At 35.5% G+C, this 57671-nt stretch carries 38 protein-coding genes and 1 tRNA gene (1 of these 39 running past the window's edge); 16 read left to right on the top strand and 23 right to left on the bottom strand.

Translation table 11 applies throughout. The features are described from left to right. Positions 1-532: the 3' portion of a DUF4249 domain-containing protein gene (locus V7S76_RS03520; RefSeq protein ID WP_459508652.1), read on the top strand. 389 nt of this gene lie to the left of the window's left edge; 532 of the gene's 921 nt are visible here — the last part of the coding sequence; the start codon falls outside the window, past its left edge; its stop codon occupies positions 530-532. 57 nt (positions 533-589) lie between these two features. Here the strand turns inward: V7S76_RS03520 and porT are convergent, their stop codons facing one another. The 6 genes from porT to V7S76_RS03490 all read right to left on the bottom strand — a co-directional run bounded on the left by porT (position 590) and on the right by V7S76_RS03490 (position 6070). Next, positions 590-1321 (bottom strand): type IX secretion/gliding motility protein PorT/SprT, encoded by a 732-nt coding sequence (porT, locus tag V7S76_RS03515; protein WP_459508651.1) that lies wholly within the window; start codon positions 1319-1321, stop codon positions 590-592. Positions 1322-1331: 10 nt separating this feature from the next. Then, positions 1332-2051 (bottom strand): bifunctional demethylmenaquinone methyltransferase/2-methoxy-6-polyprenyl-1,4-benzoquinol methylase UbiE, encoded by a 720-nt coding sequence (gene ubiE / locus V7S76_RS03510; RefSeq protein WP_459508649.1) that lies wholly within the window; start codon positions 2049-2051, stop codon positions 1332-1334. 73 nt (positions 2052-2124) lie between these two features. Next, positions 2125-3051 carry an AEC family transporter gene (locus V7S76_RS03505; RefSeq protein WP_459508648.1) on the bottom strand — a complete coding sequence of 309 codons (927 nt, stop codon included), beginning with the start codon at positions 3049-3051 and terminating at the stop codon, positions 2125-2127. Next, a complete protein-coding gene (bioA, locus tag V7S76_RS03500) occupies positions 3048-4346 on the bottom strand; it encodes an adenosylmethionine--8-amino-7-oxononanoate transaminase (protein WP_459508647.1) in 1299 nt (432 codons plus the stop codon). The genes V7S76_RS03505 and bioA overlap by 4 nt, the downstream gene beginning before the upstream one ends. Beyond that, a complete protein-coding gene (gene bioD, locus V7S76_RS03495; RefSeq protein ID WP_459508646.1) occupies positions 4324-4935 on the bottom strand; it encodes a dethiobiotin synthase in 612 nt (203 codons plus the stop codon). Before bioD ends, bioA begins: the two co-directional genes overlap by 23 nt. Positions 4936-4939: 4 nt before the next feature. Further along, positions 4940-6070, bottom strand: coding sequence for an aminotransferase class I/II-fold pyridoxal phosphate-dependent enzyme (locus V7S76_RS03490; RefSeq protein WP_459508645.1), 1131 nt, complete (start codon positions 6068-6070; stop codon positions 4940-4942). 260 nt (positions 6071-6330) lie between these two features. Here V7S76_RS03490 and rho point away from each other — a divergent pair, with 260 nt between their 5' ends. Then, the gene (gene rho / locus V7S76_RS03485) at positions 6331-7827 is read left to right on the top strand and encodes a transcription termination factor Rho (RefSeq protein WP_459508644.1); all 1497 of its coding nucleotides are present in this window, start codon (positions 6331-6333) and stop codon (positions 7825-7827) included. 68 nt (positions 7828-7895) lie between these two features. On the opposite strand, the gene frr is transcribed toward rho, so the two are convergent. The 3 genes from frr to V7S76_RS03470 form a co-directional block, all read right to left on the bottom strand. Beyond that, entirely contained in the window at positions 7896-8456 is a 561-nt protein-coding gene (frr, locus tag V7S76_RS03480; protein WP_459508643.1) for a ribosome recycling factor, read from the bottom strand. Between the two features lie 15 nt (positions 8457-8471). Then, positions 8472-9182, bottom strand: coding sequence for a UMP kinase (pyrH, locus tag V7S76_RS03475; RefSeq protein WP_459508642.1), 711 nt, complete (start codon positions 9180-9182; stop codon positions 8472-8474). 124 nt (positions 9183-9306) lie between these two features. Then, positions 9307-9987, bottom strand: coding sequence for a fatty acid desaturase (locus V7S76_RS03470; RefSeq protein ID WP_459508640.1), 681 nt, complete (start codon positions 9985-9987; stop codon positions 9307-9309). 66 nt (positions 9988-10053) lie between these two features. Here V7S76_RS03470 and V7S76_RS03465 point away from each other — a divergent pair, with 66 nt between their 5' ends. Continuing rightward, complete coding sequence (locus tag V7S76_RS03465; protein ID WP_459508639.1) at positions 10054-11811, top strand: discoidin domain-containing protein; 1758 nt, start codon at positions 10054-10056, stop codon at positions 11809-11811. Between the two features lie 101 nt (positions 11812-11912). Here V7S76_RS03465 and V7S76_RS03460 read toward each other — a convergent pair whose 3' ends face one another. Next, entirely contained in the window at positions 11913-12887 is a 975-nt protein-coding gene (locus tag V7S76_RS03460; RefSeq protein WP_459508638.1) for a polyprenyl synthetase family protein, read from the bottom strand. 105 nt (positions 12888-12992) lie between these two features. Between V7S76_RS03460 and V7S76_RS03455 the strand changes: the two genes are divergently transcribed. Continuing rightward, positions 12993-13928: a patatin-like phospholipase family protein gene (locus V7S76_RS03455; protein WP_459508637.1), complete on the top strand. Its 936-nt coding sequence runs from the start codon at positions 12993-12995 to the stop codon at positions 13926-13928. Here the strand turns inward: V7S76_RS03455 and rocD are convergent. After that, positions 13925-15151 carry an ornithine--oxo-acid transaminase gene (gene rocD / locus V7S76_RS03450; RefSeq protein WP_459508636.1) on the bottom strand — a complete coding sequence of 409 codons (1227 nt, stop codon included), beginning with the start codon at positions 15149-15151 and terminating at the stop codon, positions 13925-13927. The genes V7S76_RS03455 and rocD overlap by 4 nt on opposite strands. A gap of 2 nt (positions 15152-15153) precedes the next feature. Next, complete coding sequence (locus V7S76_RS03445; RefSeq protein WP_459508635.1) at positions 15154-16095, bottom strand: hypothetical protein; 942 nt, start codon at positions 16093-16095, stop codon at positions 15154-15156. 120 nt (positions 16096-16215) lie between these two features. On the opposite strand from V7S76_RS03445, the gene nadB reads away from it, so the two are divergent. From nadB to V7S76_RS03425, 4 genes are all read left to right on the top strand, one after another. Next, positions 16216-17799, top strand: coding sequence for an L-aspartate oxidase (gene nadB / locus V7S76_RS03440; RefSeq protein WP_459508634.1), 1584 nt, complete (start codon positions 16216-16218; stop codon positions 17797-17799). A gap of 231 nt (positions 17800-18030) precedes the next feature. Then, the gene (locus V7S76_RS03435; protein ID WP_459508633.1) at positions 18031-18279 is read left to right on the top strand and encodes a hypothetical protein; all 249 of its coding nucleotides are present in this window, start codon (positions 18031-18033) and stop codon (positions 18277-18279) included. A 69-nt stretch (positions 18280-18348) separates the two neighbouring features. Beyond that, positions 18349-19194, top strand: a complete 846-nt coding sequence (locus tag V7S76_RS03430) for a GLPGLI family protein (protein ID WP_459508632.1) — start codon at positions 18349-18351, stop codon at positions 19192-19194. 53 nt (positions 19195-19247) lie between these two features. After that, positions 19248-21869: a TonB-dependent receptor gene (locus V7S76_RS03425; RefSeq protein ID WP_459508630.1), complete on the top strand. Its 2622-nt coding sequence runs from the start codon at positions 19248-19250 to the stop codon at positions 21867-21869. A gap of 164 nt (positions 21870-22033) precedes the next feature. Here the strand turns inward: V7S76_RS03425 and V7S76_RS03420 are convergent, their stop codons facing one another. Genes V7S76_RS03420 through V7S76_RS03410 form a run of 3 tightly spaced genes read right to left on the bottom strand, consistent with a single transcriptional unit; the run spans position 22034 to position 24344 of the window. Then, the gene (locus tag V7S76_RS03420) at positions 22034-22915 is read right to left on the bottom strand and encodes an NAD kinase (RefSeq protein WP_459508629.1); all 882 of its coding nucleotides are present in this window, start codon (positions 22913-22915) and stop codon (positions 22034-22036) included. Positions 22916-22917: 2 nt separating this feature from the next. Beyond that, positions 22918-23580 carry a CBS domain-containing protein gene (locus V7S76_RS03415; protein WP_459508628.1) on the bottom strand — a complete coding sequence of 221 codons (663 nt, stop codon included), beginning with the start codon at positions 23578-23580 and terminating at the stop codon, positions 22918-22920. A 2-nt stretch (positions 23581-23582) separates the two neighbouring features. After that, positions 23583-24344, bottom strand: coding sequence for an alpha/beta fold hydrolase (locus V7S76_RS03410; protein WP_459508627.1), 762 nt, complete (start codon positions 24342-24344; stop codon positions 23583-23585). Positions 24345-24495: 151 nt separating this feature from the next. On the opposite strand from V7S76_RS03410, the gene V7S76_RS03405 reads away from it, so the two are divergent. From V7S76_RS03405 to V7S76_RS03385, 5 genes are all read left to right on the top strand, one after another. Next, positions 24496-25686 carry a protoporphyrinogen/coproporphyrinogen oxidase gene (locus V7S76_RS03405; RefSeq protein WP_459508626.1) on the top strand — a complete coding sequence of 397 codons (1191 nt, stop codon included), beginning with the start codon at positions 24496-24498 and terminating at the stop codon, positions 25684-25686. Between the two features lie 654 nt (positions 25687-26340). Beyond that, on the top strand, positions 26341-27657 hold the full coding sequence (locus V7S76_RS03400; protein WP_459508624.1) for a vanadium-dependent haloperoxidase: 1317 nt from the start codon (positions 26341-26343) through the stop codon (positions 27655-27657). Continuing rightward, the gene (locus V7S76_RS03395; protein ID WP_459508623.1) at positions 27657-28046 is read left to right on the top strand and encodes a group III truncated hemoglobin; all 390 of its coding nucleotides are present in this window, start codon (positions 27657-27659) and stop codon (positions 28044-28046) included. The genes V7S76_RS03400 and V7S76_RS03395 overlap by 1 nt, the downstream gene beginning before the upstream one ends. 3 nt (positions 28047-28049) lie before the next feature. Further along, the gene (locus tag V7S76_RS03390; RefSeq protein WP_459508622.1) at positions 28050-28826 is read left to right on the top strand and encodes an enoyl-CoA hydratase/isomerase family protein; all 777 of its coding nucleotides are present in this window, start codon (positions 28050-28052) and stop codon (positions 28824-28826) included. 187 nt (positions 28827-29013) lie between these two features. Beyond that, a tRNA-Arg gene (locus tag V7S76_RS03385) sits at positions 29014-29087 on the top strand. 564 nt (positions 29088-29651) lie between these two features. On the opposite strand, the gene V7S76_RS03380 is transcribed toward V7S76_RS03385, so the two are convergent. The 7 genes from V7S76_RS03380 to V7S76_RS03350 all read right to left on the bottom strand — a co-directional run bounded on the left by V7S76_RS03380 (position 29652) and on the right by V7S76_RS03350 (position 38806). Further along, positions 29652-30539 (bottom strand): hypothetical protein, encoded by an 888-nt coding sequence (locus V7S76_RS03380; RefSeq protein ID WP_459508621.1) that lies wholly within the window; start codon positions 30537-30539, stop codon positions 29652-29654. 363 nt (positions 30540-30902) lie between these two features. Beyond that, on the bottom strand, positions 30903-31781 hold the full coding sequence (locus V7S76_RS03375) for an alpha-1,2-fucosyltransferase (protein ID WP_459508620.1): 879 nt from the start codon (positions 31779-31781) through the stop codon (positions 30903-30905). Between the two features lie 348 nt (positions 31782-32129). After that, positions 32130-32594 (bottom strand): SET domain-containing protein-lysine N-methyltransferase, encoded by a 465-nt coding sequence (locus V7S76_RS03370; protein ID WP_459508619.1) that lies wholly within the window; start codon positions 32592-32594, stop codon positions 32130-32132. A gap of 140 nt (positions 32595-32734) precedes the next feature. Then, positions 32735-34819, bottom strand: coding sequence for a glycoside hydrolase family 97 protein (locus tag V7S76_RS03365; protein WP_459508618.1), 2085 nt, complete (start codon positions 34817-34819; stop codon positions 32735-32737). 22 nt (positions 34820-34841) lie between these two features. Beyond that, positions 34842-35780: a glycosyltransferase family 2 protein gene (locus V7S76_RS03360; protein WP_459508617.1), complete on the bottom strand. Its 939-nt coding sequence runs from the start codon at positions 35778-35780 to the stop codon at positions 34842-34844. 25 nt (positions 35781-35805) lie between these two features. Then, complete coding sequence (locus tag V7S76_RS03355; protein ID WP_459508616.1) at positions 35806-36969, bottom strand: glycosyltransferase; 1164 nt, start codon at positions 36967-36969, stop codon at positions 35806-35808. Between the two features lie 43 nt (positions 36970-37012). Then, a complete protein-coding gene (locus tag V7S76_RS03350) occupies positions 37013-38806 on the bottom strand; it encodes an ArnT family glycosyltransferase (RefSeq protein ID WP_459508615.1) in 1794 nt (597 codons plus the stop codon). A 154-nt stretch (positions 38807-38960) separates the two neighbouring features. On the opposite strand from V7S76_RS03350, the gene V7S76_RS03345 reads away from it, so the two are divergent. Together V7S76_RS03345 and V7S76_RS03340 are read left to right on the top strand one after the other, a co-directional pair. Further along, entirely contained in the window at positions 38961-39626 is a 666-nt protein-coding gene (locus tag V7S76_RS03345) for a glycoside hydrolase family 130 protein (RefSeq protein WP_459508614.1), read from the top strand. A 47-nt stretch (positions 39627-39673) separates the two neighbouring features. Next, positions 39674-40117, top strand: a complete 444-nt coding sequence (locus V7S76_RS03340) for a hypothetical protein (protein ID WP_459508613.1) — start codon at positions 39674-39676, stop codon at positions 40115-40117. Positions 40118-40668: 551 nt separating this feature from the next. On the opposite strand, the gene V7S76_RS03335 is transcribed toward V7S76_RS03340, so the two are convergent. Next, complete coding sequence (locus V7S76_RS03335; protein WP_459508612.1) at positions 40669-42120, bottom strand: Gfo/Idh/MocA family protein; 1452 nt, start codon at positions 42118-42120, stop codon at positions 40669-40671. A gap of 489 nt (positions 42121-42609) precedes the next feature. On the opposite strand from V7S76_RS03335, the gene V7S76_RS03330 reads away from it, so the two are divergent. Continuing rightward, positions 42610-57671, top strand: a 15062-nt coding sequence (locus tag V7S76_RS03330) for an Ig-like domain-containing protein (RefSeq protein WP_459508611.1), incomplete at its 3' end; no start/stop codon positions are given.

The raw sequence follows: 57671 nt of genomic DNA, 5'->3' as shown, positions 1-57671 counted from the left end.
TCGGGTTCCACCCATTGATTCAATCCTTTATGAATACAGCGATGCACTTGGAAGACAGTCGGGAGAGGATAAACCTAAGAAAGGCTATGATGCTCAATTTTTTGCTCGTGATCCTATGGGCACTGGTGATTGTTACCGGGTAAAATTTTATAGAAATGGAGTGTTGTATAACGGAACCAACAATTTGACCATTATGTATGATGCTAATTTTCAAAAAGGAGCTCAAGCTGATGGTTTGTTATTTATTTTACCTGTAAGAAGGTCAATATCCCCACAGTTATATCTAGAAAATGATAAAATTCGAATAGAATTATATTCTATTTCCGAAGACCAATTTAATTTTTATTCGCAAGCTCGTCAAGAACTAAACAATGCCGGATTATTTTCCCGTCCTGCTGCCAATATCCCAACCAATGTAATCAATACCAATCCAAGTTCGAAGATTCAAGGGGCTGGCTGGTTTGGAGTTTCCGCTATGTCAAGCTTGGAAACAATGGTAGATCCTAAAAAAGCTAGGACGAATTTAAAGTAGAAAACTTGGATTATTTAGTTGATCTATTTCGGAAACAAAGAGTAGATCAGAGATTATTTATTCGAAATTTAAAATTAATGTCACGGTGTGTGTGTTTAAAATATTAATCTGTTTTAAACGCATTGCAACAGCATCTACTGCGTCTGGCGATTGATACACATTCATTATGCCGTGTGAAAAGCGAATTTCTGGTGAGAATTTAAAGAACTGGAAAAATTGTTCAAAACCCATCCCATATTCCAATGCGATATCAGATCGATTGGCATAAATGGAATGGTTGTAATCATTATTCAAACTTGAAAAATCTTTGTTTCTTGTGTTGGCTTCAAATCCAATTTTGGCACCTGCTAAGACAAAAAATCGGTGATTTTTTCGTCTGATGGATCGAAATTTGATACCCACAGGTATTTCAAGCCACGTAGATTCTCTTAGGTAATTTAATGTAGAATGTTGGGTGGTTTTGATGGTTAATGGTTCAGTTAAATAATATTCCAAATGTCTTTCAAAAAGTGCCACATTAATACCTGACTTTATTTCGAAATGTCTACTCAAAGCATAATTCACAGTTCCTCCAATTTGAAAACCAAAGTATTTAGGTGAAATAATCAAATCAGAATTAGTAATGGAGCTTGAATAATTGAAGTTGGAACCCGCTAAACCGAATAAAAAACCAAAGTGTAGTGGTCTTGAGTCATAGTATTCATGAAAAGTACGTCTGTATTTGCTTTTTTGGGCAAACATAGATGTCGCTGATGCTATTAGTAATATGAGAACTAGGTATTTTTTCAATGTTTTATTCTTATTTTCTACCCAAATAAATAGAACAAATTCCTCCTGTCATAGGAATCCATTCGGTTTGTAAGTAACCTACTTTTTGATAAATAGATAAAAAATCTTTTCCATCTGGAAAGGCTTGAACCGATTCGGGAAGATAGGTATATGCTGCAGGGTCTTTGGAAATCATCTTTCCTAACAATGGCAACATATATTTGGAATAAATGGCATATAATTGTTTCATCGGAAATTTCTTAGGATTCGAAAATTCTAAAATCAAACAATAACCACCTGGTTTTAAAACCCTCAACATATCTGTCAAACCTTTCTCTAGATTTTCATAATTTCTTACTCCAAAGCTAACGGTAATGGCATCGAAACTATTGTCCTCAAAAGGTAAATTTTCTGAATCGCCCAATTGAAGCGTTATTTTGTTTTCTAAACCTAATTTTTTGATTTTCTCTTTTCCAAAGGACAACATTCCTTCTGAAATATCCACCCCGACAATTTTATCTGGATTTATTTTTAAGGTTTCTATCGCAAAATCGCCCGTTCCTGTGGCAATATCTAACACACTTTGAATATTCTTATTTTTTAATAATTGGATGGCTTTTTTTCGCCAAATGATATCAATTCCACCGCTTAATAAATGATTTAAAAAATCATATTTCGGGGAAATTGAATTGAACATTTCAGCAACTTGCTCTTTTTTACCTTTTTCTTGGTCTTTGTAGGGAACTACCATAAATTATTATTCTATCTTATTCTAACGATGGAACAAGAAATTTGTTTGGCAAAATTACCAAAATTATTTGGTTTTAATTGGCCATGTGAAAGGCATTCACCAAAATCCACATCAAACTAAAACTGATTAACATGGAAAAATTCACCAATGCCGCTGCAATACTTGTGTTGAATTCCAATTCATCTGAATAAGTGATCAACGTCATTCCTGCTGGTAAAATGATGCAGATGAGTAGCATATTTCGATAATGTTGATCAAATGGAACGAGATAATATAAAATAAAACCAGCCGTTAAACCCAAGGCATAACGAAATCCCAACACTTTAAATACTTTGAAATAGGCACTTTTGGGTAGTCTTATGCTGAAATATATCCCCATCAATAGTAATACCAATGGTTTATTTCCCTTTGCTACTACTCCAATAACTTCTGAAATAAATAGGGGAACAGGAATGTGCAATAAATTAATGGATAAGCCAATGAGCATCGCTAAAAATGGTGGTAAGGAAAAGACTTTCTTGAATATATGTTGAGCTATATTACCTTTTTTGGGTTGATTGGAAAGGTAATTTCCCACGCCATAGGTCACAATAAAGTTGATAACTGAATTCCCTAAGTCGAACATAGCTGCATACAATAATCCTTTCATCCCCCAAATTCCTTCAATCAACGGAAATGCAAATAGTCCCAAATTGTAGCCAGCACAACCCATCGTCAATATGCCTCGGTCAGCTGGATTTTCTTCGTTTTTGAATAATTGGAATCCCAAAAATGAACAAAGACATCCAAAAACAACACATATCAAGGGCATCCACAATAATTCAGCACTAATTTCTACCTGAATCATCGTGGTGAAAACCAAGGCTGGAAACGTTGAGTACATCAATAATCTCGTCACTGATTTACCATCTGAAATCTTGATGAATCCCCAGGATTTCAATAAATATCCGAGTCCAATAACAGCCAAGGCTGATCCGAAAACAAAATTGGGTGAATTCATTTTTGTGCTAATTGATTCGCAAAATTTTCAATTTCTTGGTAAATAAAATCAAGTTGTTGATTAGTTATGCAATATGGAGGTAAAATGTATAAGGTATTCCCCAATGGTCGTAAAAGTATTCCTTTTTCAATGAAATAACGATAAGCTACATCTCTAATGGAATGGGTATAGCCTTGGCTTTCACCAGTTTCTAGTTCAAATGCAATAATGGTACCTTGTTGACGAACGTTTTGAAGCACCGGATGTTTATCCAGCTTTTGTTTCCAAATTTGATGTTTTTCAACTATTCGTTCAATATTTTCCCATGTTTCTGCTTGTTCCATTAAATCCATGCTCGAATTAGCAGCTGCGCAAGCCAATGGATTGGCCGTAAAGGAATGAGAATGAAAAAGTGTTTTGATCCGATCTTGAGATAAAAATGCTTCAAATAACTGATTTGAACAGCAAGTGGCTCCCAAGGCCATCATTCCACCCGTTAAGCCTTTGGAAAAACAAGCTATATCTGGTTTATGATTCAGATAGTCCATGGCAAACCATTTGCCCGTTCGACCAAATCCAGTCATGATTTCATCCGCAATACATAAAACGCCATTCTTTTGTGCGAGCTCTATTAATTGATCAAGTGTTTCTGCTTGGTACATGAACATTCCACCTGCTCCTTGAATGAGAGGTTCGAAGATAAAGGCAGCATATTCTTCCGAATGTTGCATTTTTTCTTGGAGTGCTTGGATACATTCCTCTGATTTCTGGGGATTTGGTAAAAATTCCACCTCAAAAAGCATTTCCTGAAAAGGAGCATTGAATAGGCTAGGAGCTCCTAAACTCATGGCACCAAAGGTATCTCCATGATAAGCATCCTCAAAGGCAAGGATTTTCCTTTTAGAATGTTGCCCAAGATTGAAATAATATTGCAATGCCATTTTGATAGCCACTTCTACAGCTGTACTACCATTATCCGAAAAAAATACCTTCTCAAATTGTTGGGGTAAATGACTTAATAATCTTTCTGCTAATTGAATGGCAGGCTCATGGGTAAATCCAGCAAAAATGACTTGCTCAAGTTGTAAAGCTTGTTCATATATTTTTTTTGCCATGTAAGGATTGGCATGTCCATGAATATTTACCCACCAAGAGGATATGGCGTCAATGTAAATTTTTCCTTCTTCATCGAATAATTCAGCACCTTTCCCCGATACAATAGGGATAGAAATAGGTTCAATTTGGTGTTGAGTAAAGGGATGCCATATAATTCGTGCATCTCTTTCAGAAAGACTAGAATTGGACTTCTTTGGCATATTTTTGAATGATTTTTTCGTCGATTGTATCTTCTTGTCCTACTTTTAATAATACGGGTAATTGAGTGTGTTGGAGAATAAATGCTTCACCTGAAGTGTTGGTTTTTCCATTGAAAATGATTCCCTTTATTTCAATTTGATGAGCTTTTAATAATTCGTATGACAATAAAGTATGATTAATGCTGCCAAGATAGTTTTTTGAAACCAAAATGACAGGTAACTGCAGTTTTTTGATTAAATCAAGATTTGTCTGTTTAGCGTTTAGCGGAACCATTATTCCACCCGCTAATTCAATGATCAAGGCATCAGCTGTGATTGGGCAATTGAAATTTGCTATATCTATTTCTATGTCATCTATTTCAGCAGCTGTGTGCGGTGAAAGTGCTTGACTTAATTCATAAACACTTGGAATGATTTTTAATGAGGGTTCATTTACCCATTTTTTGATATAAAAGGAATCTCCATCCTCGATATTTCCAGCCTGGATTGGTTTCCAATAATGAGCGTGCAAAGCTTTGGTTAGAATGGCTGAAACAACTGTTTTGCCAATTTCTGTACCAATTCCAGCGATGATATATTGATGAACCATTGAACTATTTTTCTAAAATATTTATCAAAGATAACATATCTTCTTTTTGGGTTTCGGAACTTAAAGTAATTCTTATTCTTTCTTTTCCTTTTGCTACAGTAGGGTAGACGATCGGTTTGATGGCAAATCCTTTTTCTTGAGCTAGCCGGGCTTTTTCTCTTACTGCGTCATTTCCTTTTACAAAAAATGTTTGAATGGCACTTTGACTTTTTCCCCAATCACTGCTTGTTATTTGTGCACGAAAAAAATGAATGTTTTCGGTTAATTTAATTCTTAAGTCATGTTGAGTCCTTAAAAAATGAAGGGTAGTCAGCAAAGAACACACATGTGCAGGGCTAGGTGCAGTGGAATATATGAATGTACGAGCAAAATTGACCAAATATTCTCGGAGAATTTTTGACCCTAAAACGACAGCACCTGAATTGCCCCAAGCTTTGCCAAACGTAATAATTCTTGCGAAAATTTCAGGATGCCAAGCCTTTTCCACACATTTTCCTTCTCCATGAAGGCCATAAATTCCACCTGAATGTGCCTCATCTACGATGATTTCGGCATTGTATAGATTTTTTAATTCAATGAGTTGATCGATAGGCGCCTCATCACCATCCATGGAGTAAATGGATTCAACAATGATCCATTTGGGGGTTTCTTTGGGATATTGATTCAATAAATGAATCAAGTCATTTAAATCATTATGTTTGAAAATTCTTTTTTCAACTTTGTTTAATTTCAAACCATCGATTAAACTAGCGTGCAGTAATTTATCACAAAACAGCACATCTCCTTCCTGAGGAACACAAGATAGTAGGCCTAAATTCGCTTCAAAGCCTGATCCAAATAATAAGGCTGATTCGGATTGATGAAAAGCTGCGCATTCCTTCTCAAATAATTCGGTTAATTCTGAATTTCCAGAAATGAGTCGAGATCCTGTAGATCCATTGATAATCCTATTGTTAATTTTATAATCCTCAAAATTCGATAGAATTAAATTAGCCAATTCGATATTTTTGGCTAATCCCAAGTAATCATTTGAACAAAAATCTATTTTATTATCAATGATTTGTAATGACCTAAGTAAGCCAGATGATTGACGACTTTTTAAAATATCAGCTAATTTTTCTTCGGTACTTTTCATATATCATGTAAAATTAGCAAAGAAATTGACCTATTTCATCTTCTCTAATCTTCATTTTTGAAAAATAACTTGACAATCTAAACTTTCTGATGTACTATTGCATTACGTTTCAAAATCGCAAACGTTTCTATCAAGATTACAGATTCCAAAATTCTTATTTAGGTTAGTTCAAATCAACAATTCTTAATTTTTAAGATTTCCCTAGACCAAGGATTACGTAAACTGTTTATACCATTTTTGATTCATCATTTCCCCATTTTATGGAAGATAAACCGATTCGGAGAGTAAAAAAAGTACAAGAAGATACGCCCTCAGTAGAAAGACCAAAACGTCAAAGAATTAAAAGATCATCAGAAGATGATGCTGCACAAACCAATGTGGAATTCAGCGCACCTCCAGTTTCTGAACCAGCACCTGCTGAAATAGAAGCCTCTGAGGGCTTAGGTTCCATGGAAGAGCCCATTGAATATGACGCAATTATTCCTCCGGATGATTTTATGGTGGATACATCATTTATCACAGGTGATGATTCGTCGAACAATCAGGCCGTAGATGTAAGTAAGTTGCCAAAAGATGAGCCATCTGCTGCTCCTGCCAATAATTTCAAACGAAATAACTACAATCACATCATTAAAGAATTAGATGGTTTGATTGAAAATGATGGAGTTTTGGAAATTATGCAAGATGGAGGTTATGGTTTCATGCGTTCATCGGATTATAATTATTTAGCATCACCAGATGATATTTATGTTTCTCCTTCACAAATCAAAATATTTGGTTTGAAAACAGGTGATACAATCAAAGGAACGATCCGTCCACCAAAAGAAGGTGAAAAATATTTTGCTTTGTTGAAAATTGAGTCGGTCAATGGTAAAACCACCGATGAAATTCGTGACCGTATCAATTTCGAATACCTTACTCCGTTGTTCCCGGAAGAAAAGTTGAATTTATCTACGAATGCAGACAATTATTCAACTCGTATTTTGGATTTATTTGCCCCTATAGGTAAAGGTCAACGTGGTATGATTGTTGCACAACCCAAAACCGGTAAAACGGTCTTATTGAAAGATATCGCCAATGCGATTTCTAGAAATCATCCGGAAGTTTATTTAATCATTTTATTGATTGATGAACGCCCAGAAGAGGTAACCGATATGCAAAGAAGTGTGCGTGCAGAAGTGATTTCATCTACGTTTGATGAACAAGCCGAACGTCATGTGAAAGTGGCTAGCATTGTATTGGAAAAAGCCAAAAGAATGGTTGAATGTGGCCATGATGTGGTTATTTTATTGGATTCCATTACTCGTTTAGCGAGAGCCTATAACACCGTTGTACCATCATCCGGAAAGATTTTATCTGGAGGGGTAGATGCCAACGCACTTCATAAACCAAAACGTTTCTTTGGCGCAGCTAGAAATGTTGAAAATGGTGGTTCCTTAACCATTATTGCGACAGCATTGATTGAAACAGGTTCTAAAATGGATGAGGTAATCTTTGAAGAATTCAAAGGTACGGGTAACATGGAGCTTCAATTAGATCGTAAATTAGCTAATAGAAGAATTTATCCTTCTATCGACGTGACTGCATCGGGTACCAGACGTGAAGATTTATTGATGGATCCGGCAGTGTTACAACGCGTTTGGATATTACGTAAACATATGTCTGATATGAATTCAGTAGAAGCTATGGAATTCTTACAACAGCAAATGAAGGGTACACGTAGTAATGAGGAGTTCTTGGTTTCTATGAACCGATAATTGAATTGTGAGTTATGAGTTATGAGTTGTAAATTTTACTTTCTCCTAATTCATAACTCATAATTATTTTAAACTGACATGATATCTTTTTCTTTGTCGGTAAAAATGCCATCAATTTTTTGAATAAATGCATCCGTGATTTTTTGAATGCGCTCTTCGCTCATTTTAATTGCATCTTCCGAAACACCTTCTCCTTTTAGTTTTTTGATACTATTGTTAGCATCCTGACGAGCATTACGGATATTTATTTTCGCTGTTTCGATTTCTTGTTTAACTCGCTTAACCAAATCACGTCTTCTTTCTTCTGTCAAAGGAGGGATGTTCAAACGGATAGTATCTCCATCATTCATCGGATTTAATCCTAGATTAGAATTTCGGATGGCTTTTTCAATTTCGCCAAAAATACCTCTTTCAAAAGGTTTGATCGCAATGGTTCTTGCATCTGGTGTTGTAATAGAAGCGGCTCCTGTGATAGGAGTCATCATTCCGTAGTATTCAATCATTAATCCATCCAACATACTGGTACTTGCTTTACCTGCACGGATTTTTGATAATTCAATATTTAAGTGTTTAATGGCACCATCCATGGTTTCTTGACCAGCGGCAACATAAAATTCTAATTCTTCCATTGTATTAAAATTCAATTAACTAATTAATGTTCCTACATCTTCACCGATTACTAAGGAGGCAAGATTGCCACTTTTATTCATGTCGAATACGATAATCGGTACATTGTTTTCTTGGCAAAGTGTAAAGGCTGTTGTATCCATGATTTTTAAGCCTTTTTGTATAGCTTCGCCAAAACTCAAATTGGTATATCTTGTTGCTGTTGGGTCTTTTTCAGGATCGGCTGTATAAACACCATCAACGCGAGTGCCTTTTAAAACCACATCCGCCTCGATTTCAATGGCTCTTAAAGATGCCGTTGAATCTGTTGTGAAATAAGGGTTACCTGTGCCAGCTCCAAAAATAACTATCCGTCCTTTTTCCAAATGTCGCATTGCTCTTCGTCGAATAAATGGCTCGCAAACGGATTCCATTTTCAAGGCTGTCATCATACGAGTATATAATCCATGCTTTTCTAAAGATGCTTGAACAGCCATTCCATTGATTACCGTGGCCAACATTCCCATGTAATCTCCTTGAACACGGTCTATACCTGCCTTTGCAGCGGCTGCACCACGAAAAATGTTGCCTCCACCAATTACAATTGCCACTTCTACTCCTAAATCATGTACCTTTTTAATTTCCGACGCATATTGATCCAAAATGTTAGGGTCAATTACTTCTGAATCGGTAGATAATGATTCACCAGATAATTTAAGAAGAATTCGTTTGTATTTGGGTTCTTTCATTTGGAGTGTAATTATGAACTAATTTGAGTGCTGCAAATTTAGAAAATAATTTGGGTATTTATGCGCAATGAATTGGAAGAATGTAACCTTTCATTCCTTGTATATCCATTTATGGAACAAATTGTTATTTTGTTTGGAATAATTTCCACCAAGGTAAATAGGGGTAAGCATGGTGTTCAAAGTGATAACCAAAAAAATAGCAGGAGATAAATGCCCATAGGTGGTTTTTTTTCTGACTTCTGGATTGATGAATATTTTCTGCCGCATGTTCTCCTCGATGAGGTAAAAAGGTGCCAAAATAAAAAAGCTGCATGGTACTTAAGATGGCTGGTAATTCCCAAAATAGGATTAAATTTTCCATCGGGAACCAAATTTTTAAAACGTTGTAAGCAATGGCCATCGCCAATATTTGAGACCAATGAACGTATTGTAAAATGAATTTCAGCCACCATAAAAAGAAGTTTCCTTGATGTACATCTGGATCCTTCGCTGTATTGACATACGCATGATGCATGTGATGTTTTTTGCTCAATAAGCTGTAATTGTTGAAAGCAAAAAGAATGGTACATATACGGCCCATCCATTGGTTAATACGAGGGTATTCGGTAGAAACTACTCCATGGATCGAATCATGCGAACTAATGAATAATCCCGTATATAAGTGGGTTTGAATCAAAATACTGACATAAATCCAAGGGCTGGTAAAATCAACGGGATGATTGATCCAAAATGCCAAATGCAAAAACCAAAGAAGTATAATTAGACTAGCTATGATTATTCCCAAATTCTTTTGAATGAAATGCATGAAGCTGATTTTAGAGTTTCAGAATAAATCCTTTAAATTTGATTATTCCTTTGTAACCCCAAAACTATGAAATTTGTTCTACTAAGTGCAATTGCTTGTTATTTAACTTTGCTATTTTCCATCCAAAAAGTGGAAGCCCAACAAACTTATTGCAATCCCATGAATTTGGATTATGGATTTACACCCATTCCCAATTTTTCAGAACAAGGTCGTCATCGAGCAACTGCGGATCCCGTTATTTCCTATTTTAAAGATAAATATTATCTTTTTTCAACCAATCAATGGGGCTATTGGACGAGTGATAATATGTTAAAGTGGGATTTCATACCTAGGAAATTTCTTCAACCTTACCACAAAGTGTATGATGAACTATGTGCTCCCGCGACTCTTACTTTAGGTGATAGTTTACTCGTGATTGGTTCTACGTATGCCAAAGATTTCACTTTATGGTACAGTCAAAATCCTCAAAAAGATACTTGGAAAGAGGCGGTTCATGCATTTACTGCTGGTGCATGGGATCCTGCCTTTTTTTTAGATGATGATAACCGATTGTATTTATACCACGGATCAAGTAATTTTTATCCCATGTATGGACAAGAAATTGACCGAAAAACACTTCAGCCCATTGGCGAAAGAAAAGATTTAATTCATTTGAATGATGAAATTCATGGATGGGAGAGATTCGGTGAATACCAAGATAATACCTTCCTAAAACCTTTTATGGAGGGTGCTTGGATGAATAAATACAAAGGGAAATATTACCTCCAATATGGCGCACCAGGAACGGAATTTTCTGCCTATGGTGATGGCGTTTATACCTCAGATCACCCGATGGGTCCATTCACTTATCAAGCACACAATCCCTTTTCATTTAAGCCAGGAGGATTTACCAGAGGTGCGGGTCATGGTGCTACCTTTGAAGGACGTTATGGAAATTATTGGCATATTTCCACCATTACAATTGCCGTAAAAAATAGTTTTGAGAGAAGATTGGGTTTGTGGCCAACTACCTTTGACAAGGATGGCATCTTGTACACAGAAACAGCTTATGGAGATTATCCCTATTATATGCCTACCAAAACTTTTGAGAAACCAAGAGATTTATTTACAGGTTGGATGTTGTTGAATTACAATAAACCAGTGAAGGTTTCATCAAGTCTACAGGCTTATTCGCCCAATTTTGCGGTGGATGAACAATTGAAGACCTATTGGTCAGCAAAAAGTAACAAAAAAGGGGAGTGGATAGAATCAGATTTAGGAGAAATTTCCACGGTTAAAGCGATTCAATTGAATTATGCTGATCAAGACGTAGACTCTAGTTTTTTGGGAAAAATGAATGGAATTTATCATCAATATCAAGTTTTTTCTTCCATCGATGGTAAAAATTGGAAGCTGTTAATTGATAAATCAACAAATAAAACAGATGTTCCACATGATTACGTAGAACTTGAAAAGCCCGTGGAGGCACGTTACATCAAGATGATCAATATTCACATGGCTGCTGGTAAATTTGCGATCAGCGGTTTACGCGTTTTTGGCAAAGGTCATGGAGCAAAACCTAGTCAAATTAATGATTTAATTGTTTTAAGAGGTGATCATGATAAACGAAGTGCTTGGTTAAAGTGGGGTATTAACCCCAAAGCAACAGGCTATGTTATTTATTCAGGTATCGCACCAAATAAATTATACACCTCTGTTCAAGTCTTTGGAGCAAATGAATATTATTTCAAGTCGATGGACAAAGACAGAACCTATTATTTCCAAATAGAGGCTTTTAATGAAAATGGCATAGGGGAGAGAGGAAAGGTGATTGAATCTAAGTAATAGGTAATAGGTAAAAGGTAATAGGTAATAGGTAAAATAAATGAAATGGTAAAGTTAAGAACTTACCTAAAAATGCATTTGACTACCTCTTACATCATTCATCATTTGGCTCTCTCAATGGTATAACTCAATAAATCTCCTAACGATTTTCGGTAGATGGATTCAGGGAATATGGATAGTATTTCTCGGGCCTCGTCGGCTATATCATGCATTTTTTGAGTAGCATAGGTAAGTCCTCCAGTGGATTTAACAAAATCAATGACTTCCTTTACTTTAATGGGATTTTCAGAATCATTTTTGATGATCGAAATAATATTTTTTCGGGTTTTTCTGTCTGTATTTTGCAATGCATGAATCAATGGCAAAGTCATTTTCTTTTCTTTGATGTCGATTCCTAAAGGTTTTCCAATTTCATCTTCACCATAATCAAATAAATCATCCTTGATTTGAAAAGCTAATCCAACCTTTTCTCCAAAACTTCTTGCTTGATCGATTAATTCCTCGGAGGCTTCCGTAGATTGTGCCCCAACTGCGCAGCAAGAAGCAATTAATGTGGCTGTCTTTTTACGGATGATCTCAAAATAAACTTCTTCTGTGATGTCCAATTTACGGGCTTTTTCCATTTGCAAAAGTTCTCCTTCGGACATTTCTCGAACCGCCGTTGAAACGGAACTTAATAATTCAAAATCTTTATTTTCAACAGAAAGTAATAATCCTTTTGATAATAAATAATCCCCTACCAATACTGCTATTTTATTTTTCCAAATGGCATTGACAGAGAAAAACCCTCTTCTATAGTTGGAATCATCTACTACATCATCGTGAACCAAAGTGGCTGTATGTAGTAATTCGATTAATGCAGCACCTCTGTGGGTTTTTTCATTTATCTCTCCAAAACAGCCTGCTGTTAAAAAAACAAACATAGGGCGCATTTGCTTGCCTTTCCGTTGAACGATGTAGTTCATGATGGTATCCAAAAGCATTACTTTGGTTTTCATGAATTGTCTAAATTTCCCTTCAAACGCTTTCATCGGCTCTGCGATAGGTGCTTGAATTTGCGAAAGAGAAAGTGACATTATCTTAGAATTTATATTATTTACGTATTAGGCCATCACGAATATTCAGTAAATTTAATCACATTTACGGATATTTTTTCTGTTCATCCCAAATAATAGGTTTTTATGAGTAACATTTTGGTGCTTGCAGGTGGATCGGTCAAAGGTGCTTTTCAAGCGGGTGTGATAAAAGCATTATTTGAAAAGGGATATATGCCTGATACGATTTATGGAGTTTCTGCTGGTAGCTTAAATGCATCTTATTTAGTCAATCAATTTGGACTTCAAGAAATATCAGGTGAACCATTGAATGCCATTCAAGCTGGAAATGATCTTTGGGATTTTTGGGAAACTCGAATCACTAGACCCGATTGCCTATCGGAACCTTTTGGATTGTTCGAATTGGGATGGACTGCCTTAACTAAAAAATTCAAAGGTTTGGTAAGCACTAAACCTTTAAGGCGTTTGGTTGAAGACATGCTTTCCATGCGGAATTTACATGCTAGTCCGATTGGCTTGAAAATAGGTGCCGTAAATATTGTAGATGGAGGAATTCATTATGTTGATCCTAGTTACGAACATTTTTTCGATTATTTAATGGCTTCATCGGCAGTTCCTATTTTAATGCCTGTGGTTAAAATAAATGGTGATGACCGCAAAAGTTTTTTGGATGGTGGCTTACGAGATGTCGCACCTTTACAAAAAGCTTTATTGGATGGCGGTAGCAATATCGTTTGCATCAGTTGTCATACAGAAAGAATCGAAGGAGGATTGTTTGATTCAGGCGATTTACTTGCTTTGGTAGATCGAGTAATGGACATTGCTGTCAATGAAATATTGAATGCTGATTTGAGAGAATCTTTATCGATGAATGACTCACTTCCGAGTGATGGCTCAGTAGCTTTACATGGTCCTTTTGCAGGACGGAAAAAAGTTAATATTGTTTCTATTCGCCCATTACAGCCCATTAATATTGATATTCAAAAATTTACCAAGTTAGATATTCGTAAAATGTTAGAAATAGGATATGCTACAGGTCAATCGATTGATCTGAAATTTTAGGCTTGTCCTGTATTTGCCAAGGATTTGTCAATTATCTTGACAGCCATGGAAATTTCTTCACTTGTAATACATAGTGGAGGTGCTAATCGTATTTTATTTCCATGAGTAGGTTTAGCTAAAAGTCCATTTTTCATTAATTCCATACATATTTCCCAAGCCAGTGGGCTTTCTTCATCCGAATTGATTTCGATGGCGCAAAGCAAACCCTTACCTCTGATTTCTCTAATGATAGGATATTTCGTTTGCAAATTCTTCAGCTGATCTTGTAATTCTTCACCTCTCATTTGTGCATTTTCAGCTAACTGTTCATCTTCTAAAATATCGATGGCTTCCGATGCAACTGCACACGCTACTGGATTACCTCCGAAAGTAGATCCATGTTCTCCTGGTTTTATGGTTAACATGATTTCATTGTTGGCTAAAACAGCTGAAACAGGCATGAATCCGCCAGAAAGAGCTTTGCCTAACAATAAAATATCGGGATGAACATGTTCATGATCACAGGCAAGTGATGCGCCTGTTCTACCTAATCCGGTCTGAATTTCATCCGCTATGAATAATACATTTGATTGTTGGCACAATGAAAATGCTTTAGACAAATAACCAGGCTCTGGAATAATAACACCTGCTTCTCCTTGAATGGGTTCCACCATAAAACCTGCCACATTCGGGTCTTTTAAAGCGATTTCTAAGGCACCTAAGTCGTTATAAGGAATTTTGATATAACCAGGTAAATAGGGTCCAAAGTTATGAAAACTACTTGGGTCGCTGGAGGCAGAAATTGCAGCTAAAGTTCGACCCCAAAAATTACCTTCCGCAACGATGATTTTTGCTTGATTGGCAGGAATTCCTTTGATTTCATATGCCCATTTACGGCAAAGTTTCAAGGCAGTTTCACCAGCTTCAACGCCCGTGTTCATGAATAAAACTTTATCATAATTAAACGTATGAGCTAGTTTTTGTTCGGCTAAACCTAATTGGTCATTGTAAAATGCGCGGGAACTTAAGGTAAGGTTTTGTATTTGTTGGGTCATAGCCTTGATTAATCTAGGATGACAATGTCCTTGATTAACTGCGCTGTAGGCGGATAGAAAGTCGAGATAACGATTTCCTTCCACATCCCAAACAAAAACCCCCTTGCCTTTTGATAAAACAACAGGCAAGGGGTGATAATTGTGGGCGCCAAAATTAGATTCTAAATCAATGTAATCTTGGGCTCTCATATTTATTTAACTTCAAAAGAACCTGTTCCGATTTTGAAACCTTCTGAATATAATTCTACCGAATATTTTCCGGCTTTGTAAGCCACACCTCCACGGTTGTAAAAAATATCCACGTTTTGATTATCATTCGAATAGGTGATAGTTTCTTTATTGGTGAAAATCATTTCTTTACCATCAACAGTGAATTTACCGGAACCAGCAGCCTCATCTGATACTATCGCACCTTCTCCATCCAATAAACGTAAGTAAATAACTTTGTTTTCAAGTTTCGTAATTGGATTTTGAGCTAAGCTGAAACTAACCTTCAATTTTTCAATTCTTTTGCCATTGAAACGAGATTTTTCTAGCTCTTTACCATTCGCTTTTACTGTCGTTACTTTCAAATTTTGCGCTTTCAATGCTGCACCAATACTTACTTTTCTAGCTAATTCTTTATTTTTTGCAGCAACTAAATTGATTGAATCATTCAAACTTTGATTTTGAGTTTTTAGACCTGTATTCTCAGAGTTCAATGTTTCATTTTTAGTTGATAATACCTTGTTGTCTTCGGTTAAAATTCCATTTTGTCTTTTTAACTCAACAATTTCTGCATCTTTTTGACTCAATACTAAATCATATTCCTTGATTTTTGCTGTATAAGATTCAATTGTTGCATGATTTGCTTTTTTCAAGGAAGCTTTATCTTGTTCCAATTGAACTTTTAATGCTTCCAAATCTTCTACTTGACCACCTAGCGACTTGATTTCTGCTATTTTACTATCAAGTTGGGTAGAAATTGAATCCAATTTGCTGCGAGTATTCGCTAATTCGGTTGCTTTTTCTTCAATGGTTTTTGCTTGAGAATTTGCCAAATCATTTGAACGGTAATATAGTACACCTAAAACAGCTATTAATACAGCCATTACAATTAGTGCTATTTTAGACGTGTTGTTTGAGTTTTCCATTTGGAATAAATTGATTTTTAAGGGTTTAATTTTTTTAATTCAGTTTCGAAATTACAATTAAATATTAATAATTCCATTAAATTAACGTTTTTGGTTACTTTTGTTGAATTATTTTTGCTTATGCCTACATATGATTTTTTAGTTATTGGATCTGGGATTGCTGGGCTTTCCTACACTGCAAAATTGGCGGACCATTTCGAAAAACGAAATGTACCTGTAAAAATTGCCATCATAACTAAAACCATTGCAGAAGAAACCAATACTAAATACGCACAAGGTGGCATCGCCGCGGTATGGGATCAAGCCGATTCCTTCGAAAAACACATCGATGACACGATGGTGGCAGGGGATTTTTTAAGTGATAAACATGTAGTCGAAATAGTGGTCAAAGAAGCACCCGAACGATTAAAAGAATTAATCGATTATGGAACGGATTTTGATAAAAAAGCCGATGGATCTTTTGATTTAGTAAAAGAAGGCGGCCATTCGGATAAAAGAATATTGCATTATAAAGATTCAACAGGTAATGAAATAGAACGTGCTTTGTTGGCAAAAATAAAATCCTATCCTTTTGTGGATTTTTTCACGCATTATTATGCGGTTGATTTGATTACCCAACATCATTTAGGTGAAAAAGTTACGAAAGATACTCCTCATAAAAAGTGTTTTGGAGTTTATGTTTTGAATGAAAAAAGTCAAAAAGTAGAAACTTTTTTGGCAAAAACTACTCTGTTGGCCACCGGCGGAATCGGTCAGGTTTATCAATCTACTACCAATCCAACCATTGCGACGGGCGATGGGATAGCGATGGCTTATCGAGCAAAGGCCTTTGTAGAAGGCATGGAATTTATTCAATTTCATCCAACGGCACTTTATCAACCCGGAAAGAAACCTTCTTTTTTGATTTCGGAGGCAGTACGTGGACATGGAGGAATATTGAAAACCCTTGACGGGAAAACCTTCATGGAAAAATACGATGCTCGACTTTCTTTGGCACCTCGCGATATTGTGGCAAGAGCAATTGATTCCGAAATGAAGAAAAATGGTACGGAGCATGTTTATTTAGATACGAGGCATATTCCTAAAAATGAAATTTTGGAGCATTTTCCCATGATTTACAATCATTGTTTGAAAAATTTGGGAATTGATATGTCGGTGGATATGATTCCAGTGGTTCCCGCGCAACATTATTTATGTGGAGGTATTATTGTGAATGAATATGGACAAAGTAATATTCAGAATTTATATGCCGCTGGGGAATGTTCCTTCACGGGTCTTCATGGAGCCAATCGATTAGCTTCTAATTCCCTGCTAGAAGCTATTGTCTATGCACATAGGGCATTTTTGAAATCAATTGAAGAGTTTGGTTCACATGATTTACCTCAAAATATTCCCGATTGGAATGATGATGGTACTCGCCATCCTGAAGAAATGGTTTTGGTTACGGAAATGACGCGTGAATTAGAATCCATCATGAGTAATTATGTTGGAATTGTTCGGACAGATCGCCGATTAAAAAGAGCGTATGATCGTTTGGAATTAATTTATTTGGAGCACGAAGAGTTATACCGTCAATCGAAAATTACTGTACCACTTTGTGAATTAAGAAATATGATTAATGTGGCTTACTTAATCATCAAACATGCACGAGCCCGACAAGAAAATAAAGGCTTACACTACAATCTTGATTTAATTTCTACGTAAACCAATTTGTCTGATTTTGTCTAATTTGTTAATGATCAGTTAATAATTTCATTATGCAAATATAAAATTGCATGATTCTAATGCAATTTGGTACTTCTTTGGTACTTTTTTGGTGCCATCTCAACTATTATTTATCAATAATCTTGTGAAACTTTACATCGTCAGTTGCAACGACAGGTAAAACCTATAACCTACAATAATTGGTATTTAATTAATAAACCATTACTAAAGATGAAGAAGTTGAAAATTACTCTAGGAATTTTATTTGTATTTCAAATGTTTGCGTTTGGTGCTTTTGCTGCTAATACAACAGAAAAAGTTGCTGAAAATAAATTAGCTATTAAAGCTGCTGATTGTTGCTTATTTTGGGGAGGGACAACAACCTTCGCCGTTCAAGTATGCGGATATGGTGATCAAAACTGTGTTATTGCTAAAATGATTCACGGGATTCTTTATAAAAGAATGACGAAGAAAAAATAAATTAAATTTAAATTGTTGATTATTTTAAATCAAAGGGGGCTTTTGCCCCTTTTGATTTATTGGAATAGTATGGAAAAAATAGTGAAAATCATAAGTGTAATAATTTTTTATTCACAACTCGTTTATTCTCAAGGCCTAACAAAAATCACTTATCAATATCAAGACGATATGGGTTTTGCATCAAACTCTTATTTGTTTTTAAAAGACCAAGAATCTAGTTTTCGAATTGTTGATCCTCGAAAAAATGGATTATTTAATCCAAACGAAATATCCGGTGATCATTTGAACGATTCACTCAAAAGAGAGATTGAGCCTTATTATGTGGATAATGATTCGATTTCCACGTTCTTTTTTTCAAATGCTAAATTCGTATGTTCTCGTTTTCCATTTGATGATGGGAAAGAACTTTTATACCAACAAATTAGTCAGCAACCCAAATGGCAGCTGCTCAAAGAAACCAAAAAAATTCAAGGCTATACGTGTAAAAAAGCTAGTATTGTTCGAAATGGTCGAAAATTTACAGCATGGTTTACGTTAGATATTCCGCTAAATGCTGGCCCAATTTTACTTAATGGCCTCCCTGGATTAATCATTGAACTAATTGAAGACGGTGGATATTGCCGAATTCTATTTCAGAAATTGGAATCGAACAGCGACGCTTCCATGCACCTTTCCATTAAAAAATATGTGGAATCAAAAAAACTCCAAGATTATCCTGAATATGAGAAATTGATGACAAAACGTATTTTGGGAAAAAAAATGCAGTTGGTTAATGAATTTATTAAACTAAAAAGAGAAAATAATTTAGATAGTTCAGGCGAATTTAATATCTCAATTTCAAATAGTGATTTTTATTCATCTGTATTGGATTTGCCTGCCTTCATTAATGATGCATTGGATAAAATTAAATTTTAAAATCAGCACTGATTTTGTATAAAGTAGTTTTTCTTGTACTGGTTCATTTAATAGTGAGTCAAAAATTGTTGGCACAAAAGTTGTCTGGTATCATTCAGGATCCAAAAGGTAAGGGTATTTCCAACGTTAGTATATTGGTTAAAAAATCTGCTCAAGATGCTGATTTCACTGCTTTTTATTTTTCTCAATCGGATGGTTCTTTTTCATTTGAATTGGAAGAAATAAAAGATAAGGTCTTCTACATCGAATTCAGAGCTTTAAATTTTCAAACAAAATTAGATAGTTTTTTCATTCAACATCCAAGGAAAGATACCTTATTTAGGGTGGTCTTGGAGGAATCAACAACACTCTTAAATGAGGTTGTCATTGTTGAAAATCGGCGTTTAACTCAAATTGGCGATACAACTACTTTTCATGTGAAATCTTTTAGAGACGGTAGTGAACGAAATGTAGAGGATGTATTGAAAAAATTACCAGGAATTGAGGTGAATGAAGATGATGGTAGCCTTAAATATTTAGGTAAAAAAGTGGAAGAAGTTCAATTGGATGGCGATGATTTATTTGGATTTAAATATGCTGTTGGAACTCGAAATATTTCTGCGGATATGATAGAGAAAGTAGAAGCCATCGATCATTTTTTTAGTAATCCTTTAATGAAAGGATTTGCAGAATCAAAAACCACTGCCTTAAATTTAAAGTTGAAGAAAGGTCATTTGGATCTTTCTAAAAATATCACGGCGGGCATCGGTGGAGGCGAAAATCCAAGTCTCGATCTTGCGTTGGATTTAATTGCAGTCTCTCAAAAAAGCAAATCATACCTTAATACATCCTATAATAATGTAGGATTAAATGCTTCTCCCTTTAATTTTTTTAGTGATCAAACGATTCAATTGAATGATCTTTTTTTTGAAGATTTTAAACCCAGTGCTCCTAAAATTATCAATAGTTTAACTTCCAATTCGATGTTTTCCGATCGAAGAACGACGATCAATAATCAAAAGAATTTGAATTTGAATACCCTCTTGCGTATCAATTCTCAATGGAGTATTCGTGCCAATGTATTTTTATTAAATGATCAATTATTTTCCAATGAATTGACCAAAACGAATTTTGCCATTCCCAATGATAAAATTATGTTCAACGATGAAATTACCTCAAATAAGGATATTTCAATGAGACAAGTGGAAGTGAAATTGAAATTCAAAGATGATGTAAAAAGACAATTGATTGTAGAATCCAGTTTGTTTTCAAATGAATTGTATCATCCAGTCTCTTATACCCGAAATAATGGTCAGCCAAATCAAACCTTGTTAAAAAGCTCTGAACAAATTTGGAATAACGTAATTGATTTTAGTCGGAAGTATAAGAAAAACGTTTTTCAATACATTGGTCATTTTGCTATGACTTGGACGCCTCAAGAATTTCTTCCTATTCAAAATATGTCATATTCCGATAAAATAGACGTGTTTTCTAATTATCAAACCTTAGCTTATCAGAAAAGTAGTCTGTTAAATAAATGGATATTGTATCGAAAATTCAGGAATATTAACTTTCAAATTTCTGCTGGTTTTTCGCATCAAAATTTGAATTTTAATTCCGCATTGTTAGAAAACGCCTATACAACCTCTGAATATGTGAATCAAAATCATTTAAGAAAAAGTCAATTTTTTCAACATGTGAATGTAGCCTTCGATAAAAATAAATGGCATGTTGAATCAGATATAAGTTTGAATCAAATGAATCAACGGTTTGATGATGAATGGAATAAGGTGCAACAACAAAAATTCACCAATTATGTAAATGTTAATTTTGAGATTAGTCATCAACTGAGAACTTATACCAAACTTTTTTTGAATGGTAAAATGGATCAAACTGCTGCGCCAGAAAAGTACTTTTTTCTTCAAAAGGTCGTGAATCAAAATCGGGGAACGGTTGAGAATCAGATTAATTTAGATATGATCGAAAATCAACAATTTTCAGTGGGATTAAGGGATGAAAATTTAAACACAGGAATCAATCAGCATCTAATTTTGAGTAGAGTGGCATCAAAAAACATCTATGTGTCAGAAATAAATATCAATGAAAATATCAGTCAAATGATGTTTTTTCAAGTTCCAAGGATGAATTACTTTACTAATTTTTCTTATTCGATTGACAAATATATTTTTCCTTGGAAGTTAAACCTTAGCCATACTTCCAATTTATTGTTGGGCAATAGCTTTAATAAATTATCCTCTACTGACTTAAATGAATATTTTCAATATTCGTATCAATCCGTATTCGATATTCGGACGATGTCAGGGAAAATGATGGATGTTGAAAACAAGATTAGTTTGATGTTAATGGAATATAAAGGTGATTTTTTTCAGAATCAAAATACCTCCTTCAATAATGCTTTTAAATGTAAATTTAACTTATCTAAGAAATACGCTTCTTGGATACTTTGGGAGTATTACAAACCTGATATTATGAGTCATTTGAATTTTTCATTCGTTGATGTGAAAGTGGAAAGGAAATTCGGACCAAACAAAAATATTCGTTTGGCATTAACAGGGAAAAATATTTTGAATACCAAATATTTTAATCAGATTAACAATACCAATTATTCTTCTCAAATGATTAGAAGTAGTCTGTTGCCTGGCTATTGGATGCTATCAGGTAATTATAATTTTTAGAATTTTATCAACTAATTGATAATTGTAAGTAATTATCAATAAACTATTATAGAGTCAAATGAATTGATTGTAATTTGTGAGTGCCTTTTCGATATCTCATTTCGAAATTGCAAACAAGTGGTTTATTTATTGTGAAAGGTGGGAGCAATTTGTTTCCACCTTTTTTAATTTCTGACGTCCAAACCCCAATTCAATTTATTTCTGAGAGTTTTTAAGAAATCATCTCCCGCAATTTTAACCAATTTGGCTGGGAAGGTTTCTTTTTGAACTTCAATGGCATATTGGCTATCTACCACTTTTGATCTTGAATCCAATGATATTAGGAAATTTTGACTTCGACTACTTACTTCAAATCGTAATTTGGACTCATTGGAAACGACCAAAGGTCTCACATTCAAATTATGTGGACTCATAGGAGCAATGATAAAATTTTCAGAAGTTGGCATCACCAAAGGTCCACCTACAGATAGAGAATAACCTGTTGAGCCAGTAGCTGTTGAAACAATTAAACCATCCGCCCAATAGGTATTTAAAAAGTTTCCATCTACAAAAGCTTTTATCACAATCATGGAAGATGTATCAGTTTTCATGATCCCCACTTCATTGAGTCCGAATGATTTATTTTTAAACAAATCTAAATCAGATTTTACACTGACCAAGGAGCGATCTTCAATTCGATAGTTTCCGTTTAAGCATTCATCCAAGGCAGTGGATACATCTGGAGGGGATAATGTTGCTAAAAACCCTAAGCGGCCAGTATTGATACCTAAAATAGGTGTTTGCTTGGGTCCTGTGTGCGTTAAGGTCTCTAAAAGGGTTCCATCGCCACCGATACTCCAAATCATATCAACATCTGAAGGGCCTTCGTTCTCTACGTAAGAGCTAAGATTAGCTACATCAAATTGATGCTCAAGAAGATGTGATTTGAAACTTTCAGAAAGGGTAATTTGACAATTCTTACTTGAGATATCTTCCCAAAGCTTCTTCATTAAAGGAAGAGTCTCCTCGTTGAATTTCTTTCCGTGAATAGCTAATTTTAAACTCAAAATTATGGATTTAAATATTTCATTAATAAGTCAAATCGTTTGGATTCACCTTCTGGTTGTTGAGTTCCAAAACGAAAGGCTTTTTCAACCAGGAATCCATGTCTTTCCAAACTTTGAATCAATGTAGAAAACTGACTGCACTCTACTTGTATGACAAGTTCTGGATAGGATTTGTCTTTTGTTTTTAAATAACTTCTAACAATTAGCCCTTTTTCTTCTTCAATGATTCGGGCAATTTGCGAAAAATTGTCTCGTTGAACATGAAAGGGGATTTTGATGACGCCACCATTGTCTGAGTTGAAACCGGTACAAAAAAGTTCATTTTGTAATGTACTTAATTCCAAATAGCCTAGCCATTTTTGTTGTTCATCTGTAATGGCTAAAAGGTCGTATTTACTTTGGTCAAAAACGGGTATGCTGGCCAATAAATCTTCTTCTGATTCCATTTTCCAGTTGGAGAGTTCCGACTTCAATTCAAGTAATTTCATTTCTGGAAATGGAAATTTTTGTAAAGTATCCTTATCGATATTTCCAATGAAATTTTTCCCATCCAAAACTGCTAATGCTATTTTTTTTGATTTATGGAGGGTATTTAATGCTTTTTGTAAAGAATCTTGCAGATTCAGCGTAGGGTAGTCGAACGATAAAAAAGATAATATCATCATGCTTACACAGGGTTATTGCTCAGCCATTTATCTAAAATTGCATTAAATTCTTCGGGTCTTTCCATCATGGGAGCGTGGCAACATTTATCTATAAATTGTAGCTCTGATCCTTTGATTAAGGTATTGAACTCATGTCCAACTTGCGGTGGTGTAATAGTATCGTTTAAACCCCAAATTAATAAGGTTGGTGTAGAAATATGAACAATTTCTTTTGCCATATTATTTCTTTGAGCAGATTTTGCAATGGCAATGATTCTCAAAACTTTTGGAATGCTATTGGTGATTTCAAATACTTCATCAACTAATTCTTTGCTGGCCGTCTTTGGGTCATAAAACGTGTATTCTACTCTTTCTTTGATGTATTCGTAATTTCCACGTTTGGGATATGAACCACCCATGGAATTTTCAAATAGTCCAGATGAGCCAGTTAAAATTAATCTTTGAACTTTATGTTGATGTTTTAAGGTGTAAATCAATGCGACATGACCGCCCAAAGAATTACCTATTAAACTGAACTTTTCTAAGTTTAAGTGTTCAATGAATCCTTCAATAAAAACGGTTAGCCCCTCACATCCTGCCTCTTTGATGGGCATGTCATGAATGGGCATCAATGGAATGATAACTCGGTAATCCTTTTTGAAATGTTCGATTACTCCTTGCCAATTACTTAAGGCTCCAAACAAACCATGCAAAAGCAATAAAATATCGCCTTTACCTTCGTCGATGTATTTGTACTCTTTTTCTGCCTTAATTTTGTAATTCATTCTAAGGAATTCATTTAATCTGCAAAATAATAAAAAAGACGTTAATCTTTTGTATGATTGTGAGCTTTGTTTGAAATTTAAACAAACTTAGGATTTAAAAGTTTAAAATATCAATGTTCAGTAAGAAATATTGCATAATTCTTAGAAAAGGATGAAAAAAGAAATGGAAAAACCAGTGCTTGTTGTTGGTGCAGGAATGGCAGGTTTACAAGCAGCTTATCGTTTATATAGCCAATCAATACCTTTTGTTTTGTTAGAAAAATCGGATAGAGTGGGAGGGAGAATTCAATCAGATCATTTGGAGGGATTTATATTGGATCATGGATTTCAAGTTTTACAAACCTCCTATCTTGGAGTGCAACAAAACTTGGATTTAGCTAAATTGGATTTAAGTTATTTTCAATCAGGGGCTTATCTGTACCAAAATGATCGATTTTATCCATTTTTGAATCCCTTAAATAATCCTTTTGAATTGTTTAAATCCTATTTCGCAGGAATTTTAACCCTTGGAGATATAGGTAAATTGGCTGTACTTTGGTTAAAGGTTCAAGGCAATATACGGCCTATGATGCCTACCCAAATGAATGTTTTACGCTATTTAGAAAAATGGAATTTTTCACCTGGGTTTTATAATAAATTCATTTATCCATTTTTTGCGGGAGTATTCTTGGATCCGAATTTGGATCAACCCTCTTCTTTGTTTGACTACTATTTAAAGCAATTTCTGGATGGAAAGGCAGCTTTACCCAAACATGGAATGTCAGACATCCCCTTGCAATTATCTGCTCGATTACCCAAAGAATCGATCAAATTCAACCAGGAAATCATAGAGATATATGAAGAATATGTCGTTTTTTCATCGGGTGAAAAATTAGCTTATTCGCAGTTGATAATGGCAACAGATGCTAAAAGTGCTAGTCAATTATTACAGGTTGATTTTCCTAAATCGAGTTTTTTAAGAGTTAAAACTTTTTATTTTTCAGCGGATGAATTTCCGAATTCATTGCCCTTATTGAATTTAATTCCAAAAGGCTTGAGCGATATTTTACATTTTTCTTGCTTGTCGAATGTGAATCCCAATTATGCTCCTAAGGATAAAAAATTGATTAGTGTAAGTAGTTTGAATCACCAAATTGGCGATCAAGAAATTGTATCAGAATTAATTCGATTTACAGGAAAATTGAAGGGCTTAAAGTTTTTGAAGGTTTACGATATTCCATTTGCTTTACCTAAAGTGGGTGCATTTATAGAACTAGAATTAGCTGCCAAACAAAAAAATATTGAGCTGATTGGTGATTATGTTTCTTTTCCATCTTTACAAGCAGCGTTTGAAGAGAGGTAAATAGGTAAAAGGTAATAGGTAAAAGGTAATAGGTAAAAGGTAATAGGTAAAAGGTAATAGGTAAAAGGTAATAGTTTAAAGGTAAAAGGTAAAAGGTAAAAGGTAATAGGTATTAGGTAATAATGCGAATTAAGAGTCAAAATATCTGATTTTCATTTCTCTAATACCGCTTTTGGCTTCGTCGCCGCTCAGCCAACGCTATTTCTTTTTTTTCAAGCTCATCAATGAACTTTTGGTTAATCCCGACGAAAGATTTGAACGTAGCGGTAGGCGGAGCTTTGACAATGCGCATTGGGTATGTGCGTCAGGGTCAAAGAAAATAGCCGAGAGCGTAGTGAAAATCGGTCAGCTTGCTGATTCGTCTTGGATTAACTTGCGACTAATAAGTTTTTTTGTTTCTTTTTTTTCAAAAAAAGAAATGCCTTAGAAAATGAATTAGCCAGAAAATTGCATTGTTGGCCAGGAAAAATGTAATTAAATTTGATTTAGCCACAATTATTGGAAAAGATCCTGAATTTTAGTTTTTAACCCTTAATTCGCATTAATAGGTAAATGGTAATAGGTAAGAGAATAGGCAAATTGTTTTACCAATAAAAATACGCATGTTTTTGATTCATAAATTCGTAAATTGCAGGGTTAATAATTCCCTAAAAAATGAAATCTATCTATTTATTTACCGCTTTGGCTTTTCTGACTTTTTCTTGTCAAAAAAGTAATCCAGATTATCAAAAAGAAGCTTCTAATCCTGAATTTTTAATTCGTTCTGAGACGATGTTAACCGAAAGTATTATCCATGATATTTTTGCGCCACCGGTTTCTTCTCGAATTTATATGTATGCTAGCATTGCGGCATACGAAGCTGCTATTCCTGGAAATAAAGGTTATAAATCATTGGTTGGTCAATTAAATGGTTTTGAAAATGTAGCAAAACCTGAAGCTGGTCAAGAATATTGTTATCCACTAGCTTCTGTACGGGCATTTTTATCTGTTGGCAAAAAACTAACCTTCGCCCAAGAATTATATGATGAGTTTGATAAAAAAATGGAGGAAGATTATAAAAAAACAGGAATTCCTACCGATGTCTACGAGCGATCAATCGCCTTTGGAGATTCTGTTGCAGCATCCATCATTAAATACTCATCGAAGGATAATTATAAGCAAACTCGAGGCTTTCGCTATACTGTGACAAATTTACCAGGAACCTGGACACCCACTCCTCCAGCATATTTGGATGCCGTTGAACCTTATTGGACCAAAATTAGGCCGGTTACATTGGATTCATCTGGACAATTTAAAGCACCTGCGCCATCAAAATTTGATTTGACCAAAGGAAGCGCTTACTACAAAGAAGTAATGGAAGTTTATGAAACAGTGAATCATTTAACGGAGGAGCAAAGGAGTATTGCTAATTTTTGGGATTGTAATCCATTCAAAATGAATATTACCGGCCATGCTATGTTTGCAACCAAAAAAATGTCGCCAGGCGGACACTGGTTAGGAATTGTTGGTCAAGTTTCTCGACAATTAAAAAAGTCGCACATGGAGACGGCTGAAGCATTAGTGATGACATCCATGGCTATTTTTGATGGATTTATTGCTTGTTGGGATGAGAAATATCGTTCAATTCGAATTCGCCCAGAGACGATCATCAATGCCAGTATTGATAAGGCATGGTTGCCAGTTTTGCAGACTCCTCCCTTTCCAGAATACACCTCTGGTCATAGTACCATATCGGCTTCAGCTGCGACAGTATTGACCAAAGTGATGGGCGATCAAATTGCTTTTTCAGATTCAACGGAGATACCTTATGGGATACCACCAAGAAAATTCACTTCCTTTTTACAAGCTGCCAATGAAGCATCTATTTCTCGATTATACGGTGGAATTCACTTTCGACCTGCTTTAGATGAAGGATTCAAGCAAGGAACCAAAGTAGGAAGCAACTTGTTGAGTAAAATAAAAACTCGATAATGAAGAAGGATATCGAAACAAAAGAGGATATCAAGTTATTTGTGGATGGTTTTTACAAGAACATGGTTTCCAAAGATTTGGTGGGACATGTCTTTGTCGATATTGCCAAAGTAGATTGGGAACACCATTTGCCAAAAATGTATGATTTTTGGGAAATGCTTTTGTTAGATGGGAATTCCTATCGAGGTGCGCCTATGCAGCCTCATTTGAAAATAAATCAAGTTCATCCGCTTACTCCAGCGCATTTTGATCATTGGATTGAGTTATTTAACGCCAATATGGATACTTTTTTTGAAGGTCCCAAAGCTGAGGAAGCGAAGTTGAAAGCTAAAAATATTGCCTTAACTTGGATGTACAAATTAGAAATGGTTAATCATCCTAAACCTTAACATATGTCATATCAATTTCTCACACTAGAAAAACATGGAGCCATTTGGAAACTGAACCTAAATAGAGAATCAGTTTTTAATGCATTAAACGCTGGATTGATTCATGAAATACGGGATGTGGCGGAAAAGGCCCAAGTTTCAGATGACATGCGTGTTTTACTAATTACAGGTAATGGAAAAGCATTTTGTTCTGGTGCCGACTTAAAGGCGGGTTTGGTGGATCCGGATTTGGGAAATGTTTTACGAGAAACTTATAATCCCATGATCATGGCTTTGCGAAATTTAGAAAAGCCTATAATTGCTGCCGTAAATGGTCCAGCTGCTGGTGCGGGATGTAGTTTAGCATTGGCTTGCGATGTGATATTGGCTAAGGAAACGGCATATTTTTCAGAATTATTTATACAAATTGGCTTGACATTGGATGCTGGTAGTACAGCATTTTTGATGCAGACAGTTGGTTATCACAAAGCTTTTGAAATTGCTTCAAGTGGTAGAAAGGTAGGAGCGGAGGAAGCAAAATCATTAGGTTGGGTGATTGAGGTGATTTCAGAATCGGATTGGGAACATCGTGTACACGAAATTGCGCAAAAGTATGCTTCCATGCCTACGCGGGCCTTATCGTTGATGAAAATGGGCTTTCAGAAAGTAGCTCAGATGAATTTGGAGGAGGCATTGTCTGCAGAGGCAAATTGGCAGTCGGAGGCAGGTAGAACAGAGGATTTTGCAGAAGGCGTGATGGCATTTATTCAAAAAAGGAGTCCGAAGTTTAAGGGGAAGTGATTTTAGGTAAAAGGTAATAGGTAAAAGGTAATAGGTAAAAGGTAATAGGTAATAGGTAATAGGTAAAAGTATAAAGTAATTATGGGGGTTGTTGCATGAGAATTTAAATTTCGATTGATTAATTCTATTTATTTTTTTTGCTTTTGATATCTTTTTTGTACCTTTGCAGTCCCGAAAGGGGAAAATTGGTTGCGTAGCTCAATTGGATAGAGCATCTCACTACGGATGAGAAGGTTTGGGGTTCGAATCCCTACGCGATCACTAAAAAGTGAATTAAATGCCTGTAGATCAATGATTTATGGGCATTTTTGTTTGGTGGGTACAACATAACTACAACAAATCTGATGTTTTTTTGCTTGCTTTTGTTTGCTTTCAGTTAATCTTAGATCTAAGATTACGGCTATATATTTGTGTTAAAGCACGTATAATCCATCAGCAATATTTTACCTGTCTCCTAATTCTGTACTATTTCCGCTACTTTTAAACTAATATAGCATTAATCTTAAAACAAATCATTTTTAAAATATTCATCTAAAATTCTTTTATAAGGATCAAGTAAAATTCATTAGATTTATCGAATAGTGAATCGTTACCATATTTGAATTAGGATATTTGAAATCGATTTAATCTATTTACAGTTGTAATTCTGCAATCAATATGAAATACGCTCGCTAACTCTAATCCATTATGCTCACAACCAAAAATTATAAAATCAGTCCTGGGATAAATTGACTTTTTTTAAAAAAAAAGCGTATTATGACATTTGATTTCCCAACCCAATAAAAATTACTATTAAATCCAAAACATTACATTTTCAGTAGTCAATTAAAATTTTCCTAAAAACAAATCTGGATTATTTTGGAAGGTTGATTCATCTATATCCAAAGGGTATATTTGATCATTCTCCTGAAGGTTATTAACAATATCCTTCTTCCTTACAAATGTTACTTCAAGTAATTCAGGCAATACAATATCTAACATAATATGTGGTACAGGTAATTCAGTATTTGCATGGATATGTACAGATTGATGTGTTAAATTTATTTTTTTTAAAACATCTACAACTATGTTATATTTTGCGTTGTCTAAAAAGGGGGATAAATTATGAAATTCAAGAACAATTTGTGAAAATTGATTCAGTATATCACTTGAAACGGTATTAAAAACATCCCATTCACAATCTTCGATATCCATTTTCATTAACAAATTAGTTTCATCTTGATGTTTGTTTATAATTAATAGCTCTTCAATCGTTTTAAGATTAGGAGAAACTAAAGAACCTGTTAAACCAATTTTAAAAAAATTGAATTTTGGATTATTTGTAGGCAATTTATTGATAGTATGATCATACATGTAAATATCTTTACCAAGATTAGCAATAGCTTGGTCCCATGATGTGTCATTTGAAATACCAAAACTATAAGCAATTGAACTAGATTTAAAGAAATCATTATTAAGCATAACATAGCCGCCATCATTCTTCTTACCTACTCTAATTAGCTCAAAACCTAAGACTTTTTTTGGACTCAAGAGACTTTTCAACTCGTTTGCTTTCTTGTAAATAATAGATTCTTTAACGCTACTTTTTTCCTGCATTAATATTATTAACGCATTACTTATCAACAAAAGTTGTTTTCTATTTCTCTCTTGATTTAAAATAATTTTATCTGTTCCAATTATTTTTCTAACGTATTTAATAATTTGTTTTAACATTTTTTTTGTTTTTGGTTTTAAAATAATTGTCTTTAAAAGTTAAATAAGACAATAAAAGAACATCCCTAAGTTTTACCCGAAAATTTAAAGTAATAAATTGAATGTTTGATATATTTGATTCAATAATCTGATTTTCACTAATAACTGTTATTTCATCGAGAATAGATATATCTGAAATGTTTCACAAAGAATGAATCGGATATTTTAAAATAAAAGAATTAGGCTAATATAATCGACGATTAGAAAAAAAATCAACAAAACTCCATGTCACTTTTTGAGAAAGGTCTTTTTTGATTTGCTTAAACCCGCCTGCTTTACCCTCAAGTTCAAAACCTTATCATTTGCCAATTCATTTTAAGTCAATTAGATGATGAGCCAGTCTTCTGGTATTAAATTTTTGACTGCCTTGGCATTTAATTTATTATTTATATACCATTTTTTAGGTGCGATAACCAGTTTAAGTTCGTAAGTATTTAACCAAGCTCCCCACCAACTAAAAGTACTATTGGCAATGATATTATGCTTACATTGACTCATCAGGTACATATCTGCACTAGGATTGTTAGGGTTAATATCTACTATCTTAAAAATTTTCTCCTTAAAAACCTGTTTAGCCCATGTTATGTCATCTGAAAAAACATAGAAAAATGGATTTGGAAATTTTTCTTTAACTATTTCAATGGCTCTTAAATAGTAGTCTAAATCACAGACATTAAAAATTTCATAATTAGATTGAATGGATAGGTAATCCCCTCTTCTCACGTGAAGACTTATGGATGTTGATTTGGAGATTTCATTAGCAAGTTTTTTATTAGATTCATCCAAATCATACCCAAGTGTCAGGTCTTTTCGAATAATATCTTTTATAGGCTCAAAATAATATTCGGATTGCCAATACCCGTCATAATAGCAATTATTTCTAAAAGAGGGGATTATCTCAAATAGTTTTTCAACGGAAACCTTCTTACTTGTAAGTGGGATTTGTTGAATCAGTTTTCTTTCAATTCTTGACAAAAATTCATTATTAAATAACTTATAATTACGAATCTCTTCAAGGGAAGCAATTTCTAAATCTATTTTAAATTTTGTAAGGCCTAACTCGCGTGTTGTATAATTTTCGCCGTTGCTATGAAATTGCAAATCAAATTTCACCTTTGTATTAAACAGGATTGCTAAATATCTACCAAATGCATACTGAAATAATTGGTTTCCTAAACCACCGTTTAGTTTAATGATAATCATATTAATTTCTTATTTTATCAATTTTAAGGAGTAAAAAGTGTTGATAGTAAAGCATATAGTACAAACTTTTAAAAATAGTAACATTTTGCCTTTCGGTCGGCTCGAATTTTTTGGAGCTAAAAGAAAAAATAAAGTATTAGAAGTTAGCTAAAGATTATTTTTTGAACACTCTATGCAACAAAACTAACTCCATTAAGGCAGTCAATATAATTGCCTAACACCCGAAAATTAAAATAAGAAGGTAGTAATACAGCCTTTATGATTTTTTTGTTTTTCTTAGAAATTCATAGGTGTTTGGGTGTCTTTGTTCCAAAATGAGTGTAATATTTGTGATTCATAAGTTGATCATTATTCTCCACTCACTTTTTTCCAAAACTCCCTGATTAGCCAATATTTGGGGCCATAATTGACTAAAATTTCCTCATCTTTTTCTATTATTCGGTTTGCATATATTTTCATTGTTTCCGTTGCGAAATCAATTTTAATAACGGTATTTGGGTTTTTTGAGTGATTATAAATCGATCCAAATCCCAAGGCTATGTATTGTTCTTGACCATCTTTTTGACACAGATCACAATTACATGCTGTATTTAACCAAGCATAATTGACCAATACAGAATCCTGAATAATTTTGGATCTATAGCTAAGCTTTAACATTTTAGCTTCTTCGATTAATTCACCTTTTGCTATTTCGGTATTTGAAAAAATGCCATGTCCGTGAATCGATGATGTTTTTAAACCGATCTTTGTTGAGGGTCCAATGATCGATTCTGGAAGAATTACCTTCGGATTACATGTTTTTATTTGTTCCATTTTTAAATAATCATTTGTCTTTTAATAGCTAATTTTTTTTCACTCTGATTATGTACCGCTGTAATGTAGTTAAAATACCAATTGAATTAGAAATTTTTAGTGCTGTTTATCTCAGCAATTCTCATCCTTTATCCCTTACATTATAAATCACTTTTAATAGTCTCAATTCTCCAAACACCACCGCCACCTTTGCTTAAGTGAATGGTCATTTTTTCTTTAGCATCTCCTTTTTGGGATATCATTACATAATCTGAGGCATACTTATTACTATTCACACCGTCTGTTATTCCGTTTAGTTGATATCGTTTTAATCCTAGTTTGGAAAGATCAATACGAATGATTCTTTCTGTCCAATTGTTCATGGCCCCTAAATACCAAATGCCATCTTTTTGGCGGGCGGTAACGATGTATTCTCCGGGTTTTCCCTTCAGAACGATGGTTTCATCCCAAGTGGTAGGAATGTCTCCAATAAAATGCATCATTTCAGGTTCTTTGAATCCTTGTGATGGATTTCCTACAAAGTACTGCAATGGGCTGTCATAAATTACGTACATCGCTATCTGATGCGCACGTGTACCTTGTGACATGGGTCTTCCATCGATATTTCTGAATCCATTCTTGGCTGAATTGTCTAATAATCCTGGTTCATAATCCAAGGACCCTGAAAACATTCTGGTGAATGGAATGGTCAGATTATGATTGGGAGTAATGAAGGTACTCCATCCATTCCATTCAGAACCCATAACTCCCTCACGTGAAATGGCATTTGGATAGGTAATTTCAAATCCAGCTGGGGCAGGTGCTGAATGTATATTTATCATTAAATGGTATTTTGCACAAGCCTTTGCCATTTTCGCATAGAAATTCATGGCCTTTTGATCATTCCTGTTGATAAAGTCAATCATAATGATTTGGATGCCCTTGGAGGCGTATAAACTTAGCGTTTCCTCCAAATTTTCTTCTAATAAAACGGCATTAAACCATAGTCCGACCCCAATACCTTTTGTTTTGGCATATGAGACAATTGAATCTACATTTAGATCTTTATTTAACTTTTTTAGATTTCCATTTAAATACCATCCTTCATCTATCATGATGTATTCAAGTCCAAATTTCTTAGCGAAGTCAATGTAATATTGATAGGTCGCGGTGTTTTTCCCAGACTCGAAAGGCACATTAAAAAGATTGGTATTCACCAGCCATTCATCGGTAATCTGACCTGGTTTTATCCAAGACAAGTCGCCCTTGATTTCAGACGGACTTGCAAGTTTTAAGATGAGGTCCGAAGCGGGAATGCTTGCAGGGTTATCTGTTACTGCAATTACGCGCCATGGAAAATTTCTCTGGCCTTTGGTTTTTGCGATATATTTGGCGAATTGGGTAACAGATTTCAATTTGGAATAATTGATTGTATCATTCGGTATTTGTTCCTCTAGGGGATAAGGTGAAAAATGTGCATTGATGCTATTTTGTGATGACCTTTGTAAGATCATTCCCGGATAATCAATCACATCTGATTCAGCGATGACAAGGTATTTTTGATTTTGCGTTTGAATCAAAGCAGGTACAAAGTAAAAGGTGTTTTTAAGACTTTCTGAAATTTTACTGCTTCGGTATTGGGTTTCAAAATGGCTTTCAAATTTTTTGCCGACCTTAAAATAATCTCTGATTTTGTCTCTTTGAATAGCAAGATAATTTAAAAAAGAGGCGGCCTTTAGTTCTTGCTGATAAGGTGCATAATAAATTTTAGGATCTCCTTTCGGATTTACGTCAAATGTCTCGTTCAAAACTTTGAGTGAATGACTTGCTTTTCCGATCCAACGGTAGGACAAGCCTTCATCATACATACGAATTTCTAATGCAAGTGGTTGATCAAATTGAATTAAAAGGGCATTATATCGGTCTCTAAACGTTTTACGTTTGGATGCAATAACGGGAGAAAATAGAGTGTCTTTTTTAATTTTTTGAATTCCTCTTATGGTCAGATGGTCAAATTCTTCCCCTTCTAGAAGTAAGCCTATATTTGATTTTTCAATGATAACTGAATCCTTCCAGTCCAATGTATATTGTAGTGATGATTTATCGTTCTCTGTAAAAAGCTGAAATTTTATTTTTTTATTGGGAGAGGAAAGTTCTATTATCTTTTTGGAATTTACTTGTTGACACGATACGTTAAGCATCATTGCGGTAAAAAATGGCAGGATGATCACTAAGTAATATTTCATTTTGTATTTTTAAAAGGGAAATTTATGAATGATAAATAAATGAAATCATCTCTTTAGCATATTTGACATTTTCTTTCCAAGTGAATTTGAAATGGAAAACACTGAGTAAGATGTATAAATATTGCACAATCCGGAAATAAATAAAGTGTTTAGGGTCATGGTTTTTTAGAAAATGGTACCTACTTTGATGGCTGATCAATCGTTTATTATTTGAATTCAACTTACTACCACCCTCGATATGAATTATTTCAGTTCCTGTAAAGATTCGATTGCTTAATCCCATATTGGACATTTTTTTTTGCAAATCGACTTCTTCGTAATACATGAAATAATCCTTTGAAAAGCCTTTAAATTGATCAAAAGTGTCTTTTCGTAAAAACATATTGGCGCCAATTACATAATCAATTTGGAAGCTATCCTGTTCGAAATGATTTTGCCTCGTTGAAAGAAAGCCCCATCTTTCTAATGATTTTTTTAATAAGCTTTTAACTAATTGTTTAAACGAGTTTAGTGGAATGATTGAAATAATCATTTTCATTATTTCTGTTTTGCAAGTGGGGAAATCATCGCCAAGGCTATTCATGCGCCTGTCGATGTCCAATAACTTACAACCGACCACGCCTAGCTTCAATGGCTTTTCATTTGCTTGATAAAAATCAAACAGTTTTTTGATGGAATTTTCTATCAATAAGGTATCCGAGTTTAATAAAAAAATAAATTCTCCTTTCGCCGCTAAACAACCCAAATTATTGGCAAGTCCAAATCCAACATTGGTTGGAGAGTGGATATATCTAACTTTTGGGAAAAACGACTCTAGGTATTCAATGGAATGATCACTTGAAGCATTATCTACAACGATTATTTCAAAATCAAGGTCAGCGGTATATTCATAGATCGATTGAATGCAATGAAAGCTTAATAACTTGGTATTATAGTTGACAATGATGATAGAAACCTGCATTTGATATGATTAGATCAGATGTGAATTAAAAATTAAGAATCGTTTTTGATAATTTTTCCAACGATTCAGATTGTTTTTTGTTGATTATCTGATACCTCAGTAATGATTTTTCGCTAAGTTGTTCGTATTCAATTTCAACTCTTTTCAAGGCTTTAAATAAATCAACTTGATAAAAGGGTGAAAAGTAGATGGGCGCGTCTGATAAAATTTCAGGAATCGAACATACGTTTGAACATACAATCGGTTTCCCATATTTCATGGCCTCAATGGGAGGATAGCCAAATCCTTCAAATAGGGTTGGGAAAATCAAGCTGTACGAATTTTTTAAAGCATGATCTAAATCCGAAGATGACAAATAGGGCAATGTTAAATGATTTGGAAATTCTTTATTTTCGATGCCAATGGTTAAAAGATAAAAATGAGGATTTTCTTTGGCAAATTTTTCAAATACTGCCAGTGCGAATTTGGCATTTTTAAATATACGGTCAGCGGCCAAAATGATAAAATAATCAATTTTTGAGTCGATTATTTCTTTCAGTTGGGTATTACTTATGTTTGGGTCATGTACAATGATTTTTTCAGGACAATAGATCACCGAAATTGGGGACTTAATGTTGGGGTAAAAATAGTTCAGCGACGCTTTTGAATATTCCGAAACTGTGTATATTTCTACATTTTTATTGGCTGCAAATGTAAAAAGTTGTTCCATTTTCTTTTTATTCAAATACTTGAGGATAGCATTTAATTGGTCTCTCACAAATACTTTAAAAAGTTTAAATGCTGATTTTGAACGAAGTATATATTCGAACCCATAATGATGTATTTCGGTATTGGATAGGTCGAGAAAAAAAATGATCATCCTGCATTGTATGTCTGAAAATGGGTAATTTTCCAATCGTTGACCAATGCCAACAAAAAATACATCTATGTTATGTTGGGAAATTATTTGCCCAATACTTTTTTCACGAGATATATCGATGCACTTAAAATGTAATTCTTTTTCTAGGTAGTTTGGTGAAGTCCCATCATAAACAAACGGTATTTTTGAATCATAGAGAAAAATCAAATTCTGTCTATCCGGATCGTATTTTTCTAAGACACTTTTTAAAGTTTTATACGCGAATTCGGCTCCGCCGTTGATGAAACCTTGAATGGAAATTAAATCAAAAAGGATCGTGTATTTTTTCAATAAATGGGATGATTAATTTAAAACAATATAAAATTAGATTTTTTTAATTAAAATAGTGTTTTTTATTCCTTTGTTGTTCAATATACTTCCTTGCCTCCCTTTTGATTAATGAATCCAAAGGGAGGTTTTTTGTTTTAGATTGATATTTGATTTCATTGAATAAATCCTTGTCTGATCTAATTCTCGTTTCGGCAACTTCCATTCCTAACTCCTTGTTGACTCGACATACAAAAATGGTATCAATAGGTGAATTGGATAAACTCCATGCTGGGATTTTATGCGAGGATGAATACATGGTGCCTTTATTAATGCCTGAAAAAAACGTGAAAATTGTAGAAGGTTCAGTTATGATTTTAATTGTATCTAATCCAATTTCCTTACTCAAGGTTTGCTTGTGTACATGTTGAGGGAAAACAACATAATCTTCATTTCTGACATTAAAATCGGCATTTTTCGCATAAATTAACATTCCTGCTTGTTTGGAATACCATTGCCACCCCCAATGACCAATTGACCAAACTGTTGCGTTTTTGAGATGTATTTTTTGTGCATTTTTTCGATAAAAATCGGCAATAAGCCAATCTGAAATTCCGAGTAAGGTCGCCAATATGACTGTCGCCGCAATCACGTATTTATGTAGGATGCGTTTCGTGTAGTCAAAATGTTTGTGCCCCAGTAAGATGATGAAAGGAATAATTAATAAGGTGTGACGGGTGGCATTGAAAGGTGCTATAAGGATAAGAAATGCTGAAACGGATGTTACATAGATAAGAATCACAAACTCCTGTGATTTTAGGTATTCGTTTTTTTTTGCTAACCAAGAAGAGATCGATTGGAAGGTTAAAAGTCCAATTAAAATAAGTCCGTTTAGGATGAAAATGATGTTTAATAATCGATTAAAAATGGTCTCCTCTATTTGTTTGAAATAAACGAGTGGAATAGAAATAACCAAAAATAGACAGGCCAATAGCGTCAAGAGTCGAATTTCTTTTTTCGGGATTAGTGAGTAGATGAAAATAACCGTAAATGTGGTAATTGAACCTAATGTACCTAAAAATCCCACTGTTTTTGCTCTAAGGCTTACTAATATATTTATTTGGACCTCAGGCTTCGGTTTAGTAAGAATTTTGTAAATGTGTGTTTGTCCGAATTCAATATAATTCCAAAGAGACCAAAGCAGAAATAGGATTATTGGAATGATGAGTACGATACTTTTTTGGTAATTTTTCGTGATGAAAATCGTCCATAGTATGACAAAGAATAGGGGTATTAATGAATATTTTATGAATATTCCAAAGGAAAGTAAAATGGCAGAAATGATGTAATAGCTGAATTTGTCATGTTTCTGGCCTTTTAAAAGATAGTACATGATACCTAGCGATATGGCCAATATTGGAATATCTAACATGACATTTTGGTTAACCACGAAAGCAGGGCAAAACGCAAAAATGCTTAACATGGTCAAGGGAGATTTTACCTGTAAAAGTTGGCCTAATTGATAAAAATAGAATAGAGATAAAAAAGTGAAAACAGATAAAAATAAATGTAGTGATACTTCACTGTGTCCAAAAAGTAATTGGTAAAAATTAATCAGATAGAAAAAAAATGGCGGATTGTTCCCATTGAACATCAAGGTAGGTGAATCTTCCCAATTTATCCAACTAGACATTGGCTTCCAAGGATGCAATCTGATGTTTTCAGCCGCTTCTAAATGAAAAGCATCATCAATGTGGAATGCCTTGTTGATATTAAATGCCGTCAAAACAACCCATAAAATAATTAGGTAAACCATCGGTGATTTTGATGGATCATAAAATGTCCGATGATGATTCGACATGGAGAATAGAATTTTTGATTCATTCAAATATAATAGTTTCTGGGATAAAAATGCACCAATCGTTCCTGGTTTTCTTCTTCGTCTTTCGAATAGCTTACAAGAATCAAGCGTTTTTATGTAATGATTTCTTTTTTATTTGGGGGAACTTTAAGGGATGAAACTAAAGCTAAAAAAGGAAGGAGTTTTGTTGGAAAAAACCGCCTTAGGATTTGAAAATAGTGGTGTGTTGAATCCCGCAGTCATCCTAATCGGGAATGTCATTCACCTGTTTTATCGAGCCGTGAAAGAAGGAAATTTCTCCAGTATTGGATATGCTAAATTGTCTAATCCGACCCAAGTAACTTATCGATCAGATGTGCCTGTTTTGTTTTCTCAACATGATTATGAATCTCAAGGTTTAGAGGATCCTCGAATCTCGCAAATTGATGGATTGTATTATTTGAGTTATACAGCCTATGATGTTTTTAAGGCATCTGGTCAGTATTTAGCTTTACCTTATACTTTCACTCGATCAACAGATTATATTGATATACCTGATCTGGTAACTTTAAAGCCAATTTCTATGTTGACTATCCAAGCTGGACCTCAGTTTTCATTCTTGACGAAGCAAACAGATGTATTTAATAGTACAATATTGACGACCCAACAACAACAAGATTTTTCTAATGACAATTATCGAAAAAATTTGATGAGTCTTACGGCAGGTGTTGGAATTAATCTTGGTAAGGTGGTGCTAGATATTCGTGCTAATTATGATTTGCAGCAAAACAATGGGAATGGAACATCTACCACTCCACGCTACAAAAATGCCTGGTATTAAGCAACAATTGGATTTAGAATTTTATAATTATTTAAAGAAATACACAAATGGAAAATCGCCAATTGATTGCTAAAAAAATCCTTGTTTTTTTTAGTGTTATTTGTTCAGTCCTCCTGGTAGGGAGTGCCTGTTCAAGACCTACAACATTTCTAACGTCTTCCATTGTTCCTGCCGCCGAAGGAACCATACGTTTGAAGAAAGATAAAAATAAAAATTATGTAATAGATGTTAAATTCGTGAATTTAGCTGAAGTAGAACGCTTACAGCCACCGCGAAAAGCATATGTGGTTTGGATGGAAAATGAAGAAGGACGAGCGAAAAATTTAGGTCAAATTAATAGTTCGCACGAAATGATAACCAAAAAACTGAAGGCCTCTTTTGAAACGGTTTCTCCTTTTAAACCAACCAAAATTTTTGTCACAGCAGAGGATGAGTTAAATGTGAATTTTCCAAGTTCCATGATTGTGTTGGAATCGAAAATGATAAAGTAGATTTAGTGATTAGTTATTAGAGTTTTATGGTCGCGCTAAACTCTAATAACTAATAACTAAACACTTATAATGCGAATTAAGGGTTAAAAACTAAAATTCAGGATCTTTTCCAATAATTGTTGCTAAATCAAATTTAATTACATTTTTCCTGGCCAACAATGCAATTTTCTGGTTAATTCATTTTCTATGGTATTTCTTTTTTTGAAAAAAAAGAAACAAAAAAACTTATTAGTCGCAAGTTAATCCAAGACGAATCAGCAAGCTGATCGATTTTCACTACGCTTTCGGCTATTTTCTTTGACCCTGATGCACATCGCCCATGCGCATTGTCAAAGCTCCGCCTACCGCTTCGTTCAAATCTTTCGTCGGATTAACCGTAAGTTCAATTATAAGTCCTGAAAAGAATAAATAGTGTTAAATGAGCTCGGTTACTGAGCTTTCCGAAGTATCAAAGCCAAAAGCGGTAAAGGAAGAGATTGATAATTGGAAATTTCAACCCTTAATTCGCATTAATAACTAATAACTAATAACTAAACACTAATCACTAAATATTAGACTCCCAAATTCCAGCCTTCTCTGTATTGGCGTTTTACGAACTGGTTGGCTGCATCGAAATTGGTTACGCGCATATTGACGTTATCCCAAAGCAATTTGGTGTTGGATCCTGGATAGTGTGTTCCATTACCTGTTGGACGTGGGAATGGCATGTCCGCAACACGGATAGCTAAATTAGCCATTAATATAGCTTCTGTTAAAGGTCCAGCTAGATTAAATGGAGAACTTAATTGTTTTTTACCATAACCAGCGATGGCACCTTCCACCCATTGAGCATAGTGACCTTCTGCGCTACCTGGAACTCTTTCTAATTTACGTGCTACTTTTACTTCTTCATTTCTGCTTAAAGGAAGCAATCTTGGATTGGCGGCATATTCACTCGCCATCATTTTTCCTTTAGTGCCAATGAATAGAATACCTGAATTTCCATCTCCAAACATTTCATCAGGTCCTAATTCTTCTGGACGTTCTGGTTTGATACCACCATCCATCCAATGCATGGTAACAGGTCCTTGTGTGCGATCTGTTTTAGGGAAGGTTAACGTTGCATGACTAGAAGGAGGACAGCTGTCGGGGAAAACACCTCGTTTTCCAAATGCTGTAAATACGCTTCCTACACTCGCTTGAACATCGCTAGCATATTTTAAATTCAGTACTCGGAAAGGAGCTTCCATTAAATGACAACCTAAATCGCCAAGCGCACCTGTTCCATAATCCCACCATCCTCTCCAAGATCCTGGAATTAAATTATCCACATAATCTTTGTATGGAGCTGTACCTAACCACAAATCCCAATCTAATCCTTGTGGAACCGCTGGTTTTTCTTTTGACCATGGAATACCTTGTGGCCAAATGGGGCGATTGGTCCAAATTTGGACTGTATGTACATCTCCAATAATACCAGCATCATACCATTCTACTAATTGACGAACCCCGTCGCCAGATGAACCTTGATTACCCATTTGTGTTACCACTTTGTATTTTTCAGCAGCTGCAGTAAGCATTCTTGCTTCATAAATATCATGCGTCATGGGTTTTTGAACATACACGTGTTTACCCAATTGCATGGCAGCCATGGCTTGTATGGCGTGATTATGATCGGGGGTAGAAACAGAAACGGCATCAAAATTTTTGGACTCTTTTTCCATCATTTCGCGCCAATCTTTGTAATATTTTGCTTTTGGATAAGCTGCTACAGAATCTTTCGCTTGTCGATCATCTACATCACATAGGTAAGCAATCTCTGCCTTACCACTTTCGTAGAATTTTTTCAAATCCGATTTTCCTTTTCCTCCAACTCCAATTCCTGCGACCAATAATTTGTCGCTCGGAGCTGTAAATCCTTTGCCTCCCAATACATGGCGAGGAACGATCATAAATCCAGCGGATGCTAAACTAGCGGATTTGATAAAATCACGTCTGGAATTAGCTAGATTATTCTTTTTCATAGTTTTTGTTGCATTAAATAGGTAAAAAACAAATAAAGCTATAAAATATTTACTAAAATACAAGTAGGGGGTGTGGGGTATTTATGGGATAGTTAAAGGTATTGTATCTTGAAAATGAAAAAATAGGTTTATTTTTATTCAATTGGATATTTTACGCCTTGATTCGTACAATTAACATATGTCAATATGTTGTATAAAATTATTTAAAATAAATTTTAGGTCAAATACTTGCAATTTTACAAGTGTGACGAGGTATTATTGGGTCTTTGAGCCTATATTGCTTATCCATAAATTGTATTTTTCTATATTTAACTGCCTTTGCTTTTTTGATTTAACGGTATAATGGGCTGATTTTTAAGTATTTTTATTTTTTCTTATTTATTTTTTGGAAATTTTAGTAATTTTGTTCCGTTCACATTTAAATACAAAAAATCTGAATTATACCCTTTTATAAATAAACGTTTATATAACCATTAATACTAACTTTCGATGTTCCAATCAAAAAGTCAATCATCAACTAACTACTTCAAATTATTCTTCTTCTTATTATTGGTCGGAATTTCTTTTTCGTCATTTGCACAAACAGAAAATATTTATTTAGTATGGAATAATACTTCGACCAACTTGTCGAAATGTTATCAACAAAAGACTTTTAAAGTTTTAGTTCAAAATAAGTCGGGATCCACCATTCCCAATGCTACTATTTGGCCAACTTTCCCAACAGGTGTTTCCCTTGTAGCCGGAACCTTAGTTGACAAAACAGATTCTAACTCGGTTAATTTAAACTTATTGAGTGGAGCTTATACGAGTGGGGGAGTAACTTGGGATGGAACCAAGTTTACGATTAATAATGCTATACCCGATTTAGCAGTTGTTGAGATTACGTTTGATTTAAAATCTGATTGCAGCGCGGCAACGAGTAATTCTTCTTTCAATTCCTATTTGTTAAAATCCAATGGCGTTAATCAATTAACCAAATCCAATAATCTTACAGGAGTTTTAACTTATGGGGTTCAATCAGCCAACTATAGTTTACTAAGTCCGGTACTTTCTATTACCAATGTTAGTAATGCGTCTTTATCTAATTTGAATGTTGGAGACTCCTATATACAAGAAGTTACCATTGTTAATGGTGCCTTAGGAGAGGTGAAAAATATGACCGTGACAATTGATCATAATAATTCACCAAGTAACTTATTTAGTAATATAAGTGTGATCGATGAAAATAATGCTGTTGTCGGTACAGCTACATTACAATCTGGTAATAAAACGGTTAATGTTGTCTTAAATAATTCTTTGCAGCAAAATGGAGTAATTCGTTTACGCTATACCGTTACAGTTTTAAATTGTGCAAGTAATTCGAGGAATATCTCAGTCGCCTATGGTTGTCCAGAGGCAATATGTACTACAAGTAATTCAGTAACGTCTTTGAACTCGATAAATTCGGGTGTTCCTGTTTTAAAAATAACTACAACTGAAACACCATTTACGAGCACATGTGGTCTTATAAGTTCCACAGGTGCAGCTACCAGGCATATTAAAACTGTTTATGAAAATACGGGGACAAGTCCTATGAGATTGGCCAACCTGATTTTTGGTTTTTATGATTTCGGTGGAACTATTACGACAGTGAGTGGGAGTACGGAAAGTATAGTGGAGTCAAGTATTATGTTTACGCCTAATGGTGGCACACCTATTGCTGCAACAAATCTTTCTGTTTATGGAAGAAATTCTCAAATCCAAAATGTTGGTCATTGTAATTATAACAAGCCAACATCCTATCAAATGTTATTCCCATCTGGTTATGTATTGCAACCTGGTGAGAAAATAACGATTGAATATGGTTTAACCCAATGTGATAATTCTGGAGTTGTAGATGGAACAGCAACAGGTGTACTTCAAGATATATCACAAGTTTATATAGGAAATAGTTATTATGCTGCGGGAAATTTAGGGGCTTTAGGCGGATTTTATAATCAATGTGGTACCTATTCAGCTACTTCCCAAAATGCAGGTGCCCTGTATGGTTATCATATGTTATCGACATATGTGAAGTCAACTGATACTCCTCCGCAAGTAGTTGGGGCAAGCACATTTCCTTTAGAATTCAACGTAGATTTAGCTGCAAGGAATACTAATCCATATGGTGGGGTATTGAATATTCAGAATTTATCACTCTCCAAGGTACTTTATCAAGCAGAAATAGAGGTTCCGAATGGAGTAACCTATAATGCTGGAAGTATTAATGTATCGAGTGGCAGTACCATTGCATCAGGTTATCCTGTATTTTCAGGAAACAAGCTGACCATTAGATTTTCAAATACTAATGATAATATATATCCAACCATTCGAGCTTCGTTTAGTTCCGATGGAGTAAATGCTTGTGGGAAATTGCCTATTACCTATCGTGCCATTGCGATTTGGGACAATAGTTGTGCTAATCCATTGATTTCAAGGACTATTAAAATGGATTCTATCGATTTTGTCTGTCCGATTTCATGTCCTTCTATTGGGGTCATTTCTTCTGAAAATAGTAGAATTACGTTAGGATTAGTAGATAATAATGATGATGGATTTCCGGATGCATCTGGAACTTTAAATACAAATAAAATTTATTTGAATTATATTCGAATGAATGATATATATCGATCTACTACTAAATATAAATTATACACCAACGCCAACTATATTCAAACGGATCAGCGTTTTATTTTAAGTTCAGCTTTATTGGCTAAAAATCCGAATGTGAATCTAAGTCCTGAGGGCAATCCGACCATCACAATTACACGTTCGGGAATGAGCGTTTCATTTACGGGTACAATTGTAAGAATTTCACCTTCTAAAAATGACTTTATCATTAAATGGGATAATGCATTACCTATTACAATGGGTACCTACCAAACGAATGATGAAATTTCGGTAAGCCAAGACTATAAATTAAATTCAGAAATTTTTTATAATACTTCAGGTACAGAAACTCCATTTATTTCAGCAACATTTAGTTCTACTACTTATATAGCTTCTAGTCCGACAACAGCCGATAATAATTGGACTTATGGTGGAGGATTGAAAACCTCATGCTTGTCTGTTAAATCAGGTGTACAATTGGTCACGAGTTTACGACCATATAACAATACATTTTTTCAAAATACCAGTTCAATCTGTGATTTCGTTGAATTTGCCTCTGTTCTTGGTTATTCTGGTACTACCTTTTCTTTTCCATATGAATATCGCAATACAGCTGAATTAGACGAGTTGAAATTTACTCTTTCAAGTGGATTTACCTACAATTCAACTTTTGCGTTATATCTTGCCATAAGTGCTTATTCAGGAAATCCGATTGAATCATTTAAAACAGTAAGTGGCAATGTAGTCACTTACAATATAAAATCTTTACGGAATTCTTTGTCTAATTCAACAGATATTCGGAAATATCCGCAAGAAAATAAGACAACCTTTATTTCTATAAAGGCTTATCCTACATCTTATTGTGAATCAGTGGCAAATTTGAAAATTGTCAATGATATGAAATACAGGAGAACCTACAATTATTCTCCGGAAAATGAGGTTGAAGTTAATATTCCTATTACTTCTACGTTTAATTCACCAGGAGTACTTGCAAATGGAACGCCATTAACTGCTATATCTCAAACCCCTAATCAAGGAAAAGGATCTTTTGGATTCAAATTGACTAATCCAAGTACTTCCAAATCGATTTCTAATTTATGGTTTTATTTGAAACAACAAGGTTCAAATACTAATATTAGTAACGTAAAAGTTGGTGGAGTGCCAGTTTCTCCTAATTCAAACGGATTTTATCAACTTTCCAATCTTACGGCCAATTCGTCTGTTGATGTTACCTTAGATTTGGCATTGGGTGTACAATGTACTTCTGATAGTATAAAAGTTTACTACGGCAATGAATGTCCTTCTGGGGCAATTCCAACTTCATTTAGTGGCATAAAATGTAGTAAACATTTAACCTTTACGATAAATCCAGCAGTTGCATCGTTAGATGCTGAGCTTTTACCTTTCAATGAAGGATCTTCATATACATTTTGTTCTCCTTTTACTGTTGAATTTCAATTAATTAGCTCTTCTTTGGGAAATGTTCAAGACTTAAAAGCTCAAATTGCCTTACCTCCAGGATTGGTTTATGTGCCCAATAGCGTGAAAGTGAAATATCCTGCTAATGCTAGTTTCACCTCGGTTTCTTATAATCCTATCATCTCTAATTCTGGAAAACAATTAGACTTTAATATAACTACGCCTAGCGTTAGCGGAAGTGGAATTTTATCTCAAGTAACTATTCCTGGGACAGCTGATTTTACGCAAAATAAAATAGTTGTACAATATCAAGTAACTACAGAATGTGGTGCTGATGAAGGCTATTCTATCAAACATACTTTTACCGGAACAAAAGTATGCGGTTCTCCCTTGGAGACCATCGTCAAACAATCTGCTCCAATTTCCTTTTCGGACATTGTGAATTTTGGGTATTCGATGGATTTTACACGGACAAAAAATGCGACCATCAATAATTGTACGGATGGAAGTACCTATCACATCAGTATGAAAAATGTGGGTCCAAGTGCCACACCGAATGATAATCAAATCAATTTTGTCATACCTTCTACGGTTAAATTCGCCTATTATAACCCAAATACTGCAGGAAATAGAAATGCTTCCTTGGATCAACCTAGTTTGGAAGTAAATGACGATGGAACAACCACACTTGTTTGGAATTTACCAGCAGGCGTTGCTCAAGGGGATTCGATTGTTATGAATATCAAACTTCAACCAGTGGAAGATTTAGGATTTTATCCTCCTTTATCGGCTGTGTTGTTTGTAGGAAAAAATATTGGAATGACTTGCAATGGTACTTCTTGTGATGCATTTAAAATGAACGATTATAAGAGTATCGTTTTATTTACACAGGAAAAACCAACAGTTCCTACGGTATTAATTACTCAGCCTAATTGTACGACAAGTACAGGTTCCATTACAGTGGATTCACCCTTAGGAACGGGTTACACCTATAGTTTGGACAACGGAGTTTATTCTTCTAACACTACTTTCTCGAATTTAGCAGCCGGTAATTATGTTGTTCATGTTCAAAACGCTACACAGTGTTTCAATGAAAGGACTATTACCATTAATCCACAACCAGATCTAGCTGTTGTTCCAACCATTACTACGGTTCAACCCACTTGTTCAATGGCTACGGCACTAATTACAGTGAATACCCCATTAGCTTCTGAGGGTTATGAATTTAGCATTGACGGGGGACCATATTCATCTAACAATCAATTTAATGTTACAGCCAATACATCAGCACATATCATATCGGCGATAAGGACCACTAGTTATTGTGAACAATCGGTTAATTCACCAACTATTATAGCTCAACCTATTACACCAGCTCAACCTGGTACGATGACGGGATTAAATCAAGTAGTTCCCGGAACAACACAAACATATTCGGTGAGACCAGTTACGAATGCGGTTTCTTACCAATGGACATTACCTGTTAGTTGGACTCCAACAACCGTTTTAACCGGTGAATCAGTGACAGCTACAGTTGGAGCCAACGGAGGACATGTTTCTGTCAGTGCAATTTCAAGTGCAGGTTGCCCAAGTACCTTGCGTTCAGAAGCTATTACCACTGGTTGTCGAGCAGGAGAGGATGCGCCTGCTATTGCTGGAGCCTCCACTACTTATACTATTTATTGTGGCGCTACGTTTAATTTAACTAATTTACAAGCAACGAATATACCTGTAAATTGCAGCGATTGTATCTTGACATTCCATACGGATTCAGTTGCCACTGGAAGCAATAAATTAAGTGGAACAGCTCTAACAGCTGCTAATGTTGGTACGTATCGAGCAGCTTGGTATGATCCTCAGAATGATTGTTATTCCAATTTGACCGCCAATGTTGTTGTCCAAAATATCTATCCGCCTAAACCAACATTTATTAAAACGAATCCTACTTGTACAGAAGCGAAGGGTTCTATTCAAATTACAGCTCCTTTACCTGTCGCTGGAGTTTCAGCCTATACCTACAGTATCAATGGTGGTGCCTACCAACAATCACCCAACTTTACGAACCTAAATTCAGGTTTTTATTCGATCAATGTCAAAGATAATAATTGTGTCACCGATTCAACAGGTATAGAAATCATACCACAACCTGTGAGTTCTTTACCAATTGGTAAAACGTTACAGATTTATACAGGTAGCAAAACGTTAGCTGTTGTTGATATTGCGGGAACATCCATCAAATGGTACGATAGTCAAAATAATGGAACAGAGTTGCCATTGACGACCAATTTAGCAGATGATGCCACGTATTATGCGACTCAATTTACCAATGGTTGTGAAAGTGGACGCTTACCTGTCCGAGTAAAACGTATTTCGGATGATACACAAACTTTGTGTTTAAACAGCACGATTTCGAGCTTAGTTACTACTCCAACCGCTGGGGAACATGCACGCTGGTACACTAGTATGAACTCAGTTGATCAGTTAGCATCTAGTGAGGTTTTAAGTACAGGCACGTATTATGTGGAGCAAAATGTTTCTGCGTCAGCGACTGTTTCCACATTGGCTGGATCCCTGGTAGCCCCGGCAGAAACGTTAGATGGAACAGGGACTTCTGCCAAATTTTATTATCCATCTGGCGTTGATACCGATTCTGAGGGAAATGTCTATGTCGGAGAATACGGATTAAATGGAGGTTTTATTCGAAAAATATCACCTTTGGGAGTTGTAACAACCATCGCAGGGACAGGCGTAAGTGGGACGACAGATGGACCTGTATCTTCAGCTACATTTGTAGCACCATATGCTATTACACTAAATAACTCTGGGGAGATTTTTGTTGCAGACGAAAATAAAATCCGGAAAATCAGTGGCGGAGTAGTTAGCACCATTGCAGGTAGTGGACTTGCAGCAGATACTCCTGGCATGGGCACAGCAGCTGGATTTTCCACTCCAAATGGAATGACTTTTGGACCCGATGGTTTGTTATATTTTTCAGATCCTGTTGCTAACAAGATTAAACGTATCTTAAGTACTGGTGAGGTTGCTGATTTCGCTGGATCTGGAAATTTAGATTTTATAGATGGAAATCTCAGCACAGCAGCTTTTAATGTTCCAACGGGATTGAAATTTGATTCTCAGGGTAATTTGATTATCCTGGATCAAGGTAATTATGCCATTCGAAAAATTACTCCAAGCGGTGATGTTTCTACTTTAGCAGGGAATGGATTATTTAGTTACAGTGTGGAGAATGGTAATGGAAGTAATGTGACTTTTGGTAATCTTTGGGGTTTGACCATTGATTCGAAAGATAATATCTATGTAACCCAGACCTATGATTATGCTGGATATGTTCGAAAAGTATCCCCCAATGGTGATGTGACTTTATTTGCTGGAAATGGTTCCAGTATTTTTAAAGACACATTGGCATTGGAGTCAAGTATGAGTCCATATTATATCGCAATTGATAAAAACGATAATTTATATTTTCCAAGTAATGGGAATTTAATTCGTAAAATCACTGTGGCTTCTACTAATCGTGTACCGGTGAATGTGATTGTTCCGATCATGGGCACGCCGACAGCTACTTTGGTACAACCTAATTGTACGACAGCATTAGGTAAAATCACGATCGATTCACCTGTTGCCAATGATTATCTGTACAGCATCAATGGAGGTACTAATTACCAATTAAGCAATGTTTTCGAAAATGTAAGTCCAGGAAACTATCAAGTGTTGGTTAAAAATGCACTTGCTTGTCTGAGTGATACATTACTGGTGACGATCAATCCACAGCCTAATATTCCTTTACCACCTAGTGCAAATAAAATACAAATATATACAGGGACTAAAACAGTTTCTAATTTAGTTGCTTTAGGTAATAATATTCAGTGGTATGATGCCATTACTGGAGGTAATTTGATTTCTTTGACAGACACATTAGTAGATGATGTCACTTATTATGCTTCCCAGACCAATGGCTGTGAAAGTTTGAGAAAGGCAGTTACTGTTAACCGTATTTCGGATGATACACAAACACTTTGTGAAAATAAAGCAATATCGAATTTATTGACTACACCGTCAAGTGGTCATCAGACCGTTTGGTATGCAGATAGCGCAAGAACAATTAAATTGACTGATACAACCTTATTGACAAATGGGACGTATTATGTTGAGCAAATCGTTTCTGGAAGTGCACAAGTTACCACCTTAGCTGGTTCTCCATCAGGAATATCATCAGGTTCCGTGGATGGAGTTGGAGCCAATGCAAAGTATAGTTTTCCTTTTGATCTCATTACTGATTCGAATGGAAATGTGTATTCAACAGACTCTGGTACACATACCATTCGTAAAACTACTCCGAGTGGCGTTGTAACCACGATAGCGGGAGTTGCTGGTTCAATGGGATATGTAGATGGTTCAGCAGCTTCAGCTAAATTTAGAATACCAACTGGAATTATAGTTGATCCTGCCGGTGATTTATTGGTTTGCGATTTATTGAATAACAGAATTAGGAAAATTAGTCAAGCAGGTATTGTTTCGACATTCGCAGGAGACGGAACAATTAATGTGTTGGCAAATCCTACAGCACTAGCCTACGGGCCAGATGGATATCTGTACGTAGCATGTAAAGGAGATAATAAAATTAAAAAGATTAGTTCTTCTGGTATGGTATATCCTTTCGCTGGAACGGGTTCTTTTGGTTTTACTAATGGTTCAGTTGATTCAGCAACCTTTAAATCTCCAGAAGGATTGGCTTTTGATACTTGGGGGAATTTGTTTGTAGCAGATAATAGTAATTTTGTTATTCGAAAAATTACTCCAGATGGACAAGTGAGTACGTTTGCTGGTTCTGGTGATTTCGGATATATAAACGGCACTGGTACAAACGCTTCATTTGACTATTTAAACGGGTTAAGTATAGATTCTAGGAATAATTTATATCTTATTGGTGCTAACTATCCAGTTGTTCGAAAAATTGATCCCGATGCTGTTGTAAGTACTTTTGCAGGTACAGGTGCAGGCTATTTAGATGGCGAGTTGTTATTATCTAAATTTAAGGGTTCGTATCGGTCTACATTTGATAAAAATGATAATTTATACATTGCAGAAAATGACGGTCATCGAATTCGTAAAATTTCAGCTCCAATAGTTAGTAATCTTGTAGCTGTAAATGTAGTAATTAATACCATCTCAACACCTACATTCTCTATAACACAACCTACATGCACAGATTCAACTGGAAGTATTGAAATAACGTATCCGATCGGTTCAGAATATACTTATCGTTTAGTACATACTGAAAATAATACCGATGTATATACTCCATATCAATCTTCGCCTATTTTCGCTAATTTAGTTCCGAGGTCTTATAATTATGAAATTACGAACCAAAATGGCTGTACGGCATGGGGGCCTGGTCCGACTATTTACCCGGCACCTTTTACACCTGCCCAACCAACAATCTCTGGTGATACATTATCGAGTTACTGCGTGGGTCAAAGTGCTACATTGATTAGCAGTGTTGCGACGGGTAATCAATGGTACAAAGATGGTGTGGCTATTTCGGGAGCAAACAATGACACCTTGGTGGTTAATTCTTCTGGATATTATCAAACGCAAGTGACCAATGCAGAAGGTTGCCAAAGTGTGCTAAGTGATTCCTTGAATATTCATTTCAATGCGCTTCCAACAGTGGCTATTTTGGCCAATAATAGCTTAACTAATTTATTAACTGTTTGTCGAGTAAATTCAGATGGTACTTTCGGACAAGGCGCCTTTGCTGCGGAAGTAAAAATGGGTTCTGTGGTTCAAAATTCAGCCAATTATGATTTTGAATGGTCGCGAAATAATCAAGTGATTAACGGATCGAATAGTTCGAGTTGGTTGTCGGGTGTATTGGGTACTTACCAAGTAAAAATAACGGATAAGATAACAGCTTGTAGTGCCGTTTCGGATACGGTGAGATTAGTTAATTTCGCTACTCCTGATTTTAGCATAGCCAGTAATCAAGTAAGTGAATTCAATTATGTTTGCGCTGGTAAGCCAGTAGTTCTCCGTGCTGTTTCAACTGAATCGAATTTGGAATACCGTTGGAAGGATTATTTTTATGGTGGAAACGGCGTAAGTCCATTTGTTTCTAATGCCGGCGTGATTGGGGCATCAGATTCATTGGTACATAATCAAGCATACTTACACAATACAACCCTTTCGGTAGGAGATGCTCCATTTGTTACGGCTGCCAATGCAGGTATTTACGCATATGCACAATACTATTTAGAAGTGAAGGATGTTCACGGTTGTATCGATAATAATCGAGTATTCCGATTCTATGAAGCATTACCAGTTGCTAAGCCTACGATTTCGGGCGATACCTTAGCTACTTACTGCGCCGATCAAAATATTACATTGATTAGTTCGCAAACAAGTGGAAATCAATGGTACAACAATCAAGTCTTGATCAATGGTGCAACCAATGATAGCTTGCAAGTGAGTGCATCGGGATCTTATCAAGTTAAATACACGAATGATTTAGGCTGCGAAAGTGATTTAAGCACCGCCAGAAATATTACCATTAACAGCTTGCCTTCTAAGCCAGTAATTAGTGGAAATACGAATTCGAATTATTGCGAAGGAACATCAGTTGTGATAACTAGCAGTTCAGCGACAGGCAATCAATGGTATAAGAATGGAGTATTAATTCCAGGTGCTGTGAATGCAGATTATACGGTTACGCAAACAGGAGTTTATTCTGTTAATGTCACCAGTTCGAATGGCTGCATCAGCGCAACAAGTGATTCGGTTTCTATTGCAATTCATGCATTGCCACTTGCTCAAATTGAACAAGGTTTGGAATTAGCTTTTAGTAATTGTACCAATACACCGATTAACTTGAAAGCCAAGGATCAAGTTGACTCGGGTGGATCGATGAGCTATCAATGGTATTTTAGAAATACATTATCCGCATCAGATTCCTTATTGTCAACCACTAGTCAAATTCATAGTGCGAATGTGGCAGGATACTACCGAGTAAAAGTGACAAGGGATGGATGTTCTGAATTATCTAGTGTAACTAGAATTTATGATCCACCGGTATTGAATACGACATCAACCGCTGTATGTTCAGGAGATTCTGTTACGATTAGTGCTGTCAATAGCGGTATTCCAAATCCATTGTATAAATGGTTTAGGAATAATAATGAAATAGTTGGCCAAACAGATGCGGTATTAAAAGCTTATGAATCAGGTACATACTATGTTCAAGTTTCTAGCTCAAGCTCAAATGTACAAGCCACTTCTTGTCCTGTTTTAATTACGGTAAATGCATTGCCAAGTATTGCTATAACAGGAAATCCTAGCAATTTGAAAGTTTGCTCGGGCGAATCTGTCACATTAACTGCTCTTGCCACGGGATCTAGTAACTATGCATATCGATGGATAAAAGACGGAAATGTATTGTCACATACCTCAGTTGATTATTCTGTGAATGTGGCAGGTGATTACCAAGTAGAAGTAATAGATAACAATGGTTGTGTAAATACAAGTGTGATTTCAAGTGTGGAGATATTGGATTTACCTAATCCACCAACTGCGATTGTTTCAGTGCCAACTACTTGTGCATTGGCCACAGGAACGATTCAAGTAACAGCACCATTGGGAGCAGGTTATGAATATAGCTTGGATGGTGGAGCCTTCCAAACAGCAGTAACCTTTAGTGCTGTGGGAGTGGGTGTTCATACCCTTCAAGTAAAAAATGCAGATGGATGTGTTAGTTTGGCATCCAGTGGAATAGAGATTGTTGCCAATGCTGGAGCTCCAGCTATTCCAGTAGCAAGTGTAACCGAGCAACCTACTTGTTTGGTTTCGGTAGGGAAGATCGTTGTTTCTTCTCCGATCGGAAGTGGATTAACATACAGCATCGACAGTACCCAATATCAAAGTGGATTAACTTTCTCAGGCTTATCTGCAGGTACCTATACTTTACGAGTTAAAAATGTAGATGGATGTATCAGCTCTTCCACGAGTCAGTTGACGGTAGTAGCAAATGCGGGTATTCCAGCGACACCAGTAGCGAGCGTAACGGTTCAACCTACTTGCGCAGATTCGACAGCCACGATTCAGTTCTCAGCTCCATTGGGATCTAATTATAGCTATAGCATTGATTCGACGAATTATCAATCGGCAGTTACTTTTAACAACGTAAATCCAGGTAGCTACACCCTACGAGTAAAAACCACGGATGGATGTATCTGTGCTTCCACAAGTCAGTTGACGGTAGTGGCAAATTCGGGTATTCCAGCGACACCTGTAGCGAGCGTAACTGTTCAACCTACTTGCGCAGATTCGACCGCCACGATTCAGTTCTCAGCTCCATTGGGATCTAATTATAGCTACGGCATTGATTCAACGAATTATCAATCGGCAGTTACTTTTAACAACGTAAATCCAGGTAGCTACACGCTACGAGTAAAAACCACGGATGGATGTATCAGCGCTTCCACGAGTCAGTTGACGGTAGTAGCAAATGCGGGTATTCCAGCGATACCAGTAGCGACATTGGATTCTTTAATCAATAATTGCAATGTAAGTACGGTTGATTTAACTCAGGCTGAGCCATCTTCGCAAAGTGGAATTAGCTATGAGTGGTGGACGGGAACAAACTCAACACGAGTGAGTCAGATTACGAATCCAAGCACCTATGCGAGCACATCAAACGTGTATTTATGGTCTAAAACCACGGATGGATGTTATAGTGAAAAGGCGGATTCCCTACAAGTACACATGGTTACATGTTGTGCGGATTCAGCGGGTGTATTATCAGCGACGGTTGATTATCTTGATTCGCAGTATGAACCAGCTATAATTGATTATGTACAACATACGGGTTATAGCCCTGGCAGTGTCGTAAATTACGTATTGGTTGATCAAGCGGATGGAAAAATAAAAGCGATCAATTCGAATGCTCCATATTTTACATCTGTGGGATCAGGATATTATCGCATTCATGCTTTGGTGACTCGTCCAGAAGCTACCTTAACAGGACTAAGTGAAGGAAATAGTTTGGCGAATGTTCTTCCAAACTGTTCGAATATGCCATTCTATGAGGTAATTATATTTACACCTTGTGATAATAATCCAATATGGAGCATGCCAATTCCTGCAGCCTTGCCATCAGGTAAGTCTCAGAAATTTGTATTAACCGATGCATTTGATTCGTATAAGATTGTGGCTATTAGCGATACGAATAGCTTTAATTCGATCGAATCTTATTCGAGTTTTGAAATTATACAAGTTCAGTATAGTGGAACAATCAATAATTTGGCTGTTGGTAATTTATTAGCAGATGTAACTGCTACAGACATAGATTTTACGGCGAGTAAGTTTTTCGATTATTGTGAGCCAGTGGTATTGCAGATTGACGGAGAAGTCTTTAATGATTTGAATAACAACGGTAACCTAGATTTCTCTAATGAAAGTACGTCAGGTTTACCTTATGAGAACAATGATCTATTTGTGAAATTATTGGATTCACAAAATAATGTTATGGCAGTAAGCCCAGTGGTGAATCATTATTTCAATATGGTGCCAAGTTTTGCAGATGGAATCTACCGATTGGTATTGGATAATAATTCAAACACTTCCGATACTACTTTAACCGTATATCCATATTGGGTAGCGAGTCCTAAGGTATTTGAGGTTCAAGGTGGAGTTGTCATTACACCTAATTTCTTTTTGGGTGGTGCGACATCAACATTTTATGGCATGCATTCTACCTTACCTGCGCCACTACCAGGCATAGCAGGAGATAGTATTAGCTACTGCGTTGGAGCAGCATCTGCGCCACTTCAGGCAGAAGCGGTAAGCGGAGCGACATTGAATTGGTACAGCGATGCAACGGGCGGAACAGCCAGTAGCGTGGCTCCAAGTCCATCGACAGATAGTTCAGGAACCTTCCATTATTACGTGAGTCAGACGTTGGGGAACATGGAAAGTGCAAGAACAGCCTTTACGGTGATTGTTCATGCAAGTCCAGCAGCTCCAGTAGCAAGTGTAACTCTTCAACCTACTTGCGCAGATTCGACCGCCACGATTCAAGTAACGGCTCCATTGGGATCTAATTATAGCTACAGCATTGATTCAACGAATTATCAATCGGCAGTTACTTTTAACAACGTAAATCCAGGTAGCTACACGCTACGAGTTAAAAATGTAGATGGATGTATCAGCTCTTCCACGAGTCAGTTGACGGTAGTAGCAAATGCGGGTATTCCAGCGACACCTGTAGCGACATTGGATTCTTTAATCAATAATTGCAATGTAAGTACGGTTGATTTAACTCAGGCTGAGCCATCTTCGCAAAGTGGAATTAGCTATGAGTGGTGGACGGGAACAAACTCAACACGAGTGAGTCAGATTACGAACCCAAGCACTTATGCAAGCACATCAAACGTGTATTTATGGTCTAAAACCACGGATGGATGTTATAGTGAAAAGGCGGATTCCCTACAAGTACACATGGTTACATGTTGTGTGGAATCAGCGGGTCAGTTAATAACCTCTTCACCTATGGTAGGTTTCAATTATGAACCAGCGACGGTTGATTATCTATCTCATATTGGTTATACTGCAGGTAGCCAAGTTCATTATGTGTTGGTTAACCAAGCAGATGGAAAGATTAAAGCCATCAATGATTCTATACCTAATTTTGAAAATATTGGATCTGGTGAATATAGAATCCACGCATTGGTGTATCGTCCTGAGGTTGTTATAACGGGATTGAACGTAGGTAGTTCTTTATCTGAGCTTAGTCCAAATTGTTCCAATACACCAAATTATAGATTTGTAGTATTCAATTACTGTGATTTTAATAGTACGTGGTCGATGGATAATGCAGCAGCATTACCTAATGGAAAATCTGAGAAATATGTATTAACCGATGGGTTTGATGATCATAAAATTGTCTCGATTAGTAATACCAATTCATTTAATTCAGTAAAATCGTACTCGAGTTATGAAATTGTACAATTACAATACAGCGGAACAATTAATAATTTGGTTGTTGGGGAATATTTGGGTAATGTAACAGCAACTGACTTAGATAAATATTCAAGTAAATTCTATAGTCATTGCGAACCAGTCGTATTGCAATGGGATGGGTATATTTTTAACGATCATAATAACAATGGTAAAGAGAATTTCCCAATAGATGATCAAGCTGGTCTTCCAAATACAGATGCGATGTTTGTTAAGGTATTGGATTCATTGAATCATGTGATTTATGTCAGTCCAATAAGCTATCAAAACTTTAGTATTTCAAAAGCATTTGAAGATGGAACCTATAGATTAGTTTTAGATGACAATTCTGATACGACTGATTATACACCTTGGTGTCCTGCTTATTGGGAGTCAGCTCCTAAAAAGGCTGTTATTCAAAGTGGTTTAGTGATTAATACCGACTTTTTCTCTAATTCATATTTAGTTCCTTTAGGCATGCATTCTACCTTGCC

The sequence above is a fragment of the Aquirufa sp. ROCK2-A2 genome (assembly GCF_054558485.1).
The sequence above is the reverse complement of the archived record's forward strand: the minus strand, read 5'-3'. Positions and strand labels throughout refer to the sequence as shown.

Excerpts from the sequence above, each read along its gene's own strand:
- ubiE (WP_459508649.1), bottom strand. The coding sequence starts at position 2,051 with ATGGTAGTTCCCTACAAAGACCAAGAAAAAGGTAAAAAAGAGCAAGTT.
- V7S76_RS03505 (WP_459508648.1), bottom strand. The coding sequence starts at position 3,051 with ATGAATTCACCCAATTTTGTTTTCGGATCAGCCTTGGCTGTTATTGGA.
- bioA (WP_459508647.1), bottom strand. The coding sequence starts at position 4,346 with ATGCCAAAGAAGTCCAATTCTAGTCTTTCTGAAAGAGATGCACGAATT.
- bioD (WP_459508646.1), bottom strand. The coding sequence starts at position 4,935 with ATGGTTCATCAATATATCATCGCTGGAATTGGTACAGAAATTGGCAAA.
- V7S76_RS03490 (WP_459508645.1), bottom strand. The coding sequence starts at position 6,070 with ATGAAAAGTACCGAAGAAAAATTAGCTGATATTTTAAAAAGTCGTCAA.
- rho (WP_459508644.1), top strand. The coding sequence starts at position 6,331 with ATGGAAGATAAACCGATTCGGAGAGTAAAAAAAGTACAAGAAGATACG.
- frr (WP_459508643.1), bottom strand. The coding sequence starts at position 8,456 with ATGGAAGAATTAGAATTTTATGTTGCCGCTGGTCAAGAAACCATGGAT.
- pyrH (WP_459508642.1), bottom strand. The coding sequence starts at position 9,182 with ATGAAAGAACCCAAATACAAACGAATTCTTCTTAAATTATCTGGTGAA.
- V7S76_RS03470 (WP_459508640.1), bottom strand. The coding sequence starts at position 9,987 with ATGCATTTCATTCAAAAGAATTTGGGAATAATCATAGCTAGTCTAATT.
- V7S76_RS03465 (WP_459508639.1), top strand. The coding sequence starts at position 10,054 with ATGAAATTTGTTCTACTAAGTGCAATTGCTTGTTATTTAACTTTGCTA.
- V7S76_RS03460 (WP_459508638.1), bottom strand. The coding sequence starts at position 12,887 with ATGTCACTTTCTCTTTCGCAAATTCAAGCACCTATCGCAGAGCCGATG.
- V7S76_RS03455 (WP_459508637.1), top strand. The coding sequence starts at position 12,993 with ATGAGTAACATTTTGGTGCTTGCAGGTGGATCGGTCAAAGGTGCTTTT.
- rocD (WP_459508636.1), bottom strand. The coding sequence starts at position 15,151 with ATGAGAGCCCAAGATTACATTGATTTAGAATCTAATTTTGGCGCCCAC.
- V7S76_RS03445 (WP_459508635.1), bottom strand. The coding sequence starts at position 16,095 with ATGGAAAACTCAAACAACACGTCTAAAATAGCACTAATTGTAATGGCT.
- nadB (WP_459508634.1), top strand. The coding sequence starts at position 16,216 with ATGCCTACATATGATTTTTTAGTTATTGGATCTGGGATTGCTGGGCTT.
- V7S76_RS03435 (WP_459508633.1), top strand. The coding sequence starts at position 18,031 with ATGAAGAAGTTGAAAATTACTCTAGGAATTTTATTTGTATTTCAAATG.
- V7S76_RS03430 (WP_459508632.1), top strand. The coding sequence starts at position 18,349 with ATGGAAAAAATAGTGAAAATCATAAGTGTAATAATTTTTTATTCACAA.
- V7S76_RS03415 (WP_459508628.1), bottom strand. The coding sequence starts at position 23,580 with ATGATGATATTATCTTTTTTATCGTTCGACTACCCTACGCTGAATCTG.
- V7S76_RS03410 (WP_459508627.1), bottom strand. The coding sequence starts at position 24,344 with ATGAATTACAAAATTAAGGCAGAAAAAGAGTACAAATACATCGACGAA.
- V7S76_RS03405 (WP_459508626.1), top strand. The coding sequence starts at position 24,496 with ATGAAAAAAGAAATGGAAAAACCAGTGCTTGTTGTTGGTGCAGGAATG.
- V7S76_RS03400 (WP_459508624.1), top strand. The coding sequence starts at position 26,341 with ATGAAATCTATCTATTTATTTACCGCTTTGGCTTTTCTGACTTTTTCT.
- V7S76_RS03395 (WP_459508623.1), top strand. The coding sequence starts at position 27,657 with ATGAAGAAGGATATCGAAACAAAAGAGGATATCAAGTTATTTGTGGAT.
- V7S76_RS03390 (WP_459508622.1), top strand. The coding sequence starts at position 28,050 with ATGTCATATCAATTTCTCACACTAGAAAAACATGGAGCCATTTGGAAA.
- V7S76_RS03380 (WP_459508621.1), bottom strand. The coding sequence starts at position 30,539 with ATGTTAAAACAAATTATTAAATACGTTAGAAAAATAATTGGAACAGAT.
- V7S76_RS03375 (WP_459508620.1), bottom strand. The coding sequence starts at position 31,781 with ATGATTATCATTAAACTAAACGGTGGTTTAGGAAACCAATTATTTCAG.
- V7S76_RS03370 (WP_459508619.1), bottom strand. The coding sequence starts at position 32,594 with ATGGAACAAATAAAAACATGTAATCCGAAGGTAATTCTTCCAGAATCG.
- V7S76_RS03365 (WP_459508618.1), bottom strand. The coding sequence starts at position 34,819 with ATGAAATATTACTTAGTGATCATCCTGCCATTTTTTACCGCAATGATG.
- V7S76_RS03360 (WP_459508617.1), bottom strand. The coding sequence starts at position 35,780 with ATGCAGGTTTCTATCATCATTGTCAACTATAATACCAAGTTATTAAGC.
- V7S76_RS03350 (WP_459508615.1), bottom strand. The coding sequence starts at position 38,806 with ATGTCGAATCATCATCGGACATTTTATGATCCATCAAAATCACCGATG.
- V7S76_RS03345 (WP_459508614.1), top strand. The coding sequence starts at position 38,961 with ATGAAACTAAAGCTAAAAAAGGAAGGAGTTTTGTTGGAAAAAACCGCC.
- V7S76_RS03340 (WP_459508613.1), top strand. The coding sequence starts at position 39,674 with ATGGAAAATCGCCAATTGATTGCTAAAAAAATCCTTGTTTTTTTTAGT.
- V7S76_RS03335 (WP_459508612.1), bottom strand. The coding sequence starts at position 42,120 with ATGAAAAAGAATAATCTAGCTAATTCCAGACGTGATTTTATCAAATCC.